The 57671-nt window shown below is 65.9% G+C and carries 49 protein-coding genes and 2 pseudogenes (1 of these 51 running past the window's edge); 32 read left to right on the top strand and 19 right to left on the bottom strand.

The window, feature by feature from the left end:
- From A5788_RS16405 to A5788_RS16390, 4 genes are all read left to right on the top strand, one after another.
- Window positions 1-182 carry the end of a MaoC family dehydratase gene (locus A5788_RS16405; protein WP_064868724.1) on the top strand. Its footprint begins 298 nt before the window's first position, so only the last 182 of its 480 coding nucleotides appear in the window; its start codon lies off the left edge, out of view; its stop codon occupies window positions 180-182.
- A 54-nt stretch (window positions 183-236) separates the two neighbouring features.
- On the top strand, window positions 237-1082 hold the full coding sequence (locus A5788_RS16400; RefSeq protein ID WP_064868727.1) for an MBL fold metallo-hydrolase: 846 nt from the start codon (window positions 237-239) through the stop codon (window positions 1080-1082).
- 148 nt (window positions 1083-1230) lie between these two features.
- Entirely contained in the window at window positions 1231-2052 is an 822-nt protein-coding gene (locus tag A5788_RS16395) for an alpha/beta fold hydrolase (protein ID WP_064868730.1), read from the top strand.
- Between the two features lie 193 nt (window positions 2053-2245).
- Window positions 2246-4978, top strand: a complete 2733-nt coding sequence (locus A5788_RS16390; protein ID WP_064870673.1) for a LuxR C-terminal-related transcriptional regulator — start codon at window positions 2246-2248, stop codon at window positions 4976-4978.
- A 26-nt stretch (window positions 4979-5004) separates the two neighbouring features.
- Here A5788_RS16390 and A5788_RS16385 read toward each other — a convergent pair whose 3' ends face one another.
- The 3 genes from A5788_RS16385 to A5788_RS16375 all read right to left on the bottom strand — a co-directional run bounded on the left by A5788_RS16385 (window position 5005) and on the right by A5788_RS16375 (window position 7321).
- Window positions 5005-5856, bottom strand: coding sequence for an LLM class flavin-dependent oxidoreductase (locus A5788_RS16385; RefSeq protein WP_064868736.1), 852 nt, complete (start codon window positions 5854-5856; stop codon window positions 5005-5007).
- 25 nt (window positions 5857-5881) lie between these two features.
- Window positions 5882-6625: an SDR family oxidoreductase gene (locus A5788_RS16380; protein ID WP_064868739.1), complete on the bottom strand. Its 744-nt coding sequence runs from the start codon at window positions 6623-6625 to the stop codon at window positions 5882-5884.
- Window positions 6626-6745: 120 nt separating this feature from the next.
- Window positions 6746-7321, bottom strand: a complete 576-nt coding sequence (locus A5788_RS16375; RefSeq protein ID WP_064868741.1) for a TetR/AcrR family transcriptional regulator — start codon at window positions 7319-7321, stop codon at window positions 6746-6748.
- A gap of 111 nt (window positions 7322-7432) precedes the next feature.
- Between A5788_RS16375 and A5788_RS23590 the strand changes: the two genes are divergently transcribed.
- The 9 genes and pseudogenes from A5788_RS23590 to A5788_RS24600 all read left to right on the top strand — a co-directional run bounded on the left by A5788_RS23590 (window position 7433) and on the right by A5788_RS24600 (window position 23018).
- On the top strand, window positions 7433-8713 hold the full coding sequence (locus tag A5788_RS23590; protein ID WP_156525540.1) for an LEM-3-like GIY-YIG domain-containing protein: 1281 nt from the start codon (window positions 7433-7435) through the stop codon (window positions 8711-8713).
- Between the two features lie 972 nt (window positions 8714-9685).
- On the top strand, window positions 9686-10879 hold the full coding sequence (locus tag A5788_RS16365; protein WP_082938131.1) for an alpha/beta fold hydrolase: 1194 nt from the start codon (window positions 9686-9688) through the stop codon (window positions 10877-10879).
- Window positions 10872-12437 (top strand): caspase family protein, encoded by a 1566-nt coding sequence (locus A5788_RS16360; RefSeq protein WP_156525539.1) that lies wholly within the window; start codon window positions 10872-10874, stop codon window positions 12435-12437. The genes A5788_RS16365 and A5788_RS16360 overlap by 8 nt, the downstream gene beginning before the upstream one ends.
- On the top strand, window positions 12437-12628 hold the full coding sequence (locus tag A5788_RS24095) for a hypothetical protein (RefSeq protein WP_064868747.1): 192 nt from the start codon (window positions 12437-12439) through the stop codon (window positions 12626-12628). The genes A5788_RS16360 and A5788_RS24095 overlap by 1 nt, the downstream gene beginning before the upstream one ends.
- Window positions 12629-12653: 25 nt before the next feature.
- On the top strand, window positions 12654-21497 hold the full coding sequence (locus A5788_RS16350) for a hypothetical protein (protein WP_064870674.1): 8844 nt from the start codon (window positions 12654-12656) through the stop codon (window positions 21495-21497).
- Between the two features lie 705 nt (window positions 21498-22202).
- Entirely contained in the window at window positions 22203-22379 is a 177-nt protein-coding gene (locus tag A5788_RS24345) for a hypothetical protein (protein ID WP_231894351.1), read from the top strand.
- The gene (locus A5788_RS24455; RefSeq protein WP_269449583.1) at window positions 22318-22557 is read left to right on the top strand and encodes a transposase; all 240 of its coding nucleotides are present in this window, start codon (window positions 22318-22320) and stop codon (window positions 22555-22557) included. The genes A5788_RS24345 and A5788_RS24455 overlap by 62 nt, the downstream gene beginning before the upstream one ends.
- Window positions 22514-22822 (top strand): annotated as a pseudogene (locus A5788_RS24605) (transposase); the annotation flags it as partial. The gene A5788_RS24455 and the pseudogene A5788_RS24605, both read left to right, overlap by 44 nt.
- Complete coding sequence (locus A5788_RS24600; protein ID WP_269449584.1) at window positions 22818-23018, top strand: transposase; 201 nt, start codon at window positions 22818-22820, stop codon at window positions 23016-23018. The pseudogene A5788_RS24605 and the gene A5788_RS24600, both read left to right, overlap by 5 nt.
- A gap of 369 nt (window positions 23019-23387) precedes the next feature.
- On the opposite strand, the gene A5788_RS16340 is transcribed toward A5788_RS24600, so the two are convergent.
- Window positions 23388-23621 (bottom strand): DUF2188 domain-containing protein, encoded by a 234-nt coding sequence (locus A5788_RS16340; protein WP_064870675.1) that lies wholly within the window; start codon window positions 23619-23621, stop codon window positions 23388-23390.
- A 72-nt stretch (window positions 23622-23693) separates the two neighbouring features.
- The gene (locus tag A5788_RS16335) at window positions 23694-24845 is read right to left on the bottom strand and encodes a hypothetical protein (protein ID WP_064868753.1); all 1152 of its coding nucleotides are present in this window, start codon (window positions 24843-24845) and stop codon (window positions 23694-23696) included.
- Between the two features lie 88 nt (window positions 24846-24933).
- Here A5788_RS16335 and A5788_RS16330 point away from each other — a divergent pair, with 88 nt between their 5' ends.
- Together A5788_RS16330 and A5788_RS16325 are read left to right on the top strand one after the other, a co-directional pair.
- Window positions 24934-25275 carry an antitoxin Xre/MbcA/ParS toxin-binding domain-containing protein gene (locus tag A5788_RS16330; protein ID WP_064868756.1) on the top strand — a complete coding sequence of 114 codons (342 nt, stop codon included), beginning with the start codon at window positions 24934-24936 and terminating at the stop codon, window positions 25273-25275.
- A complete protein-coding gene (locus tag A5788_RS16325) occupies window positions 25272-25832 on the top strand; it encodes an RES family NAD+ phosphorylase (RefSeq protein ID WP_064868759.1) in 561 nt (186 codons plus the stop codon). The genes A5788_RS16330 and A5788_RS16325 overlap by 4 nt, the downstream gene beginning before the upstream one ends.
- Window positions 25833-26370: 538 nt before the next feature.
- Here the strand turns inward: A5788_RS16325 and dnaB are convergent.
- A complete protein-coding gene (dnaB, locus tag A5788_RS16320; RefSeq protein ID WP_064868762.1) occupies window positions 26371-28605 on the bottom strand; it encodes a replicative DNA helicase in 2235 nt (744 codons plus the stop codon).
- 617 nt (window positions 28606-29222) lie between these two features.
- On the opposite strand from dnaB, the pseudogene A5788_RS24330 reads away from it, so the two are divergent.
- Window positions 29223-29837 (top strand): annotated as a pseudogene (locus A5788_RS24330) (hypothetical protein); the annotation flags it as partial.
- Between the two features lie 20 nt (window positions 29838-29857).
- On the opposite strand, the gene A5788_RS23585 reads toward A5788_RS24330, so the two are convergent.
- From A5788_RS23585 to rpsF, 5 genes are all read right to left on the bottom strand, one after another.
- Window positions 29858-30469 carry a universal stress protein gene (locus A5788_RS23585; RefSeq protein ID WP_082938133.1) on the bottom strand — a complete coding sequence of 204 codons (612 nt, stop codon included), beginning with the start codon at window positions 30467-30469 and terminating at the stop codon, window positions 29858-29860.
- Between the two features lie 318 nt (window positions 30470-30787).
- Window positions 30788-31240 carry a 50S ribosomal protein L9 gene (gene rplI / locus A5788_RS16310; RefSeq protein WP_049699270.1) on the bottom strand — a complete coding sequence of 151 codons (453 nt, stop codon included), beginning with the start codon at window positions 31238-31240 and terminating at the stop codon, window positions 30788-30790.
- 19 nt (window positions 31241-31259) lie between these two features.
- Complete coding sequence (rpsR, locus tag A5788_RS16305) at window positions 31260-31517, bottom strand: 30S ribosomal protein S18 (RefSeq protein ID WP_005177187.1); 258 nt, start codon at window positions 31515-31517, stop codon at window positions 31260-31262.
- 61 nt (window positions 31518-31578) lie between these two features.
- Complete coding sequence (locus tag A5788_RS16300) at window positions 31579-32100, bottom strand: single-stranded DNA-binding protein (RefSeq protein ID WP_049699269.1); 522 nt, start codon at window positions 32098-32100, stop codon at window positions 31579-31581.
- Window positions 32101-32226: 126 nt separating this feature from the next.
- Window positions 32227-32508, bottom strand: a complete 282-nt coding sequence (rpsF, locus tag A5788_RS16295; RefSeq protein WP_005202393.1) for a 30S ribosomal protein S6 — start codon at window positions 32506-32508, stop codon at window positions 32227-32229.
- A gap of 206 nt (window positions 32509-32714) precedes the next feature.
- Between rpsF and A5788_RS16290 the strand changes: the two genes are divergently transcribed.
- Window positions 32715-34166, top strand: coding sequence for a hypothetical protein (locus tag A5788_RS16290; protein ID WP_064868765.1), 1452 nt, complete (start codon window positions 32715-32717; stop codon window positions 34164-34166).
- Window positions 34167-34176: 10 nt separating this feature from the next.
- Window positions 34177-34758 carry a GNAT family N-acetyltransferase gene (locus A5788_RS16285; RefSeq protein ID WP_064868768.1) on the top strand — a complete coding sequence of 194 codons (582 nt, stop codon included), beginning with the start codon at window positions 34177-34179 and terminating at the stop codon, window positions 34756-34758.
- On the opposite strand, the gene A5788_RS16280 is transcribed toward A5788_RS16285, so the two are convergent.
- The 4 genes from A5788_RS16280 to A5788_RS16265 all read right to left on the bottom strand — a co-directional run bounded on the left by A5788_RS16280 (window position 34749) and on the right by A5788_RS16265 (window position 40362).
- Complete coding sequence (locus A5788_RS16280; protein WP_064868771.1) at window positions 34749-35699, bottom strand: 8-oxoguanine DNA glycosylase OGG fold protein; 951 nt, start codon at window positions 35697-35699, stop codon at window positions 34749-34751. The genes A5788_RS16285 and A5788_RS16280 overlap by 10 nt on opposite strands.
- Before the next feature lie 5 nt (window positions 35700-35704).
- The gene (locus A5788_RS16275; protein ID WP_082938134.1) at window positions 35705-37348 is read right to left on the bottom strand and encodes a glycosyltransferase family 87 protein; all 1644 of its coding nucleotides are present in this window, start codon (window positions 37346-37348) and stop codon (window positions 35705-35707) included.
- 64 nt (window positions 37349-37412) lie between these two features.
- On the bottom strand, window positions 37413-39725 hold the full coding sequence (locus A5788_RS16270) for a transglycosylase domain-containing protein (RefSeq protein WP_064868774.1): 2313 nt from the start codon (window positions 39723-39725) through the stop codon (window positions 37413-37415).
- A 238-nt stretch (window positions 39726-39963) separates the two neighbouring features.
- On the bottom strand, window positions 39964-40362 hold the full coding sequence (locus A5788_RS16265) for a DUF5318 family protein (RefSeq protein WP_039854392.1): 399 nt from the start codon (window positions 40360-40362) through the stop codon (window positions 39964-39966).
- Between the two features lie 231 nt (window positions 40363-40593).
- Between A5788_RS16265 and A5788_RS16260 the strand changes: the two genes are divergently transcribed.
- Together A5788_RS16260 and A5788_RS16255 are read left to right on the top strand one after the other, a co-directional pair.
- A complete protein-coding gene (locus A5788_RS16260; protein ID WP_064868777.1) occupies window positions 40594-41289 on the top strand; it encodes a PadR family transcriptional regulator in 696 nt (231 codons plus the stop codon).
- Window positions 41282-42370: an inositol-3-phosphate synthase gene (locus A5788_RS16255; protein WP_049699263.1), complete on the top strand. Its 1089-nt coding sequence runs from the start codon at window positions 41282-41284 to the stop codon at window positions 42368-42370. Before A5788_RS16260 ends, A5788_RS16255 begins: the two co-directional genes overlap by 8 nt.
- 122 nt (window positions 42371-42492) lie before the next feature.
- On the opposite strand, the gene A5788_RS16250 is transcribed toward A5788_RS16255, so the two are convergent.
- The gene (locus A5788_RS16250; protein WP_064868780.1) at window positions 42493-43224 is read right to left on the bottom strand and encodes a hypothetical protein; all 732 of its coding nucleotides are present in this window, start codon (window positions 43222-43224) and stop codon (window positions 42493-42495) included.
- A 235-nt stretch (window positions 43225-43459) separates the two neighbouring features.
- Between A5788_RS16250 and A5788_RS16245 the strand changes: the two genes are divergently transcribed.
- The 6 genes from A5788_RS16245 to A5788_RS16220 all read left to right on the top strand — a co-directional run bounded on the left by A5788_RS16245 (window position 43460) and on the right by A5788_RS16220 (window position 49147).
- Window positions 43460-44074, top strand: a complete 615-nt coding sequence (locus A5788_RS16245) for a helix-turn-helix transcriptional regulator (RefSeq protein ID WP_231894352.1) — start codon at window positions 43460-43462, stop codon at window positions 44072-44074.
- Window positions 44075-44123: 49 nt separating this feature from the next.
- A complete protein-coding gene (locus tag A5788_RS16240; RefSeq protein ID WP_064868782.1) occupies window positions 44124-45053 on the top strand; it encodes an NADP-dependent oxidoreductase in 930 nt (309 codons plus the stop codon).
- A 61-nt stretch (window positions 45054-45114) separates the two neighbouring features.
- Window positions 45115-46524 carry an acyl-CoA synthetase gene (locus A5788_RS16235; protein ID WP_064868785.1) on the top strand — a complete coding sequence of 470 codons (1410 nt, stop codon included), beginning with the start codon at window positions 45115-45117 and terminating at the stop codon, window positions 46522-46524.
- Window positions 46525-46747: 223 nt separating this feature from the next.
- Entirely contained in the window at window positions 46748-47323 is a 576-nt protein-coding gene (locus tag A5788_RS16230) for a TerD family protein (RefSeq protein WP_049699260.1), read from the top strand.
- A gap of 125 nt (window positions 47324-47448) precedes the next feature.
- Window positions 47449-48609 (top strand): DUF475 domain-containing protein, encoded by a 1161-nt coding sequence (locus tag A5788_RS16225; protein ID WP_049699259.1) that lies wholly within the window; start codon window positions 47449-47451, stop codon window positions 48607-48609.
- A complete protein-coding gene (locus tag A5788_RS16220) occupies window positions 48539-49147 on the top strand; it encodes a TerD family protein (RefSeq protein WP_064868788.1) in 609 nt (202 codons plus the stop codon). Before A5788_RS16225 ends, A5788_RS16220 begins: the two co-directional genes overlap by 71 nt.
- A gap of 95 nt (window positions 49148-49242) precedes the next feature.
- Here A5788_RS16220 and A5788_RS16215 read toward each other — a convergent pair whose 3' ends face one another.
- The 3 genes from A5788_RS16215 to A5788_RS16205 are packed head-to-tail and all read right to left on the bottom strand — an operon-like array spanning window position 49243 to window position 51342.
- Entirely contained in the window at window positions 49243-50007 is a 765-nt protein-coding gene (locus A5788_RS16215) for an AIM24 family protein (RefSeq protein ID WP_064868791.1), read from the bottom strand.
- A complete protein-coding gene (locus A5788_RS16210) occupies window positions 50004-50714 on the bottom strand; it encodes an AIM24 family protein (RefSeq protein WP_064868794.1) in 711 nt (236 codons plus the stop codon). Before A5788_RS16210 ends, A5788_RS16215 begins: the two co-directional genes overlap by 4 nt.
- Before the next feature lie 7 nt (window positions 50715-50721).
- Complete coding sequence (locus A5788_RS16205; RefSeq protein WP_049699468.1) at window positions 50722-51342, bottom strand: AIM24 family protein; 621 nt, start codon at window positions 51340-51342, stop codon at window positions 50722-50724.
- A gap of 127 nt (window positions 51343-51469) precedes the next feature.
- Between A5788_RS16205 and A5788_RS16200 the strand changes: the two genes are divergently transcribed.
- The 6 genes from A5788_RS16200 to A5788_RS16175 all read left to right on the top strand — a co-directional run.
- Window positions 51470-52573 carry a hypothetical protein gene (locus A5788_RS16200; RefSeq protein ID WP_064868824.1) on the top strand — a complete coding sequence of 368 codons (1104 nt, stop codon included), beginning with the start codon at window positions 51470-51472 and terminating at the stop codon, window positions 52571-52573.
- Window positions 52570-53772 carry an HpcH/HpaI aldolase/citrate lyase family protein gene (locus A5788_RS16195; protein WP_064868797.1) on the top strand — a complete coding sequence of 401 codons (1203 nt, stop codon included), beginning with the start codon at window positions 52570-52572 and terminating at the stop codon, window positions 53770-53772. Before A5788_RS16200 ends, A5788_RS16195 begins: the two co-directional genes overlap by 4 nt.
- Complete coding sequence (locus A5788_RS16190; RefSeq protein WP_064868801.1) at window positions 53769-55094, top strand: phosphoribosyltransferase family protein; 1326 nt, start codon at window positions 53769-53771, stop codon at window positions 55092-55094. Before A5788_RS16195 ends, A5788_RS16190 begins: the two co-directional genes overlap by 4 nt.
- Window positions 55091-56233, top strand: a complete 1143-nt coding sequence (locus A5788_RS16185; protein WP_064868827.1) for a cysteine protease StiP family protein — start codon at window positions 55091-55093, stop codon at window positions 56231-56233. The genes A5788_RS16190 and A5788_RS16185 overlap by 4 nt, the downstream gene beginning before the upstream one ends.
- Window positions 56230-57069: a hypothetical protein gene (locus A5788_RS16180; protein ID WP_064868804.1), complete on the top strand. Its 840-nt coding sequence runs from the start codon at window positions 56230-56232 to the stop codon at window positions 57067-57069. Before A5788_RS16185 ends, A5788_RS16180 begins: the two co-directional genes overlap by 4 nt.
- The coding region (locus tag A5788_RS16175; protein ID WP_197502773.1) for a TerD family protein at window positions 57066-57671 on the top strand (606 nt) is incomplete at its 3' end. The genes A5788_RS16180 and A5788_RS16175, both read left to right, overlap by 4 nt.

Raw genomic sequence — 57671 nt, 5'->3', positions numbered from 1 at the left:
AACTGCGAGTCACGAGTGAAGTCCTCGAGGTCCGCCGATCGAGATCGAATCCACTCATCGGCATCGCCAAGGTTCGTACCGTCACGCTGAATCAGAATGATCAGCCGGTACAGGTATCAGTGGGCAATCTCGTGATCCCGGCGCGCGATATTCCGAAAGAGCCTGGTACGCAGACTGACTGACCGACTACACAGTTCCTAATACCGACGAATTGCAGTACAGAAGGAGTGTTAGCGATGCCAGAGCTGACATACGACGTTTTGGTTCTCGACGGCACGCCACGTTCCGGGGACATGCGCCTCCCGAGCGGGGAGTCCATCGTCTCCTCGCCACTCTCAGTCACACTCGTGCAAGGCAGTTCGGATGCAGTTCTCGTCGACGCGCCGTACACCTATGGTCAAGTTGAGCGGGTTCGCGACTGGATCCGTGATTCGGGACGAAACCTCATCGCCGTCTATATCACCCACGCGCACGGCGACCACTGGCTCGGAGTGCACGAACTTCTCCGCGAATTCGGCGACGTGCCGGTGTACACCACTGCCGGCCCCTTATCGCGGATGCCCGGCGAAGCAACAGAGGGGCGAGATCAGTTGTGGGACCGCGTGTTCGGTGGTCTGATTCCGCCGTCTCCCGTCATCGCGCAGTTGTTCCCTACCGACGGACTGCAACTCGAAGGTCACGACCTGATTCCGGTCGACCTCGGCCACACCGACACTGCAGACACGACCGCGCTCTGGGTGCCCGATCTGCGACTGTTACTCGCCGGAGACTCCGTCTACAACGGCGTCCACCAGTATGTCCTGGAGACACCTGACGGCGGCTTCGATTCCTGGCTCGCCGCACTTGACACCATCGCCGCTCTCGAGCCGGCCTTCGTCGTCGCCGGCCACAAGGCCCCAGGGAGCGACGACAATCCGCGATGCATCGACGAGACCCGCGACTACCTGGTCTTTGCCCGCGAACTGCTCGCAACTGTCGACCGGCCTGACGAGTATTACAAGCGGATGCTTCGGCGATATCCGAAGCGCGTCAACGCAGGACCCGTCTGGTACTGCGCGCTCGGTCTGCTCACCGGTCGATAACACATTTTCGGTTAGGTAAATCAGCGCGATTACACCCCTGTGCAGTCAACAAACGTATACCGCAGGCAGGAAGGCCCGAACAGAATCGGTCTTGGGGCGTCACCAATCGTGTTCGCTCCCAAAGCCGCCATCCGTGAGGGAGACTCAGATGCCATTCATAACCGCTGCCGACGGCGCCCAGATCTTCTACAAGAAATGGGGGTCGGGCCGCCCGGTGATCTTCAGCCACGGATGGCCATTGAGCGCTGACGCGTGGGACGTCGAGATGAAACTCCTTGCCGACCATGGCTATTGCGCAATCGCTCATGACCGTCGCGGACACGGCAGATCCGAGCAGACGTGGACCGGCAACGACATGGATACCTACGCCGCAGACCTCGCCGGACTCGTCGATGCCCTGGACCTGACCGATATTTCACTCGTCGGGCATTCCACCGGAGGGGGCGAGGTCGTGCGTTATGCAGCCCGCCACGGTCAGGGTCGGGTCAGCAAGATTGTCACGGTCGGAGCGGTACCGCCGGTCATGGTGCGTTCCGAACGGAACCCCGAGGGCACTCCGATCGAGGCATTCGACGACATCCGCGCCAACGTTCTCGCCGACCGCTCAGCCTTCTGGCAAGACCTTGCTCTGCCGTTCTATGGCTTCAATCGCGAAGGGGCGGACGTCTCCAAGGGACTCATCGACGAATTCTGGCGTCTGGGCATGCAGGCGGGACTCTCTGCCGCCTACGACTGCGTTGCCCAGTTCTCCGAAACCGACTTCACCGAGGATCTCCAGAACCTTCAGGTACCAATCCTGATCGCTCATGGGGACGACGATCAGATCGTGCCCATACACGATTCCGCGGCCAAGGCAATCGACCTGGTCAAACACGGCACTCTTCGCATCTACCCCGGTGCATCGCACGGTATCCACGGCGCCTACCAAGCGGCGCTGGGGCGCGACATCGTGGAGTTCCTCGGCGAGTGACGACACCGGTTACACGTCGACGCCTTCGGTAGGTGTAGAGAGGCAATCCCTCTGGGTTGGAATAGCCTATTCAGGATGCTAGGGTCCAATTGTGACTCTCCTGCAGTCGGATATGCGGACAGGAAACAGCACCGACGCACGCCGGCGAACTGATCGCTCGAGCGGTCCGGCGGGGGTTACCCGAGCCGGATCAATGATCGGTCGCGTCGAAGAGTTCGAGGCCATTGTCACTGCCGCTTCCTGCGCCCGAGAGCAGGGATGTGCCCTCGTCGTCGAGGGACATCCCGGAATCGGTAAGACGACGCTGCTCACCTCGTCGGCACGATGGGGCAAGGACAACGGGTTCACGGTTCTGTGCTGCGCCGGAGTCCAGTGCCAGACCAAGGTGGGCTACGCCGCAGTACACGAGTTGGTACGCCCGATTCTCGGGTATGCCGAATCCCTTCCGCCACACCAGAAGCGCGCACTTCTCGGTGCGCTCGGACTGGGCGAACCTGTCGAGTCAGACCCGCTCCTGATCGGCGTCGCGGTGCTCGGGCTGATCGAGGAGGCATCGGCGCGGCGTCCGCTGATGCTCATCGTCGACGACGCGCACTGGCTCGACGGCTCGTCTCTGCATGTGTTGACGTTCGTCGGGCGCCGAATCTCATCGGCAGCAGCGGTCTTGCTGTGCGCGGCTCGCCCGGGGCTCGACGGTGAATCGGCCCGGCTCGTGTCTCTGCCTCGTCTGACGTTGGGTCCTGTCGACGAATCGGCCTCACGGGCCCTGCTCGCCGACGCACTCGCAGCCGGACCGACGTTGAGTGAACTGGCCCAGCGTCGGGTGCTCCACGAGGCGGCTGGCAACCCGTTGGCCATTGCCGAGCTCGCGAAAGCCGTCGCCGCGACGGACGACCACCATCTCTGGGGTGGAACGCCGCCACTGCCAACCACCCGACGTATCGAAAGGATCTTCCTCGAACAACTCGGCGTACTACCCGAACCCAGCAGGCAGATGCTCGCACTCGTCTCGGCGAGCGACGCGACGTCGTTGACAGAAGTGTTGGACGCCGCACGGCGCGTCGACCTACCCGAGACCTGCTTGGACCCGTTGGAACGCACGGGCTTGATCACTGTCGATGACGGCGTCATCAAGGTGCGACACCCTCTGATCCGATCGGTGGCGTACAGCGCAGCGACGTTATCGCAGCGTTCGACGTTCCATCGCGCGCTCGCTGAAGCCACCAGCGACCCAGCGCAGGCCACCTGGCAGCGGGCCGCCGCCTCTTACGGGCGAGACGAGGTCATCGCTACAGAACTCGAGTACGTCGCGCGCGCCGCAGGACAGCGGGGCGCCAACGCCGAAGCCGCCGCGGCGTGGCGGCGCGCGGCGATGCTGTCGACCACACCGGGTGGGCGCGTGCGCCGCCTGGTGCGCACGATCGAACCGGCTTGTCGAGCGGGGTTGACCACGGAGGCGATCAACATTGTCGACGAGGCCGAACCGTTGGCCACCGGCCTGGATGATCTCGTCGAACTCGCCACCGCCCGTTTCACTCTCGGCGTCACCGCCGGTGTGGCGGTGCCCGCGATCGCCGACTTGCTGGCGTTGGCAGATCGGCTCGCCGACGCCGACACACCGGAGCAGCATCTTGCACGCGTCAACTTGGTGGCCGCTGCCGCGGCACAGTGTCGGATGCACGGTCTCGACGAGGGCGATCGCCACCTCGTGGCAGACAGTCTGCACCGTCTGGAAGTCCTTGAAGAACCCGCGATTGAGGTCGCGTTGGCGACCGTAGAAGACACCAAATACGCGCACCAGTTCCGTTCGCACGCAACGTCTCTTCACGCCGCTGCCAACGACGACACCATGCTGCTGATGTCGATGGGCTTGGCCGCCGAATCGGTCTCTGATCTGTCGACGGCTCAGCAATGTTGGGACAGAGCTATTCGAGTTGCACGCACCAGCGGGGCGCCGAGCATCGAATGCGAGGCACTGCGCGGATCAGCGCGCGCACAGATCATCTCAGGCAGGCTCCCCGAGGCAGCGATGAGCGCGCAAACCGCGTTGCGCATCGCAACTGACTGCGACATGTCTCTCAGCATGGGGAGCGCCGCAGCACTACTTGCGCGCGCTCATGCGTGGCGCGGGCGCTCCGCCGACGCACAGAGCGCACTGGCAATCGCTCGTCAGCACATCCCTGTCGACACGTCACTGCTCTGGATCGACGATTTGGCTTGGGCCAGCGGCCTTCTCGCTCTCATCCGACACGATTACGACGAGGCGTTCACGGAATTGTCGAAGATGGCGCGGGACCGTAGCTCCCGCCGGTGGGCCATTGCAGATCTGACGGAGGCAGCAGTGGCGAGCCACAACGTCGACAGCATTGGCACGCTGGTGGACGAAATCGGCTCCGAGGCAGCAACATTGGGGTCCCCGTATCTGCTCGCCCTGGTGCATCGGAGCCGAGCATTGTTGGCCGGCAACGATATCGACGCCGAAGAACACTTCCGGACAGCACTGCACGACGGTGCCCGCGCCGAAGCATCGCTGGAATACGCTCGCACCCAACTGAATTACGGACAGTGGCTGCGTCGGCAACGTCGGATCGTCGATTCACGGGTTCAACTTTCGGCGGCCCTCAGGGAATTCCAATCGCGCGACGCCGAGCCGTGGGTGCAACGGACCCGCACCGAACTTCGGGCAGCCGGGGTGCAATCGCCCGGAGATTTGACCCCCACGAACGACGTAGAAGCGGAGTTGACCCCACAGGAAATGCAAATCGCACGCCTGGCCGCGTCGGGGCTCAGCAACCGTCAGATCGCTGATCAGATCTACGTGTCACACCGAACCGTTGCGGCACACCTCTACAAGGTCTTTCCCAAACTCGGGATCAGTAGCCGGAACCAGATCCGAGACGTCCTCGGCGAACGCGAGCGCCATTGAATTGACACTTGCGTCTGTCCTAGTGTTCAGCCAATGATGTTGTCCGCCACCCAGAGTGCTGTGTGCGCCGGAAAGGGCGGCGGCAGGATGAGAACTATGTGCGTGAAGCCCGCGTCGACGACCTCAGCGATAGCCGCCCGCGTCTGAGCGGGATGCTCGTAGGACGTCGGCAACGCGACCGATCGTACGATCGACGCCGGGTCGCGACCGACCTCGTCGCACAGTCGATTGAGCAGCGCATTGCGCTCGACCAACTCTGCGATGTCGCCGCCCGGCATGTTCCAGATGTCCGCATGCTGTGCGACCACCCGCAGGGTTGCCCGCGATCGCCCACCGATCAGCAGGGGTGGGTGCGGACGCTGCAGCGGCTTGGGATTGCCCACCGCCCCGGTCAACATGACGTGCTCGCCAGTGAAGTCGAACGGATTGTCCTCCGTCCAGAGCCGTTTGATCACTTCACACGCCTCGGCGAGCGCTTCCACTGATTGACCGAAACTGTTGTACGGCAACCCGTTTGCCTCGTACTCACGGCGGGCTATCGGAATGCGCGGGTTGGAGCCCGCGCCGATGCCGAAGTCCAGCCGACCGTCGGACACGACGTCGACGGTCGCCGCGATCTTCGCCAGCATCGCCGGCGGACGAAAGCGGTTGCTCGTCACCAGCATTCCGATTCGTACTCTCTCGGTGACCGCGGCCAGCGCCGAGAGTAGCGTCCATCCTTCGAAGATGGGTCCCTCGAGCGGTCCCCCAATCGGCAGGAGATGGTCGAAAAGCCACATGTGTTCGATCGCCGGTACGCCGTCGGCTTCTTGCCACACCTGGAGTAGGTCGGAGTAGTCAACCTGTTGCGGCGCAGTCAGAATCCCGAACGATGGCATCACACGTCTCCCTCGGCCCGGGTGCCTACCACGCCACCGGACCGTTGACATCGGTGAACGTACCGGTGGGTCCGTCCGCCGTTATCGACGCCATTCGCACGGCGGAGACGGCGCCTTCAGCGGGAGTCAGGACTCCCCTGTGTCCGTTGAGGTCGGTGGCGACGAAGCCGGGGCACACCGCGTTGACGAGGATGTTGTCGGCGGCGAGATCCCTGGCGTACTGGAGGGTGATCGCGGTCAGCGCCGTCTTGGACGGGACGTAACCCAGTGCGACCGGGGCCGACTCGAAGCTCTGCGGATCCGTCATCATCGCGAACGACCCCGCACTGCTGGACACATTGACGATGCGCGCGGCCCTCGACTTCCGCAGCAGCGGCAGGAAGGCGCTCGTCACGTTGATGACGCCGAATACGTTGGTCTCGAACACGAATCGGATGTCGTCGACGTTGGCGGAGCGAGGTAGCTGACCGGAGAAGTCCGAACCCGGCCGGTGGCTGATACCAGCGTTGTTGACCAGAGCGTCGACCCGCCCGAAGAGGCTCTCCACCGTCTCGGCGGCAGCCGCAGCCGACCCGGGATCGGTGACGTCGAGGGCGACGGCGACCGCCTCGCCGCCACTAGCGCAAATCTCCGCGACGACCTGCTCCCCGGCTTGCTCGTTGCGCGCCCCGACCACCACCGCGTTGCCCAGTTCGGCGAGCTGCTTGGCGATCTCGCGGCCGATCCCCTTGTTTGCGCCGGTTACCACTGCGATCTGCTTGTCACTCATCGGTTCTCCTGCGTTCGACGTTCACGGCGCCGCTTCCAGGCACTTGCTAACCGGAGCGGTACTCCACTTAAAGTAGCGGATAGCCTATCCGGTTGACAAGGTTTTGATTGCACCCCGGAGCTACGTCGGGATGCGAACGCCGTCCAGGAAGGTCTCGAGAATCGGCCGACGGTAGCGCGCGTCTCCGGGGATGGCCGCGATCGCGACGACGGAATCGAGAATCTGTTCCAGTGACAGGTCGCCGCGGACTTCCTGCGCGTGCTGCGCAGCGATGAGCAGTGGCCGGCCGGAAGCGACCACTCGCGCTCGGCTGGTGTCGAACATCGTCTCGTCGCCGTCGACATGGGCCAGCAGGTCCGCAGCGAATGGGCGCTTATTCAGCGCGAACGTCATGAAACTCCGCAGCCAGTACTCGAGCCTTGCGGCAGGCGTGTCGCCCTGCGCGTCCTCGCCTGCGTCGCAGATGACCTGGACCTCGCCCTGGTACAGCGCCTCGAGCAGGGCGCGGCGGTCGGCGAAGTTGCGGTAGACGGTCGCCATGCCCACGCCGGCGCGGCGGGAGATCTCAGCCATGGACACGTCGCTGCCGGATTCCTCGAACGCCGAGCGGGCAGCGGCGAGGATTTTGTCGCGGTTTCGCTCGGCGTCGGCGCGCCGAGAAGCTTGCGCAGCCGACGGAGGCCTCGCTGCGTTCATTCGTGGTTAGCCTATCCGGTTAGCGATGCGGATCGGGCGTCCGCTACGGGTAGAGCGTAACGCTTCGGCGCGGGATCGCAGAGTAGTCGCTACCGGGGCAAAATCGCATAGGTGGAAGCTCGAAACCGAGAACTAGATAATGACTCGTTCACACTTGTCGATGTCGCCATATTGATCCTGGACGCCGTCACCTTGCTGCACTCTAACGGGCACGAACTGGTGCGTGTCCTACCGGGGGATTCCCCTTCCGGCCTGCATTGGCGAGTCAACGTCACCACTGCAGACAACCTGATCGACGAGGACGGGTACCTGGAGTTACGCGATTGGGATAATAGTTTTCGCTACACGTCCGGCGATGAGTTCATGATCGCACGCACGCCTGTCACTAAGGCCACCACTGTGGAGCGAATCGCGGATCTCATCCTCGAAGACATTCCGAGTACTGGGTTAGGTTCAGACCCGACGTATGTTTCCTGGTATTCCCAGCTTATGCGGCTGGTACACCAGCACCACGCCGTTCCGTACGCGTACGGCGAAGAGGTGCGCGCAGGCGTGAGTTGGGACATTGGCTCGAACACCGATACTCACATCGAGCCACCTCCCCAGCCGCCCCAAACAGCGTCAGACCAAACAGTCGCCCACCCCCACGTCTTCAGCTCGCATGTGGCTGAACAGATCGGATGGTATGTCTACGCCCTCCGTAACCCGATCGACGGCAGAGTCTTCTATATAGGTAAAGGCAAGGGCAACAGAGTCTTTGCGCATGCAGTGCAAGCACAGATGGCCCCCGGCGAGGATGTAGTAGGCTCGAAGATCGAACTCATCAATGCGATCCATGCCGCCAACCGGCAGGTCGAGGCTTTTATCATCCGGCATGGTCTGGCTACCGAGGGCCTCGCTTACGAGATCGAAGCTAGCGTCATCGACGCGCTGCGGCTCATCGATCCCACCCTCGACAACAAACTGTTCGGGCTGACCAACAAGGTCCTTGGGCACGACGTCGCCTCAAGGGGACTCGCCAGTGTCAACGTAATCGCGAGTCGATACAACGCTCCTCGTGCCCCCGACATCACGGTCCCGGCAATTCTCATTAAGATCCCCGGTCTCTGGACACCAACCATCACACCACAAGCCCTCTACGACGCCACGCGCCAATCCTGGCGAATCGGCAAACGTCGAGAAGACGCCAAGTATGCGTTTGCAGTCTCGCACGGCGTAGTTCGCGCCGTTTACAGAATCGACGACTGGCAGCCAGCACCGGAAAGCGGCCCTCAACGCTGGCGTTTCAACGGGCAAATCGACCCCGAACTCTCTGGTCGATACGCAAACAGCAGCGTTAAACACCTATTCAAACCGGGGCAGGCAAATCCGATCCAGTACCTCAACTGCTGAAAACTGACTCAGATGATCTTCGTACTTCGCGCTCACGGCTAGCCCCGTAACCTGCAGTGGAGATATCTGGATGGTCGAAGTCTGTGCGCTACGGGCGGGGTCGCAGGCTGCTGTCGTGGCGTAGGGGCGCTATGAAGACAACCGCTTGTTCGAGCGCGGCGCAGATTGTGATTCCAACTGGCGCAGGCCCCGCAGTATCGAGCACATCGGGACGCGCACACCACTGATGAGTTAGCGGCGTTTAAGACCGATCTCCACAACACGCGCTACTCGATGAACGAGGTCACAATCGTGCTCGACGCGCTCTACGTGTTTATCGTCCGCAAGCTTCAATTGATTTATTCTTTTCGCGGCCTAAATTGCGCATGAATGTTTCGCTAGAACAGGGTGTGTCAACCGCTTCGTCGTTGGTTTATTTCGACGATAAGAGAGTCAACATCAGCCGCATCGACAGGTTGATATTCACCTGAGATCATTGCCCTACTGAAGCTATCTTCAGAAATGTTGTTCCATTTGCCAGAGCCTACGTACGCTTCCGCGCTGACAAACGGCAATTCTTCCCCCGGAGCGCTGGTTCTAAACAATAAAAACGGTTCACTATAGAAGTATGCGTATCCTTCTACGTCTCTATGGAAATAGATGTATCCATCAGTCAATGGGTTCTCTTTTCTAGGTACTCTACGAGAGGGTAATAGCCGTTTGCTTGCGTATGGCCACTACTGTTATCTGCTGCGCTACTGGTCGACGACGTGTGTAGGAACCGTCATCGAAACACCCCAGGACCCCCTTACATCTTGTGCCACGCCGTCACAACCGGCGAACCGGACCTACGCACTCTAAATACGGAAGAGCCGGTTTTGCGTAGACTTGAACGGAAGAGAGACTCCGCGTTGCGGGCTTCCGCTCATGTGTCGAAACGGGCAGAATGGAGGCTTCCGCCGCTCGGCGCGGCCGAAGCTTAGGGGGTCCGACGTGCGCTCGACCATCTTGTTCGTGCACGGCACGGGGGTTCGCGAGTCGCGGTACGCCGCCACCATGGAGACGATCTGTCGGGAGATTGCCCGACACGGGCTCGACCTCGCGGTGCGAGGCTGCTATTGGGGCGACGCCGAGGGTGCGGCTCTAGCTGCCCACGGCGCGTCCATCCCTGGGTACGACGAGCACGGGGGTTCGGTGCCCAGCGAGGCGGATCAGGAGCTCACGATGTGGAGCGTGCTCGAGCTCGACCCGTGGTACGAGTTGCGACTCCTGCGCCACAGGCCGATGGCTGGTCCGCTGCCGTTCGGGCAAGAGCCGCCCGCAGTCGCGCTCCGCCACGCGGTCGACCAATTCGAGCCGTCAATAGACGCCCTTGAGCACTTCGCACAAGCCGGACTCGAAGACTTCCTCGCACGCGCGGTCGCTTCGCTGCGCCAGGCTCCGGAGCTGGACCAGGCCCTAGCAACCGCACCACCCGAGTCGGTGGACCACCGTCGGGCCATCGCCCGGGCCCTCGTCGCCTGGACCCTGCTCGCGGCCCACGACGAGGGCCGACCCGCTGTGAACGGCATGACACGTGACCGGCTGGTTCTCGACCTCACCACACAACTGCAGGGCGATGGTCTGGGGATCGGCGACTTCTTGTTGAGCCCGGTCAAGGGCCTGGCGGCGCGAATGGTCACGCGCAAGCTCACCGGCGACAGGGGCAGCATTACCGACGCGGCGGCCCCGATGGCCGGGGACGTGCTGCGGTTCCTGGCCCACGGCAGCGGACTCCGTCGATTTCTCCGGGCTGCGATCCACGACATCGGCCGGGGCCCGGTCCACCTCTTGGGCCACTCTCTCGGAGGAATCATGTGTGCTGACCTTCTCGCGCGCGAGAAGATGCCGAGCGTCGCGGGTCTGATCACGGTCGGTTCGCAAACGCCATTCCTTTACGAAATAGGAGCATTCCCGGCACTCAGCTACCCAAGCCCGCTGCCCGATCACATGCCGCCGTGGCTGAACGTCTACGACCCGCGCGACATCCTCAGCTACCGCGCAGAGGGCGTGTTCGGCAACCGGACGCGTGACGTTGAGGTCGATAATGGCCAGCCCTTCCACTACTCGCACAGCGCCTACTGGACCAACCCCGCCCTGTGGAAGGCAGTGGAGCAGTTCGTTGTCCCCTGGGGCAGCGGTGGTTGACCCGAGCCGGACAAGCGTGCTCGCGGTCGGCCTCGAGAAGTACAAGTTCGGGCAGAACCGCAGCCTTCCTGGTGTAGCCGACCACGCAATCCGCTTCGCGAGGTGGGCGATCTCGCAAGGAGTGCCGGTTGAGCGGGTGCGGCTGAGTTGCTCGTGGGACAGCGAACCCAACGCTCTGCCCGGCGTGACTGATGTCGCCCCGAACGGACCTGCACTCGTGCAGGCGATGCGCGACCTGCTCACCGAGGGCGGTGACTTGCTCCTGGTCTACTGGTGCGGGCACGGTGTGTCCGCCCACGGTGCGCGCGCCCTCTTCACCGCCGACGCCGACGACGAACTCCCTACCAACTTGGCGGTCGACAAGATCCGCCAACTGTTGGGCTCGTCGCTTGGCGTGGGATTCCCACAGCAACTGCTCTTCTTCGACGCATGCGCCAACCACTTCGAGCATCTCGGCTACAAGGGTGGGCTCCCGTCGACGCCGTTTCCCGAGGGCTTGACTCCGCGCGGGGCCAAGCAGTTCTTTTACTTCGCTACCGAAATCGGCCGGGTCGCGCTGTACGACCGCTCCGCCAGACAGGCAGCCTTTTCCACCCAGGTCATCGGCTGGATGGAGAGCCAGCCTGGGCAGCCGTTTCCGCCGAACGTGCATGCCCTGAGCGCGCAAGTTAATGCCGCGTTCGAGGCTGCGAGCGGCGACTCACCCATTCCCGTCACCCTCGTCGTCGAGGGCCTCGACGGTAATGCGATCGACCGGACGTTTGTAGGTAAAGCTGCCCCGCGGTCAGACGAGGATTACGACCCCGCCGGCTCCAGGGTCGCGGTCGCAGAGGCCAAGGCCGAGAAGCGGTCCGAGTGGGCCGTCGACGTGCGGGGCGTCCGTGAGCGGGTCGTCAACGCGACCCAGCGGCTGACGCTCGACCGGACCTTCGAGGTGGCGGTCGTTGAGGCCGCGGGCGTGACCCGGAGCCGGCTGGACGAGGCGGAGAAGGTGCTAGACGTGACCGCGATCCGCTGGACGCCGCGCTACTGGTTCCCGGTCGACGCCGGCGCGGTCGCGCGCCTCGACCAGCGGCTCGCAGCAGTCCGCGAGCAGATCGGCGGCGCACACCTCGCCCTGGTCGTCCACGGCGGGGGGGGGCGACGCGAAGGTTGTGCGAGAGCTCCACCGCCGGGCGGGGGCAACGCTGGGTGTGGCTGTCGGTCCGACCGTCGTCGTCGGGGCGAGGTGGCGGGCCGCGACGGACCCGTCGGTGGTGTGGCTGCGCGTCCGGTCCTTCCGGCACGATGTCGGCGGCGCTCGAGCGGCGGCTCGACATTGCGGCCACAAAGCGCCGGTGGGCGGAGCTGGTGGACGATCCCGAGGTACCTCCGCTCTCGGCGCTGGCCGCGATCGCGCGGTCGGGTGAGCGCGGCACGGGTCGGCTGGACCTCGTGGTCGCAGCGCTGCTGGAGCGCTCGTCGGCGTCGGTGCGCACCGCCTGGGAGGTGCTCGAGTCCGGCCGGACGGCGGACCCCTCCGCCTGGACGTCGCCGACGCGGGAGTTCGTCGCGCTAGTGGTGCGCGGCGGTGGCGAGATCCCGCTGGCCAGCCTGCCGATGAACCTGCTCCGGGAGACGTACCTCCACGACGAGCTGTTCCGGTTGGGGCCGGGGCACACGCTCTACAGACTGCTTCTCGAACTGCCCGAGTCTGTGCGAAAGTCGCTGGGTCTCGTCGACAACCAAGGCTTGACGAACGGAACCTGAGCGCGCGTACCACGAAGGGGACACGATGAACGATCTGCTGACCGACTGGTACTTCACCCGGTGCGTCAACCTGCTGAAGGAGCAGGCCTCGGACCTGCTCATAGATCTGCAGCGGCTGCGGCTCGACACCCTCCAGCCGGCACGGCACGTCTCCGCGGTGCAGCGCATCCTCGCGGCCGACCACCAGGTCGGCGTGTATGCGCTCCCGGCCCTGCTCGATGTGATGGTGCGCGACGTCTCGATCGAGGCCGCCGGTGCCGCGGCGCAGGCGGTGGCGACCATCGCCTCGGACGGCACCGAGCGGGCCGTGGGTGCGGCGGTCGCCGACCTCGTCGACCTGGTCCGCTCGATCGGGTCCGGCCTCGCCATGGGCGGCCGCGAGGTGCAGGACGCCGTTGCCGGCCTCGACGTCCTCGCCGCGGCGGCGGCACATCAGGTCCTCGTCGAGGAGCACACGCCGTACTTCGGCTTGACCAGCCAGCAGCTGCACGTCGCGCTGCTCGCGCTCGCCTCCTGCCTCGCGGGCGACCCAGGGGTCGCCGCAGCACTCGCCCCGCGGCTGGCCTCGGTCGTCGACGAGCAGCCGGAGGGAGTACTCGCCGAGGTGGTCCTCGCCGCCGCGACCGGTGCGGCGGGCCGGCTGCCCCTGCGGCTGGGGGTCGAGCTCGTGGTACTTGCCGTCGACCCCGAGGCCGGACGTCGGCTCCTCGCGTCGGCCCACAACGCCGACGACGGGGTGAACAGCTTCGAGCCCGACCTCCTCCAGACCGCGGCCGTGCTCCAGCCGGACCCGGACTCGCTCCTCGACGAGGTGCTTTACTTGCGCGGCCTAACGACCTTCCTGCGCGGCGAGCCCGCCGGGACCCGCCCCACGGCGGCCGTCGTGCGCCGGCTCGGCATCCACGTGAACGACACGATCGTGCTGCGCGCCCAGATCTGGCAGACGGCGACTCTCGGTCGGGCGATCGCCCAGCCGGAGCGGTACGCCGGCGACCTCGCGGCGCTCCTCGAGATTCGGCGCAGCCCCGACCACATGGTGGTCGCCCCGCCGGGGCAGGGCGACCGGGACTGGGCCCCGCTCGCGAGCGCGCTGGCCGAGGTGAGCGGTGGCCGATGGCTGTTGACCACGGCCGGGCCGAGGGACAAGAAGGTGTCGACGAGAGCGGCGGCCACCGTGGTCGCCTCGCCGTGGCTCAGGGCCCACAAGGAGAAGGGGTCATTGCACTACACGGCGATCCGTCGGCTGAGCGGGGTGCTGCGGCTCGCCCTCCCGTCCCTGGCTGCCGCCCGCGAGCTGAGCTCGCCCGAGGTCGCGGACGACGAGCAGGCCGACGTCACCCGGACGGCCCTCGCCGGCCTCGTCCTCGTCGCCGACGCGATGCTCGAGCCCGAGCTGTACCGCGTGTGGGCGCCGCTGGTCGTCGCGGCTCGGCTCACGCTGGAGGAGCTGACGACCGGTCACGTGGGTTCGGTGTCGCCGGAGCGGCTCTACGACTGGATCGACGCCGTCAACGACGAGCTCCAAGCTGGTCGGCCGGGCCAGATCGGTGAGCTGATGGGCGCGCAGGTCGTGGCGCGGCCGCTGGCCTGGGCGCACGCGATCCTGCCGCACCTCGACGAGGCGGGGCCGAGCCGGTGGGCTCCCGAAATGGTCGATCTGGTGGAGTTCGAGCTCGACGACAAGGGCCCGGGCCCTGTCGACGTCCGGGCCCTGGTCCTCAACGACGTCCTACGGAGGTTCGGTCGGCCGTACAGCCACCGGCCGATGCCGGTCCAGCCCGTCTGGCAGAAGATGTACCGCCAGCCGACACTCGACCACCACAAAGTCCTCCTCTCACCCACGACGTCGCTCGAAGAGTGGCTGCTGGAGCGGCGCAAGAAGCCGACGGCCGCGGCCGCCGCCGCGCTCGCGATCCGCCGGCTCGAGGCTCTCGGCACCGATGACCAGCCCCGGATCGCGGCCACTTTCGCCGAGCTGACCGACGAGATGGCCGTGGTGCTGCGCCAGCGCGACCGCGCCCGCGACCACTTCCACGTGCTGGTGCGTGCCGTCGCTCTGCTGGACCATCCTGCGGTCCGAGAGTCGACGGCGCGGGTCGAGCAGGTCGCCGGGGTCGGAATCGTGTCCGACGAGCCGACGATCTGGCGCTACGTGTTCGACCGGGCGCTCGAGCAGGAGGCCCCGCTCGGTGACGAGGAGGGCACGATCCGACGGCTCCTGGCCGGGGCGCTGCGGCGCCTCCTGTCGATGAAGCCGAGCGACGCGACCACCGAGCGGCTGCGCACGATTTGGCGCGATGCCCTCGACCGGGCGGTCCAGCGCACGCCCGAGGCGGAGCGCACCGAGCTGCGCGACCTCCTCATCGAGGCCGCCGATCTCCACGGCGCCGGGGCCGCCGGGTTCCGGGCCGTCGCCCAGCCGGTGGCGCAGACCGGACTCGACCGCCGCCGGCTGCGCGCCGTCGAGACCGGCGTCGCGGGTGCGGCGTGGCTGACCCGGGGGCTGGTCCTCGACCCGGTGGACGACGCGCACGTGGCGTTCGTTGACGGTCGCGACACCCGGGGGGTGAGCTCCCAGTTCCCGCCGCGCCGGCGCCCGCGCAACTCGCTGGGCACCGTGGTCTCGCTCACCGAGCAGGACGGCGTGTCCACCGCGATCCTCAACGTGGGCGAGTCCGACCTGTGGTCGGTGCTGCTGCGCGGGCGGGTCCCCGCCTCCGAGACCCTGAGTATCGGCGACCCGGTAGCAGCGGTGCTCAAAAACGACAGGCGCTCGTTCCGGATGCTCCTCGACCAGCCGGGAACGGGACGGCCTACCGCCGTGCGCCTCGAGGCCTACCGGGAGAGTGCGGAGCTGTCCGGTCGAATCCTCCAGCTCCGGGTCAGAGGTCAGGGTGCGCAGGCCGTCGACCACCGCCTCTGGGACGCCGACACCGCACGGGCATTCTCGGGCCGCGACGACGAGACCGCGGATGTCGTGGCGGTGTACGACGCCGAGCTCGACTGGCTCCCGTTCGTGCGGGACGGGCTGGCGCTAGTCGTCCAGATGGTCACCACCGGGGCGCCGACGACGTTGGTCCTCAACTCCGAGTCGGCCGACGGCTGGGTCTTCTCGACCGCGCCGGGCGAGGTCTACGGGTTGCGCCGCTCCGACATCGGTCTCGAGACCGTGGCCGCGTTCGAGCGGCTGCTCGGCGCACACGACGACCCGAACGGCCTGCTGGTCACCTTCGTTCTCGGGGCCGGCCTGACGCTCGAGCTCTGGGACGGCGACCACAGCACGGACGTGCACGGCGCCCTCACCTGTCCTGTGGACGACCGCAACCTGCGGTGGCGAAGAGCGGTCGACGAGCACCTGGACGGAGTGCTGCTCGCTCCGGAGGAGGGCGTGTGGCAGCTGCGCGTGACGGCCCCGGCCGCGCCGTTCCCGAGCGCGATCTCGTTGACCGTCGAGCGGCCGGCGACCGGGCGGCGCGCGGCCCGCGACGAGGCCCAGTTCATCGCGCCGAACGAGTTCGACCCACACGCGCAGCGGACCGGGCATCTGCGCGCACGGGTCGAGCCCGCGAACAGCCTGGGAGAGGACCCCGCGGCCGTGTTCGCCGAGTTCTTCGCCCACGAGGACGTCACGGTCGAGCTCCGCAATGTCATCAGGTACACCCCCGACGGCTGGGTGATGTGCGCGACCACCAACGGGATCGTGGTGATGCTGAGGCCGGAGTCGATGTCCCTGGTCCCGCTGGACCCAGACGTCATCAGGACCCTCGACGTGCGCGGCCGCCAAGCCCGGCTGGGCGGTCTGCGTCCCGCCCGGCACGAGACGTGGACAGCCGTCACCGGCGCCGCGGCCGGACTGCTGCGTGACGTTCTCGAGCGGGCGACGGGTCCGCTCGTCGGCCTGGTGTGGTCGGTTCGCCGAGGAGCTCGAACGGCCGGGCCGGTCGCGGTCAAGTTCGACGTGCCTGGGTACCCCAACGTCGCCATCGACCTCGGCGTCCGGAGCGTGCGCGCCGGCTCCATCGTCGCGGTTCGGGCCGCGTCGGAGTTCGGGGGCGTCGAGGTGTCGGTGGCCAGCACATTCCGGATCGGTGACCTGCTCTTCCCCGACCTAGCCCCCGGCGAGCCCGTCGACGGCTGCGTGTACGTCGGCCACACGGCCGCCGCCGGCACGACCACAGGCGTGGTCCAGACTTCCGGCGGCGCCGTCCTGACCGCGGACGTACCGAGCGACGTTCCGCTGTTCTCGGTCCGCCAAGGGGGGCAGTGGCGCCCGCCGCGCCGGCAGTGGGAGTCTTCGTGCCGAGTGGAGCGGGGAGCGGACGGCGGGCGCACGCAGTGGGTGCTGATCTCCGGCGACGCAGGCGCCATCGGCGGAGTCGTCACCCGCGAGCTGGCCGTGGGACCCGCCGCCGTGCGCCGGGCCCGGATCGTCGTGCGCCGCCGGCTGGGTCAGGTGGTCCTCGGGCGGGAGCTCGACGTGGTCAACGTGCGCATGCAGCGGACCACGAGCTCGCCGTTGCGCCGGCCCAGGACGCCGGTCGATGTCGCGTCGGTCCCGGACATCGCCGCCGAGCTCGACCGGCTCGCCTCCCGCGGCGAGCCCGTCGAGGTCGAGGTCGAGCCCCAGGACCTCGATCGCGCGCACGTCACCGAGCTCGTCCAACTGGGTTGCCGGCGCAGCGAGGCGGCGCTGGCGGTCGTCGACGCCGAGCCCGTGCTGATCTCGGCTGTGGACTACGAGACGGCGGGGCTGGGGCGGCTCGTCGCGACCGGCGCCGACAGCTACGGGATCTCATTCCGGGAGGTTCCCGACCTCGACCTCGAGGCGCTGGCGGCCCACCTCGGCGCGCCGTACGGAGAGGAGGTGCGCCCGCGTCGGCTGCTGTACGCGATGGAGCACAACGGCCGGCACGTGTTCGAGTTCGGCTTCGGCCTTCGGGCCAGCGCGGAGGGCGCACAGCTACGCTTCGACGACCAGCCCTTCGACGAGGTCAAGCGGGTGCTCTTCCACGGCGACCAGGTCGGCGGCGTCGTGTTCACCCGCGTCGAGGGGGAGACGGTGATGGTGATCCGCGAGGCCTGGATCACCGCGTCCGCTGGTACGACGCTCTACCGCCAGGCCGCCGAGCTCAAGTTCCTGCACCTGCTCCGCGTGGAACGCGAGGGCGGCGCCCTGCGGGTCCGGCAGATCGAGGGGTTCAGCCGCGCGAGGACTGACGAGAGCAGATCGTTCCTCGGCCCGCAGGTCGCGCTCGCCGTCCTGGACACGGGCGCGGAGGACCTCGATGTCACCGACGGCGCAAGCCGGCTGATCTATGGCGAGCTCGACACCAAGCGGTTTCTCGACTCGGCCGGGCTGCAGGTGGTCTTCCACCACCGCACGCTCACGGCGGAGGGGCTCGCGGCGATCGGCCACGGTGTCGTCACTTTCGTCAAGGGCGGCCGGATCAAGCGGTTCGGCAACGAGGTGCTGCTCGCGGTCCGCTCGGCCAGCGACCGGGCGAGCGACCTCGACGGCTCGGCACGGGTCATTCGCCGCAACTTCTCGGTCGACGTCAACCAGCTGCCTCGGCTCCAGGACTTTGAGGGGGAGCGGGCCTTGGCGGGCTCCCTCCTCGTCGGGTGGGTGCGCGAGGAGGCGGCGCAGCGGGCCGGCGTCGAGGTGCGGCTCTGTGGCCCGACCATCCCGTCTCGGTCGACCCGGTCGCTGCGCGACCTAGCGCTCGCGCAGGACGGCGCATTCCTCCTCGTCGACGAGCTGGGCCGCGACCGAGACGAGAGGACGATTCGGCTGGAGTACCGCCACGGCATCTACTTCAGCGTACGGTTCGGCGAGATCGAGTCCGAGCCCGGCAACCTGGTCCGGCAGGACGTCGTCCGGCTGACCGTGTCGCGGGAGTCGGGGCTGTTCACGCTAACGCGCTGCAGCCCCAGTGACCGGCGGTTCTTCGAGACCACCCCCCGCCCGATGGTGGCGCTCCCGGCCAACCGGCTGCTCGCGAAGACCGCGCCCGCCGACTCGCGCGCCGACGGCTACTGGGGCCACGGACGGGCCGGGATCGCCTTCATCGCCGGTGGTCTGCCCGGTGAGATGGCCGCACCCGCGTCGTACGCCGAGCCGACGGGCTGGGGTGGCGGCAAGCCCCGGGAGCTCACCGCCCTGATGGGGGCACCGCACCCGAAGGTCGCGCTGTTCGGCCTCCGGGGCGGCCGGCTCAGTGCGGCACCGGCCGGTCGCACCACCGGTGCCGGCGCGCTCTCCTTCGGCCGCGACGGTCGAGTCACCGCCGTCGTCGACGGCACGCACGTCGCGGTCGACCCGGCCGTGCTCACCTTTGCCGACATCGCGGCCACCGACCTCCGGGAGCGGGCGCGAGCGATCTCGTGGCGGTTCCACGACGACAGCACCGGGTCCTGGGAGCCGGACGGCACCGTCCTGCGGCAGCCCCTCGAGGCGCACTCGGTCGTCGACGGTGGCCCGGTGTTCTTCGAGCGCGGGGAGCGGCTGCGCTACACGACCGACCTCGACCGGTGGGCCTATTCGAGTGCCTTCCTGAGCCAGGGCGTGCGCAGCGAGGATGCAGCCGTTCGGGCGGCGGTGGCGGGAATCAGCCGGGCCGTCGACGGCCGTCCGGACGGGCTCTACCTCGAGGTCGCGCCGGGAGTGGTCTGCCTCGTCCTCGGTGCGCTGCTGGGCATCCGACTCGCCGGGGGGCGGGTCGCCGCGCTCGACGAGGTCTCGATGGGCTCGTTCGGGGTGGGTGACCAGCTCGACGTAGTCGTGCGCCGCGACGCCGGCCGGTCCGTCGACAGCGTGCACGTCGTGCGTTGGGTGACGAGCGGTCGCGGGCTGGCGGGCACCGAGTGCCCGCGGCTGCTGCTTCCGGTCGAGCACTTTGACGACGAGACCGGGTTGCTACGGCTCGGAGCCGGCCAAGTGCACGTGCACCTCCCGACATGGCGGCAGCCGACCGCCGCGTCTGTCGGCCTCACCGCGGACAACGCGATCGACGAGGTGACTGGCCCTCCGGTGACTGGTGACTCGATGCTGCTGGTCGTCGAGGACGGCAAGCTCGCGGTAGCGGGGCTGCCGGGCGTCCAGCCGTACACCAGGGAGGACATCTGGACCGAGGACCGGTGGCACCGGCACCTATTCCGGGACGGGCGCTTCATCGCACCCCGCCTCAAGAACGAGGTGCTCGGCGCCGGCGGAGCCATGGCGGTCACGGTCGAGCACTTCAAAGAGAAGCGGTCCGCACTGCTGTTCTCCTTCCGCCGCCAGTTCGCGCCACTCGCGGACGGCCGCCCGATGGTGGGTCAGGTCGTCGGCAGCGAGAGCCGATTCCTCCTCGTCCGTTTGGCCTCGGCCATCGTCCGGCTCCGGGCGGACCGGCTTGTCTCCGGCGTGCCAATCGACGCGGTGGTCGCCGTGGCCACCGCGCTCCGCGACGCGGGCACCCCGGTCTGGCTGTCCTGCGACGGCCGGGACCTCTCATGCCCGGCGCCGGCGGGAGCGCCGGCCGGTGACCGGTTCCTCGCCGAGACGGACGTCGACGTCGACGGAGTGACCGGCATCGTCGCCCGGGACGTGGTGACGAACGGCCTGGCGTGGGTCCCGGGATCGGCGCTGGCCCTCACGGCGCTCGATCGGGAGGACCGACGCGCCCTGTGGCTCACCGAGGACGCGATCCCGTTCACCGCGGCCATGGTGGCGAGCGACCCGTCCGTGACGCAGACCCCGGTCGCGTCGCTCCTCGACGTGCCGGCGGTGGTCACGGAGCGGTCGGGGCTCCGCCGGGGGCTCGGCCTCGGGGTGACGGTGCGCAGCGTGACCGACCGTGAGAGTGGTCGGCGGATCGTCGCCGCGACCCGAGAAGGCACCCTGATCGAGTTGCGCTGCCTCGAGCCCGACACTATCGAGGTGGGCCAGCAGCTCAACGTAGAGGTGCTCTCGATCGAGCAGGGCGGTCGGTCCGTCGTCGCCGTGCCGGTCGGCGAGCGCCGGTTGACGCTGGTCCTGCCGCGACGGCTGGTCGCCCACGTCCCACCCGTGGGGGAGCGCCGCGCGGCCTTCGCGCGGCTGCTCGACCTCCTCGACGAGCCGGCGCCGACCGACCTCACCACCCTCGGGTCTGTCGCGGTGGAGGAGCGGGTCGCGCGGTCGTATACCGCGGTCGACGGTGGTCGCGTCTCGGCGGTCGCGGCATCCTATGCCGCCGACTGGTGGCGCGGTCTGACGCCGGACGACGAGGTCGACCTGCTGCCGGCGCTCCTCGCCGTGCACCTGCTCCTGTCCGCTGCCACGGCACCCACCGCCGCCCTCCTGGACGACAGCGGCACCGAGGACGAGGAGGTGCTGCGCTCGTCGCAACAGCGGTGGGAGAACCTCGCGTCCGAGGTGCTTGCGTCGCTGGGCCGCCGGGCGCTGCGGAGCCTGCACGTCGAGGCGCTAATGCGCTACTGGCTGGAGCAGCGCCATGCCCACGAGGGTTTCGCGTGGCGGCAGTGGGAGCTGATCGTCCGCGTTGCCGGTGAGCCCCTCATGCCTAACACCGAGGCGACCATCGAGCCGATGCTGCGCCAGCTCGAGTTCGGCGCCGGCAGCGAGGGACGTCGGGTGGCCGCGGCGGTGCGGATGGCCTGTGGCTCGGGAGAGGGAGCGGCCCTGCTCCTCGGCGACGAGGACCTCCTGCTGCCTGAGCTCGTACGACACGTGCGGGTCGCGGACCCGACCCTGATGGTGTTCCGCGGACCGCGGGCGCGCCGCGTGCTCGACGTCCAGCTCACCTACGTGAGCCGCACGATCACGAGGATCCGGGCCAACGGCAGTGACGTCATCCTGCTGCCCGAGCCACCCTGGTTCGACTGACGCCGACACTCCGGCCCGGTCCCAAGTACGCTTCCCCGCCCACAACGTCAAGACCTGATGGCGAACACGCCTGCGCCTTCCGCGGCACGCACTAGCGAAGGCGTCCATGCGATGTCTCCGGAGTAGGCAGAGCTGGACCCATCCAGCCCAATCCGAAGGGGCCGAGTCGGGGGCACCGCTAGCGTGGCCGGCCCCCCATGCCTGCACGGCCATCAGCCCACGGCCAACAGGACCCTCGGGGGATCGAGTTCAACCACATCCGCCTCGAACCGACGGCCACGCTGCTCCGGGGTAGAGCATCTCCATGGCGGCCGTGACCCGATCGGCCGTCCCGATACACGCGAACATGGTCAGTGGTCTGCTCCGACGGCAAACTGACGGTCGAGTACCAAGAACGGCAGCCTGCCGAAGTGGTCGCCGTGCAGATGAGAAACCACGGGCATCGAACTCGCTCGGATCGACACCCTGAGACTTCATCGCAGTCAGGCGGGTGGCTCAGCGGTGCACGAGAATGGAGTGGGCTTCAGCCCGCAGGCGGATGCAGGTCTGGAACCGCCGCCGCTGGGTAAGTCCCTTGGGCTGGTGTGGTTTCGGGCAGCGGCCGGGGTAGCCGGAGGCTCCGGCGTGTCGCTTCCAGGGCGGGCCATCGTGTAGTGGTCAATGAGTTACCTACCACCGTGACTCACAGTAAGGACACTCCACACGATGGCCCAGGATCATTCTGCCGTGCGCGCCCGTCTCGATGAGCTCAAGGCCGCCGATCCGCAAGCGATGTTCACCGAGCTGCTGCGTGCCGGGTTGCAGGAGCTGATCGAAGCAGCTGACCGCCACCGTCAGGGCGGGGCGCCGCCAGCGCACCGACGAGCGGACCACGCACCGTAACGGGCACCGCGGCAAGACGGTGTCGACCCCGGCCGGGGATGTGCAGGTGCAGATCCCGAAGCTGCGGGCGAGTTCGTTCTTCCCGTGCCTGATCGAACGCCCCGGCGGATCGACCAGGACTGCACGCGGTGATCATGGAGGCTTACGTGCACGGCGTGTCCACCCGCAGTGTCGATGAACTGGTCAAAGCCCTCGGCGTGGACACCGGCATCTCCAAATCGGAGGTCTCCCGCATCTGCCAGGGGCTCGACGGCGAGATCGCCCGGTTCCGGAAGCGGACGCACACGCACATCAGCTTCCCGTACGTGTTTGGGACGCCACCTTTTGCAAGGTGCGGATCGGCGCACGTCGTCTCGCAGGCCCTGGTGGTCGCGATCGGGGTGTCGATGGAAGGCACCCGCGAGGTGCTCGGCACCGCGGTCGGCGACGGCGAATCGTATGAGTTCTGGTCCGAGTTCCTCCGCTCGCTCAAGGCCCGCGGCCTGGGCGGGGTGCACCTGGTTTACCTCCGACGCGCATGCTGGCCTCAAACGGGCTGTCGCAGAGCAGTTCACCGGCACAGCGTGGCAGCGGTGCCGAGTGCACTTCTCATTCGCAACGTCGGGGCGAAGGTCACTGCCAAGCAGATGCCGCCGGTGATGGCCGACAACGCTAACGCGGCGTGCACGGAGAGGTCTGTGCCGTAGTCGAGGCTGTTGAGCCTGTCCTCCTCGCCGGCTAGCTCCTCGGCCAGCTCGGCGATCGGCCTGTCGGTTTCATCGGCCAGGAGTGCGGCAACGATCTGCAACGCGAGCGGTAAGTGGTCCTAGACGCAGCGTGACCTGCGGAGCCTGAGTGAGTCGCCCATCGGCCGGATTGCGCGCGCGAACCGCGCTGATCAGCAGTTCGAGCGCTTCGTTGGGACTAGTCAGGAAAATACCAGCAAAAGTCAGAGCCACGGCCGTGACAACACCCAGCGTCGCCGACGCTGACACCCACATCATTCGATCCTTCACTAGCCGTGGATTCTTATCCATTAGGTGGGTTAGGGTCCGCTTTGCCCACCGTGCCGGTGTTGCGGATCTGGTTGTTGTGTTTGCGGTGATCGCGGACTTCACCGCCACCGCTGCGTTGTGCGAATCCGCGTGCGGCACCGTGGGCTTCGGCTTGGGTTTCGTAACGGCCGGCAGCGCGGTCGGCGCCTGCGCGTTTGGCGCTCCAATCTCTTGAGGTCTTGTCGTATTGCACGTCGGAGTCAGCCATGTTGCTGTACCTATCCGCTCGTATAATTCTTGCTGATCAAGCTACTATCGCGGTACGACATCGACCGTTGCCTCATGAGGCTTGTTGTTGTTCGTGTTCAATCTCGTCGATGAGACTGCGCAGGGTGCGTGTCCCGAGCTTGCGGACGTCCTCACTGAGGTAGTGCTCGTTGACACGATCGCGCAGAGCGATGGCTTCGGTGAGGCGGTCGACCTCCATCGCGCCACGCCAGGGCGCGGGACGGCGAAGCGTCTCGGCTACCTCGCCCGATCGGGCGTGCAGGTAGTGCGCGCGACGGTCATCAAGGGGCCCGGTCACACTGTTGCGGCACGATCCGATACGGCATCCGACACGGGTGCGTATATCGGTGTGGCTCAACAACTGTCGAGCAGCTTTGGACGACACGGTAGCCCCGAGGGCGGGCAGGTAAATTCCGGCAGCAGCACCGCCGCCCTGGCCTTTCTCCGGGTCGGGGGCCTTGCGGTAGCGCGACATCGTTTGGGCGTGGTTGACCTTTTCGAGCATCCCCAGGCCGACCGAGTACGCATCGGCATGCCCCATGGCCAGCGCGGCGCGGCCGATGTTCCCCGACAGGCCCAAGGTGACGGTCATGCCGTGTTCCCGGAACTGATCGAGCACTCCGAAGGCGGTGCGGATCTTGCGGATGCCTTCTTCGTCGCCACCGAGCGGAGAAAACCGGATCTCGATGTCACCGATCCCGGCGCCTGCGTATTCAGCGGCCAGATCAATGCCCAGGCGGGTGATGGCCGTGGTCGCCAGGGTGACGACAGCCCGGGTGGGCTTGTCCTGGCCGACGGCGATCCGGGTGCGTTCGGCGAGGTCGACATTCAGGCGCGCGGTGCGCTCGTCGGTGACATAGAAGTGGGGCGCGGTGATGTGGGTGCTCAGTTCGGGGTGCTTGTCGATGGTCAACCCGACCAGGGCGGCGCGTTCTGCAAGGTTGCCAGACAGAGAGTCGATGTCGTAGGGCCGACCTGTCCAGAGGGGCAGCTTTTCCAGGTCATATCCACGTGCAGCAAGGCGCTCGGCCGCCGGTTCCCAGTACACGGACAACCCTGCTTCGACGGCGGCAGCGGCAGCATCTTTTTGATGACGCACAGCCTTGGTGTCGAGGGTGATCGCGGCGGTGCCGGTGTGATCGCGGGACAGGAAGTCTTCGACCGGTTTGTGGTCGTTGGGTCCAAGCCGAAACTGAATCCCCATGGTGTGGAACGTCCTCTCGCCTGCGGGCCTCGTCTCGTGACAGAATACATGACATAGTGAATGACAAAAGGAAGACAGGCGGACAAATATGGGAGTTAACGCACTCGCCTCGACCGTGTCGAGTGCGATCGAGCGCTTGGGATTGACCTACGAGGAGGTCGGCGGCATCGTCGATGCCTCCGCGCGTTCGGTGGCGCGCTGGACCTCCGGTCAGGTCGTCCCGCAACGTCTCAACAAACAGCGACTCATAGAGCTGTCCTACGTCGCCGACGCATTGGCCGAAGTACTTCCGCGCGATCAAGCCAACGTATGGATGTTCTCCCCGAACAGGCTTCTGGCCCATGCCAAACCGGCCGATCTGGTCCGCGACGGTGAGTACCAACGCGTCTTGGCGCTCATCGACGCGATGGCTGAAGGGGTCTTCGTGTGAACAACGGGCTCGACGAGGGCCTGGTGCAGCGCATTGATTCGCGCGGCACCGTCGCGTGGTCAGGAACGTGCTACCGCTACACCACCGCCCACCGCGACCCTTTATCCGGCGAGGGGGCGCGGCGATTCGGCGGCAGGTGGAACCCCGCCTCGCTGTTCTCGGCGATCTATCTGGCCGATTCCACCCAGGCATGCATGGTTGAAGTTGACCGGGCTGCACAGGCGGCATCCACGACCGCAAAAAAGATGCTCGAAGCCGACTACCTGCTGCACACAGTGACGGCCGAGGAGCTGGCGGTGCTGGATTTGACAACCACAGAAGCCCGCGAAGCGGTCGGCCTCGACGAGGACGATATCCACGGCGATGACTGGTCGGCCTGCCAAGCCGTGGGCCATGCCGCCTGGTTCCTCCATGTGCAGGGTGTGCTGGTACCCGCTGCCGGCGGCGTCGGGTTGGTGATCGCCGCCTACGAACACCGCACCCGCCCAGGCCAGCTGCAAGTCGCCTCCAGCGAGGAGCTGACACCCACCCGTTACCGCGAACTGCGACACCCCTGACCCAAAGGACTGCGGGAACAACTGCTCGGGCAAGACCGCCTCCAACGAAGCGGTTGCGAAACGACCCACGAAACCGACTTTTCGAAGTCGGCGAGCAGCAACCGACCCAATTCCAGACGAGACTCGTTAGTCACGTGGCCGGCACAGGTCGCAGCCCAATACGTGCACGAGTAATGCTTCTGGCCCTTGAACCAGCGAACTGTCCTCCACGGCGCCGCCGCACGCAGACGCTGCGTCGTCACATCCTTCCACGGTCCTGACCACTCCAAGCCATCAAGCCGCGACCGGACTTTCACCATCACCGATGCGAGATCCACCACCGACGCCGGGCCGTCGTCTGTCGCATTCGATGAAAGTTCGGCGGTAGCCATCGGCCGCCCCTGCGCTCGCTGGGTTATCTCAGCCCACACTGCGCCTGCGACAGCCTCCACCAGCTACGACACGCCGGGTGCACCTTCGAAAAATCTCAACTGATTGGCCAATCAGTTGCCACTACCGTTGAGATTTGGCCATTTGAAATGAGATCTACAAACACCAACTACCCCCGCGCCATATCCACGAAGCGGCTCAAATGTAGTTGGTGCGCAACGGTTATCGTGGCAGTAGGACCATTGCGGTGCTTGCCGACGATGATGTCGGCCTCGCCTGCGCGCGGGTCGTCGCGTTCAAACGCGTCGGGGCGGTGGAGCAGGATGACCATGTCGGCGTCCTGCTCGAGCGATCCCGACTCACGAAGGTCCGACACCTGCGGCTTCTTGTCGGTGCGCTGTTCTGGACCACGGTTCAGCTGGCTGATCGCGACCACGGGAACCTCGAGTTCCTTTGCGAGCAGCTTCAATTGGCGGCTGAACTCCGAGACTTCCTGCTGACGAGACTCGACCTTCTTGCCCGACGTCATCAGCTGCATGTAGTCCACCACAACGAGTTTCAGGTCGTGGCGCTGCTTGAGGCGTCGAGCTTTGGCGCGGATCTCCATCATGGTGAGGTTCGGCGAGTCGTCGATGAAGAGCGGCGCCTCGGAGATCTCACCCATTCGGCGTGCGAGGCGCGTCCAGTCGTCGTCGGACATCGAACCGCCACGCATGTCGCCGAGCTTGATCTTGGCTTCGGCCGAGAGGAGTCGCATCACGATCTCGACCTTGCTCATTTCCAGAGAGAACATCGCGGCCGTCATCTGATGGCCGATCGAGCACGACCGGATGAAGTCCATGGCGAGCGTCGAATTGTGCGTCGGCACCATCGCCTCACCGGCGAGATACATGTGTTCGTCGTTGTCGACCTGCACGCACCGCACCGGGACACTGCGGACCGGGCGCACGGCGACGACGCGTCGAACTCCCGACTGCATGCGAAGTTCCTTGTGGCGCAACGCTTTATGGTAAACAGTGAAGACGTCGTCGTCGCCGGTGTCGACGCGGAGCCAGCCGGTGGCCGACCTCTTGTATGTGTAGCCGAGCCCGGCGACGAGGTCGGCGATGACGGCGGTCATGTGTCGGGTGGCGGCGGGAACGATGATCCACCCGTCCTCGTCGACGCTCGCACGGGCATCGAGGAGGCCGGCGAGCAGTGCTCGACGCTGGGCGATCGACCCGCGCAGGTACTCATACGGAATACGCCCACCGAGGTCTGACATCAGCGCCATGACGTCGACGTCGCCCTCGGCGTCGATGCGGATGCCGATCTCGGGATCGTCGAATGCCATTCCGGCAAGTGCGGCAACGGTATACGGGCCGTAGGCAAAGTTCTTGCGCGGCAACTCGAGTGGCTCGGTGTTGCGCACCATCGCGCACCCGACGTGCACCCGCAGATCGGCGGTGGTGAGGGTGCGTCGCTCATCGTCGACCTCAGCGACCCACTGGTGCTGCTCGTCGGCGACGAGCACGCTGCCATCGCTGAACTCCACCTCGAAGCACGGCCGCTCCGTCATGACCTCGGTCGCGGCAACGACGCGCGTCGGCCTACCGTGCGGATCGATGAGCTCGTCGCCGACACTCACCGTGCCCATCGTGGTCCAGCCAGTCGGAGTCGGTAGCGGAGTGTCGAGCGAGAGCGCTTTGCCGACACCCGGGCGGGCCGCCACGATGATCATCTGTCCGGGGTGGAGTCCGTTGGTGAGCTTGTCCAAGTCGGCGAAACCCGTTGGCACACCGAGTGAAATACCACCGCGAGAGGCGATGGAGTCGATCTCGTCCATCGTCGGCTGCAGCAACTCTTCGAGCGGCACGTAGTCTTCGGCGGTACGCCGCTCGGTGACCTCGTAGACCTCGGCCTGCGCGCGGTCGACTACTTCGGCGACATCCTGGCCGTCGGCACCGGAGTAGCCGAACTGCACGATGCGCGTGCCGGCCTCGACGAGGCGTCGAAGAATGGCCTTCTCGGCGACGATCTCGGCGTAGTAGCCGGCGTTGGCCGCGGTGGGCACGGTGGAGATGAGGGTGTGCAGATAGGGTGCGCCCCCGATGCGACGCAGCTCGCCCGCGCGCTCGAGCTCTGCGGCGACCGTCACGGCGTCGGCGGGTTCGCCCTTGCCGTACAGCTCGAGGATCGCCTCGTAGACGGCCTGGTGCGCCGGGCGGTAGAAGTCGTTGGTGCGGATCTTTTCGATGACGTCGGCGATCGCGTCTTTCGAGAGCATCATGCCGCCGAGAACGGACTGCTCGGCCGCCATGTCTTGCGGCGGTTGACGGCCATACTCCTCGACCGGCATCTCTGGCTCGTCTGGTCGTCCGGAATCCCGAGCCGCACCGTGGCCGCGATCATCGACAACTGCCACGTGTGCCAACCTTTCGAAATCGAACCCTGACGATGGACGGCCCCCCAACCGTCAACTCGTCGACACGGCGGTGTGCTGACGACTCTGCCGTCCCCCGGAAGCCTGACTGGCTGAGTCGTCTTTGTTCATACCCGAGGGGTCTGACAGGTCGGACCGCACATCGCGACGCGCAACACCATCGGGCACTGATGGAAGACAGTAGGAGTTCGTCTCGTCGCACTCAAACGCGCTTGTGGACGAACTTGTGGATGGCCTGTGGACGGCTCGCGCGCAACCGCGTGTCAGTTGTGCAGCCGCTGTGGAGAACGTTGGGGAGTAGATGTGTGTGTAACTCGATCTCTGCAGGTCAGATGCTGTGTGCGATTTCCACAACGAAGAACTTTTCTCGGCTCGGCGTGTCTTGGGAAACTCACAGCCGGGCGTGTTGTGGGCGGGTGACAACCACCATCGAGCAACAACGCAGTGAACAGTGGGTGTGACCTGCGCAACAACACAGTTGATGCGCGGCGATTCGCCTTCGCCGCGCCGCGCAACCCGCCACTGTCTGAGTTTTGCCCTCGCCCGACGCTGCGATGTGGTGCACTGGCCCCGTGCCGACGACCCGCAGACGCCACCGGATGTCTCGCTCCCGTCTGGCGTCGTGTGTCTTGGCGGCCGCAGCACTTCTCGTGCCGCTACTGAACGCATCTCCGGTGTCCGCGGCACCCCTACCGCTGCCCGCCGCGTTCGACCTGTCGCGCTACGCACCAGTCGATCCGACGCCGTTCCGCTCACTGGCCTACGACGACAACGGACGGTCGTTCTTCACCACCGGCCGGTGGAACTGCCAGATCGGTCCGACGTTCCGCTCGGTGGGCTGCCAGGGCCGCCCCGCGACCGCACCTCCCGGCGTCCAGGGCGCAGCCATCACCGCCGACGCCCAGGGGCCGTGGTGGGTACCTGAACCCGATCTGCTGACCGGCACCTCATACCGCTTCGGCTCGACGTCGGGCTTCCGTCCGCCGCGCCTGAGTGTCGGCACACGGGTGACGATCGCGGGTGTCACCTGCACGGTGCCCTCAGCCACCCAGGTCGCCTGCCGCACCGGCAACCGGGCGCTGATCTTCTCGCCCGGATTCCACAAGTTCTACTACCCCGCGGGAGACACCGCGCACAACGGCAATCCCGCGCCGCGCTACCTGCCGGCGTCACTTCAGGCGTCGAGTCAGCTACCGCTCGTGCCGGCGCCGCCCGAGCTGATAGGCCCCTATCGTCACTCCGCAGTCGCGGGGGCGCCTGCTCGACGCCGCTCACGCAGGTTGCGCACGCCACGTGGCGTAGCGGTGAGTAGGTACCCCGCATCGACGCCCTTGTTGACCATGAGGATCGGAATATCTGTTGTGGCGCACAGCCTTCGAGCCAGTCGACCCGGGCCGGACGCATACCCGAGAACCATAGCGGCCGCATCGAGGTCGCGGGATTCACGCGCCAACACGACGTGTGGACTACCGCTGCGCACCAGCGCTCGAACATCGGAAGCGCCTGCGGCACAAGCGACTTCTCGTGCGCGTCGCTGAACTTCATGGATCACCGAGAGTTCCTCGAGTTGATAGGCGTCGACGCCCAGCTCATCCCGCCAGCGTCGTTCCTCGTGACTGCGGTGGGGATTCGCCCGCTGCCGTGCGACGGCACTGACGAGGTAGAGCGGCGCCTCGGCGCGGACCGCACGAGCGCAATACTCGACCGCCCAATATGATTCGTCCGTTCCGCACACTCCGACGACGACGGGCGGTACTGACGTTTGGGTCTGGTTCTGGGATGACCTGCGCAGGGGAATTGTCGCGACGGGATTGTGCTGGATCTGGTGACCGAAGAGAGTGTGCATGGCGGTGACTTCCGAGATGGGACTGCATAGCTGTGAACGCGAATCCCTTACACCGGCACACCACGTCGGGCACCATTACCGAGCTGGACCCGGGGAACTCGCTGCACATGACGCTACGAGCGCGGGCCTTTGCGGTATCGGGTAGCCGTCTACCCCACTTTCGCGGCTGCGCGTGCGCGTCGCGGCGTACGAGTACGCAGTTCACGAGATATGCCAAGCCGCCACTGCAGGGCCCCACAGACGACGAGAGCCGGGCGGAACGGTGTCCGCCCGGCTCTCGACCGGTGTAAAGCTACTGCGTATCAGGCAGCGGGTAAATCAAGCAGCGACGACGTCGACCTGAACGGTCGCGGTGACGTCGGGGTGCAGGTTCACGACGACCGGGAAGGTGCCGGTCGACTTGATGTGTCCCTTGGGTAGTTCGACGGTGCGCTTGTCGACTGCGGGGCCACCTGCGGACTTGATCGCGCCGGCGACATCGCCAGCGGTGACCGAGCCGAACAGCTTGCCCGAATCGTGCGTCTTGACCGACAGGCTGATGCCCGACAGGTTCTCGAGCGCCTGCTTGAGCTCGTTGGCGTGCTCGACGCCACGGACCTCGCGGGCCTCCTGCGAGCGTCGGATGGTCTCGACCTGCTTCTCGGCACCACGGGTGGCCTTGATGGCCAGGCCGCGGGGCAGCAGGAAGTTGCGGCCGTAGCCGTCCTTGACCTCGACGGTGTCGCCTGCTTCGCCGAGGTTCTCCACGGCAGCGGTGAGGATGAGTTTCATGTCGTTATCCCCTTCCGGCTTATCGGGCGGTCGACGTGAAGGGCAGCAGTGCCACCTCACGCGAGTTCTTGACGGCCACAGCGACGTCGCGCTGATGCTGGACGCAGTTGCCGGTCACGCGACGCGACCGGATCTTGCCGCGATCGGACAGGAAACGACGCAGCAGCGCGGTGTCCTTGTAGTCGATGTCGGCCTTCTTGTCCTTGCAGAAGGAGCACGCCTTGGTCTTGGTGACCTTCTCGACGCGCACCTTCCGGGTGCTCTTAGCTTTTGCCATGTGTACTTACTCCAAAGTTGTTGCGAGGACGCCTCTTTCACATAAGGGGCGTCGTCGCGGTTCAGAAGGGGGGTTCGTCGTCCCCGCCGCCGAAGTTTCCGCCGCTGCTCGCGGGTGCACTGCCCCACGGGTCGTCGGCGACCTGCTGGCCCGAGCCCGACCCGCCGCTGCGGCTTCCGCCGCCGGACGAGCCGAAGCCTCCGCCACCGCCCCCACCGCGCGAGGCCTTGTTGACCTTCGCGGTGGCGTACCGCAGCGATGGGCCGATCTCGTCGACCTCCAGCTCAACAACAGTGCGCTTCTCACCCTCGCGGGTTTCGTACGACCGCTGCTTGAGACGGCCCTGCACGATGACCCGGGATCCCTTGGTCAGACTCTCGGTCACGTTCTCCGCGGCCTCGCGCCAGATGTTGCAGCGCAGGAACAGCGCTTCGCCGTCCTTCCACTCGTTCGTCTGACGATCGAATGTGCGCGGCGTCGACGCCACCGTGAAGTTGGCCACCGCCGCACCCGACGGAGTGAACCGGAGTTCCGGATCAGCCGTGAGGTTGCCGATGACCGTGATGACCGTGTCGCCTGCCATGTGTTTCCCCTTAGGTCTACGTGTGGGCACTCGTCGAAATCGATGTGCACCGCGAGTTGAGTTCAACCCTAGGTGTCGACACCGACGAGATCGATGGATTCGTTCGGTCGATCAGGGATCTGTGGGTTACTTGCGCAGAACCTTCGTGCGCAGAACCGACTCGTTGAGCTTCAGCTGACGATCGAGCTCGCTGACCGTCTTGGGCTCGGCGTTGAGATCGATGACGGCGTAAATGCCTTCGCTGTGCTTCAAGATCTCGTACGCGAGTCGGCGCTTGCCCCAGATGTCGACGTTATCCACCTTGCCGCCGTCGTTACGGACAACGTTGAGGAAAGTATCGAGTGAAGGGGCGACGGTGCGCTCGTCCAGATTAGGATCGAGAATGACCATCAATTCGTAGTGACGCATAAGACCACATCACCTCCTATGGGCTCATCGGCCACGGACTGTCCGTGGCAGGAGGGTCGCCTGCGTCGGCAACCGCTCCACCATACACGGGGCACCCCTGACCAGCGAAATCGCGCTGCAACGCACAACCCCGCTCCGCCGAGACGAAGCCGGCCGACGGGTAGGTGACGCAGACCACCGGCCCGCCATCTCTTACCCTGTAGGCCATGCCCGCGCTCCGCTTCTCTCCGACCATGGGCTTCGGGCAGTACACACTGTCTCGCCGAGGCGAGACGGCGTTGATCCTTCTGGTCTCGCTCCTTCTCACGTCGGTGGCTCTGTACTGGTCTTATGTCATCAAGGTGAAGTGCGGCGGCGAGCCGTTCTTTCCCGACGGTCGGTCGCATCACTTCCCCGTCGGCGACGTCGACGCCGTGGTCCCCTGCTACTCCGACCTGATGTACCTGTGGGTCGGGCGCGACATCAACAACCACATCTTCCCGTACATCCACGGCGGGATCGGCCCGAACGGCCACCTGTTCGGCGGCGTTGTCGAGTACCCGGTGCTGTCCGGAATGCTGATGTACCTCGGCGCGATCGGCGCCAACACCGACACCGAGTTCTTCCAGCATTCCGCGCTGCTGCTCGCCCCGTTCGCCTTCGCGATCACCATCATGCTGGCGTTGATGACCCGCTGGTGGGTTCTTCTGTGGGCCGCGACGCCGCCGCTCGTGCTCTACGCCTTCCACAACTGGGAGCTGCCCGTCGTCGCGACGGCGGTCGGTGCCGTCGCGGTGATGGCGTGGGGTGCGTCGACCAACCCGCGAACCGGCGACCGGCGACTCTCGCTACGAACGTCGGCGATGCTCGCGGCCGTGCTGTTGGGAATCGGCTTCTGCCTCAAGCTTTATCCGGGCTTCTTCGCGCTGCCGCTAGCGCTGTACGTGCTGACGCGCGGCGCGGGCGGCATGATCAACGCGCGTCGTCGAACCGAGGATCTCGACTGGACCGGCGCGATCATGACTGCCGCGGCGGCTGCCGTGACGGTGATCGCGATTCAGTTGCCGTTCATGATCGTCGGCTTCGAGGGCTGGAAGGCCGCACTCTCGTTCCAGGGCAAGCGGAAGTCCGACGTCGACACCAACTCCATCTGGTACTGGGGACTTCGACATTTCACCGGCGGACAGACCGACACGTACAACTCGCTCGTCGGCATGCTGTCACCCCTGCTGATCCTGTGCGCCTTCGCGCTCGCGGTCTATCTAGGGTGGCGGGTGTACCTGCAGTCGGGCACCTATCCGTGGATCGGCGTCTCGGGTGCGATGCTCGCCGGATTCATGTTGTTCCACAAGGTCCACTCACCGCAGTACACCCTGTGGATCCTCCCGTTCTTCGTGCTGCTGAAGACCCGCTGGCCGATCATCGTCGCCTACCTCATCGCCGACTTCCTCTTGGACACCACCATCTTCCGGTTGTTCGGCATCTACACGGCGCACGCGCCGATGCAGTGGTGGGTGATGGCGGGCGTGAACATCGGCGTCTGGGTGACCGCCGCGATCCACCTCTACCTGATCTTCGCGTTCGTCCGTGCCCCGCTGCGAGAACCGTTGGCCACCATGGTCGCTCCACGGCCACGGCCGTCCGACGACCCCGAACCCGTGCTCGCGACGTCGTCGTAGAGGAGTCGACATGAACGAATGGCTTGGCGACGCCCCACTCGTCGGCGAGCGGGTCACCCTGCGGCCCTTGACCTTCGACGACGCTCCCGCACTCGCGCAGGTCGTCGACGATCCGCAGCGCTTCGCCTGGACATCGGTGCCACGCGACGAGGAGTCGGCGCGCGAATACATTGCCGCCGCACACGCCGACGATGCGCGCATCGCCTACGCGGTCGTCGACAACAGCAACGGAGAGCTGGTCGGCTCGACGAGCTACTACGACATCGACCACGCGAACCTCTCTGTCGCGATCGGGTACACCTTCTACGCCGAGAAGGCGCAGGGCACCGCGGTCAATCCGACCGCGAAATACGTTCTGCTACATCACGCCTTCGACGACTGCGGCGCCGTACGCGTCGTGTGGCACACGCACGAGAACAACGCGCAGTCGAGGGCGGCGATCGCGAAACTCGGCGCCGAGTTCGAGGGACTCCTCCGCAAACATCGACGCTGGGCCGACGGGTGGCGCACCACCGCGCAGTACGCCATGACCGACGACGACTGGCCCGCTGCGAGAGATGCTCTGCTGCAGCGCATCTCACATCACGGGTAAGACATCCCGATTCGGCCGTCGCGGTATCGTCCGAACTCGTCGTGACGCAGGTAGCCCGGCTCGCCCACGTCTCCGATCGCCCGCATGATCTTCGCTCCGATCTTGGAAAAGTGTTCTGCCGCAGGTGAGCTGGGGTTCATCTCCGACAGCATGCCCATCCAGTGGTAGACGAGCTTCAGGTCGTTGGCATTCAGCGGCCCCGGAACCCACCTGTCGTGTGGCTCCTCCTGCCACGTGTCGCGGTGCCACGACTGCCATCCGTAATCCCACCCGCTCGGCGGTGCTAGCGCGACGAGACCGTTGACGACGACGTCGAGTCGTTCGACCCCGATCTCGGTGCGCCAGCGTCGTAGCAGGCCCAGATAGGCGACGTACTCGTCGGCCGACCAGTTGGTGGTGCTCAGGCTGTCCCAACCGGCCCACCGCAGCGCACGTGCCACCGCGGGCTCGATCACCTGGCAGGGATGGTCGGCGGCGCCTGCTCCGGCGAAGTAGAGGTACCAGGTGAAGCCGCTCGGCCCGAGTCGGTCGATGCGGTTGGTGCGTCCGGGACGCAGCATGTCGTAGGCCTTGTCCGGATCGGTTGACGCGATAGCTGCTGCCTCCTGCAGCACGCGGGCGACGCGGCTGCGATTGGCGCTCACCGCGATGATGCGTTTGCGGTTGTCGGAGACGGCGCGCCCGGTGCAGAACGCGACGGAGTTCCAGAGGAGGGTGAGCGCCGCGTCGGGGCTCGTGGACGCGAGTGTGCCGAGGTCGAACAGCTCGGCGCGCGAACGGGATGTCCCGATCCCGGCGTCGGGGAGGCCTGCGGCGACGAGCTCGTCGCGCCACCAGTTGCCGTCGATCTGCACGGTGTCGGTCATGAGGGCTGCGGTGCGGTCAGCATGCGCGGCCCATTCGATGAGTTCGGTAGGAGCTGGGAGGTCGGGTGTTGTCATGCACCCTAGGACGTCGAGAACCGCCGCTCGGTTCCACCTGATTTTCCTGCCGTGACGTCTCCGGCCATGACACTTCCAGTCGCGACATTTCCGGCGACGCCGTCGAGGCGCGCGGCATCACGCGGCGGATACGCGCCGATGGCGCCGTCGAGTGGTCCGCCCGCCGGATCGTCGAGCGGTCTGCCGCGTCGATCTCGACGCACCAGGTCGTCCTCGGGGTGGTAGATCTGCCAGATCACGACGATGCACAGCACGATCACCATGAGCGCGCGAACGACAACGGCCAGGGTGAACCAACCCTCGGGGAGCCAGCGGCGCGACGGGTCAAGGAACAGTGACATCCGCGGAATCCACACCAGGGCGTCGATCACCATCCACGTCATCAGCAGTCGCGTGTGCGGAATGGCCAGCACAGCGAGCGGCACGAGCCACAGCGAGTACTGCGGACTCCAGACCTTGTTCACCAGCAGGAAGCCCGCGACCATGAGGAAGGCCAACTGCGCGAGGCGCGGTCGGGTCGGCGCGCGCAGAGCCAGGTAGCCGATCCCGCACGCGATCAGGACCAGCAGACCGAGTGTGATCGCGTTCAGCAGCGTGATGTTCCATGTGAAACCAAACGCTTTGGCGAGGATCCGGAAGAGGGTGTCGGAGTCGGCGCCGCGCTCGCTGTTGTAGCGGAAGAACTCGTACCAACCGCGCGGATACAGCACCAGAATCGGCAGATTCACCACGACCCACGTCAGCACCGCCACCGACGCGGCGGTCAAGAAATCGGTGACCCGCCTGGCCCTCAGGCATAGCACGAGGAGAACGAACAGCAGCAGGATCGGATACCACTTCGACGCGACACCGAGTCCGATGAACAACCCCGCGAGCCAGGGTTTGTTGCGCGCCCACGCCAGGATCGCGAGGGCGACCATCGCCACCGCGATTGCGTCGAAGTTGGTGAATGCGTGGACGATCACCAGTGGTGAGAGCGCCGCCAACCACGCCGCCCAGATGCGCGTACGAGCGGTCAGCGCCGTCGCCCAGACGACGACGAGCCAGAACAGCGCGAGGCCGAGCGCCACGAGGTTGAAGAACAAGACGACGCTCAGCGCCCCGGGGACGCCGAACTCGTCATGCAACCACTGCCAACCGTGCGCAGCCTGCGCGGCGGCGTACATGTAGAGGCCGGTCAGCACCGGGTACTCCATGTACCGCTTGATGGTGTTGCCGTTCTGGTCTTGCTGGAACCAGTACGTCTTGTAGGGGAACGCACCCTTGTCCAGTTGTTCGGCGCCGTAGAGCGCGATCACGTCGGAGTAGCAGAGATTGGTGAACTGACGCTGGTTGTCCCAGTCGAGTCGCATCGAGTGCCCGGCGTCGTTGGCCTCCGACGTCGCCGGAGCCTGCTGCAGACAGCCGGCCTTGCCGTACCAACTGAGCGCCAACGCACAGAGCGACAGCAGGAACAGCACACGGATCGGTGTCCAACGCCGACTGCGTCCGACGGCCCCGTGCGTACCCAGCGGGCCGCCGATCACACGACTCGCGTCTCGCGCGACGACGTCGGTCCTGCTCGGGATCACGCGCGCGTCGTCGACCCGAAGGTCATCAGACAGCGCAACCGGGCTCGCTACCCCGTCGGAGACAACGCCGCCAGGAATCGATCGCTGCTGTGACTGCGCCGACGCGGCGTCGTCGAAGTGCTTTCCCGACGACGAGCGACGGTCAGCCGACCGGCGGCTCAGGGGTGACTCCGCCCTCGTTGCCGGTGCCGGTATTGCCCTCGCCGTTACCGCCGTTACCCGCACCACCGTTACCGGTGGTGCCGTTGCCGTTTCCCGGCTCCGGATTACCTGGGAGCGGGATCGTCACGCCGGGAGCGAGGGTGATGCCGCCACCTCCGCCACCGCCGTTTCCGTTGCCCGGAATCTGCGGAATCTGCGGGGTGTTCTCCCGCGGCGCGCGCGTCCGCGGCGTGTTGTAGTCGGGGTTGTAGGTCTGCGTCGGCGCCTCGGTCGGCGCACCGGCCTGACCACCGACGGCCGCGGGCTCCGGGAACTGCTCGATCTGGTCACCCTCGAGCGCATTGTTCATCGACTTGCGCCAGATCTGCGAGGGCAGTCCGCTGCCGTAGACGGGCGAACCCCCGTAGTTGGTCAGCGCGGTGCCCTTGTCGGTACCGACCCAGACGGCAGTGGACAGCTGCGGCGTGTAGCCGACCATCCACGCGTCCTTGTTCTGCCCGGTGTCGCCGAGCTGCGCGGTGCCGGTCTTGGCCGCCGACGGACGTGTGCCGTAGGTGCCGTCGGAGAGTCCGTTGCCGTTCGAGTACGCGGCAATCGGCTCGAGCGCCGAGGTCACGTTGTCGGCGACCTTGGCCGGGAAGACGCGCTTGCCGTCGTTCTTCTGATGCTCGTAGAGCACCTCACCGGTCGAGGTCTCGACCTTCTGCACCATGTACGGCTCGCGGTACACACCCGACGCCGCGAGGGTTGCGTACGCCGACGCCATGTCGATGACCCGCGACGGGTACTGACCGAGCACGACGCCGCCCTCGACCTGACCGTCGGGGTTCTGCAGCGTCTGCTTGATGTCGCCGAAGGACTCGGCGACACCCGCGGTGTGCGCGGCGTCGGCGACGGCGCGCGCCTGACCGTTGAGGTCCATCATCAGGCGGTAGTAGACGGTGTTGAGCGACATCTTCATCGCCGTGGCCAGGTTGCACGAGCCGCAGCTCTCACCGTCGGAGTTCTCGACGGTCAGACCCGACGACGTCTGATACGGCGCGGAGCTGTACACCTTCGACAGCGGGATTCCCTGCTGCAGTGCCGCGACGAGCGCGAACACCTTGAACGACGATCCGGTCTGCAGACCTGCCTGCGCATAGTCCCAACCCTGGCCGTCATCGCCGCCGTAGTAGCCGCGAACTCCACCGGTCTTGGGATCGATCGACACGACGGCGTCGCGGATCTTGTCGGGTTCCCCGTTGAGCACGCCGTTGTCGCACGAGTAGATCTTGTTCTCGCGGCACGCGGCCTGCACGGCGGCGTTCTGCGCCTTGGGATCGATGGTGGTGGTGATCTTGAGACCCTCGGTCCGCACCTGCTGCTCGGAGATGTTCAGCTTGTTCAGCTCGGCCATCACCTGGCGCTTGATCAGACCGTTGGGCCCTGGCGTCTCGACGGCCGCCGCGGGCTGCGGGTAGACCTTCGGGTACTGCATCGACGCACGCTCGGACTGCGTAAGCGAACCGGTCTGCACCATGCCGTCGAGCACGTAGTTCCAGCGACCCTCGGAGGCGACCTTGTCGACGGCCGGGTCGTAGTAGGAAGGCGAACGGATCGCCGCTGCCAGAACCGCGGACTCCTCGGGGGTCAGCTTGCTGACGTCCTTACGGAAGTAGGCCTGCGAGGCTGCGGACACACCATAGGCGCCGCGGCCGAAGTAGATGGTGTTGAGGTAGGCTTCCATGATGTCGTCCTTGGACCACTGTCCCGACATCTTGGTCGCGATCGCGAGCTCTTTGAACTTGCGCTCGTAGCTGTGCTCGTCGCCGACGAGCGCGTTCTTGACGTACTGCTGCGTGATGGTCGAACCACCACCGGCGTCGGCGTTGTTGGTGAAACGACCGAGCACCGCACGGCCGATACCCGTCACCGAGAAGCCTTCATTGCTGCGGAACTGACGGTCTTCGGCCGCGATCACCGCGTCCTGCATCGACTTGGGGATGTCGGTGATCTTGACGTCGGTGCGGTTGCCCTCCGGCGGCACGACCTTGGCGAGCGTCTTGCCCGTCGAGTCGGTGATCAGCGCAACCTGGTTCTGCTTGATATCGCCAGGGCTCGGCACCGTGGCGGTCGCGTAGGCGATGGCGAAAGCAAGGATGCCGATCAGGATGACCGCGGGGACCAGCCCGCCGAGAATGCCAAGCGTCCAGGCGATCACGCGATGCCGTGACTGCGTTGTCTGCTCGGCATCTTTCTTGGCCGATCGAGTCGGCCGTTTTCCCGTGCCGCGCGACGACTCCGTCCCGCTCATCGATCACCTTTCCGCACCGCGATCCAGGTCCCGCTCACGCGCGCCTGTGCCGTGTTGTTCGAGGTCAGAACCGCCACCGTGGTCGGTTTACCGTTCCTCACAGTACTTCTCCATCGCATCGAGCCCACTCCACTGTGACGTATGCGGCGGTCGCGCGGCAAAAACCTGCGGCACACACCACACACGTCAGAACGTCGACGAGCGCCCAATCTCTCGTCGACGAACGTGGAAACAACAGTTATTCGGCCACCCGACGACGACGTCGTGTCGATCGTGGCGGCAGACCCGCAACGTACGACTGGACGAGATGGTTCCAGCTACAAGTACGGCAGACTTCGACGACGTGCACGGTGAATTCTTCGGCGGTCGCGTCGAGTGAGGCGATCTCTTCTGCGGTACGCGCCGACCCCGACACCTGGCCGAGCCGGTCGCCGAACACCCACGACACCAGCGTGACCTGCTCTTTGCGGCAGATCGGGCACAGCGTCGACGACGGGCGCCCGTGAAACTTCGCGGCGCGCAGCAGGTAGGGATTCGCGTCGCACACGTCGGCGACGGCTGTCCGGCCGGAGTGGACATCGGACAGTCGGGACCGACGCTGCAAGGCGTAGTCGACGATCTGGCGCACGTGTTTCAGGGTACGTCGTCGCGCTCGGGGACGTCCGCGCGGACGCGCGCCGCGTCGACCCTCGCAAACCCGCGGGTCGCCCGCCGGACACCGGCGCGACACGTTGTGGACACTCCCCCGTCGACACAGTTATATCGGTGCGATACATTGGAAACCACATCGACGCGACATGCCGTGCCGTCCCATCGGACTCTCCCGGCGTGCGCGATCAGCCATGAGACTCCGAGGAGGTGCGCACCCATGCTGGAGCTCGCCATTCTCGGATTGCTGCTCGAATCGCCCATGCACGGCTACGAGCTGCGCAAACGCCTCACGGGGTTGCTGGGCGCATTCCGCGCGTTCTCGTACGGATCGCTGTATCCGACGCTGCGCAGGATGCAGGCCGACGGACTGATCGACGAAGCGAGCACACCCGCGGGCATGAAGGTGCGTCGCGGCCGCCGCGTGTACCAACTGACCGAGAAGGGTCGCATCCGCTTCAACGAGCTGGTCGCCGACACCGGACCGCAGAACTACACCGACGACGGATTCGGCGTCCACCTGGCCTTTTTCTCCCGCACCCCCGCTGTGGCCCGGATGCGGATTCTCGAAGGGCGTCGGCGTCAGGTCGAGGAACGGCGTGAGGGATTGCGCGAACTCGTCACACGAGCGACACGCGCGTCGGATCGCTACACCCGCCAACTGCACGAGCTGAGTCTGGAATCGAGCGAGCGCGAGGTGCGCTGGCTCAACGAACTCATCGCCGCAGAACACACACTTCCGGACGCGAACCCACAGCCGGGTCGCGACGGGACACAGGAAACACCCGAGCCGCCGGAATCGGCTGCGCTCGACACCACCCCGGTGACGCAGAATTCGCCGGCGGTAACCCACGTTCCAGGGTCCAGCGACGTTCGCGGTCCCAGAGAAAAAGAAGGAGAACCCGACCATGGGTGAGCCCAATAAGGTGCGCGTGGCCATAGTGGGCGTAGGAAACTGCGCTTCATCCTTGGTCCAGGGCGTTCAGTACTACAAGGATGCCGACGAGAACTCGACCGTCCCCGGTCTGATGCACGTCAAGTTCGGTCAGTATCACGTGCGCGACGTCGAGTTCGTCGCCGCGTTCGACGTCGACGCCAAGAAGGTCGGCTTCGACCTCTCCGACGCGATCTTCGCGAGCGAGAACAACACCATCAAGATCGCCGACGTCCCGCCGACCGGTGTCACCGTGCAGCGCGGCCACACCCTCGACGGTCTCGGCAAGTACTACCTGCAGACCATCACCGAGGCCGACGGCGACGGCGTCGACGTCGTGAAGACCCTCAAGGACAACGACGTTGACGTCCTGGTCTCCTACCTCCCCGTCGGCTCCGAGCAGGCTGACAAGTTCTACGCACAGTGCGCGATCGACGCGGGCGTCGCCTTCGTCAACGCACTGCCGGTGTTCATCGCCTCCGACCCCGAGTGGGCCGAGAAGTTCCGCGCCGCAGGCGTGCCGATCGTCGGCGACGACATCAAGAGCCAGGTCGGCGCGACCATCACCCACCGCGTGATGGCCAAGCTGTTCGAGGATCGCGGCGTGGCACTCGACCGCACCTACCAGCTCAACGTCGGCGGCAACATGGACTTCAAGAACATGCTCGAGCGTGAGCGCCTCGAGTCGAAGAAGGTCTCCAAGACCCAGGCCGTCACGTCGAACCTCACCGGCTCGCTCGCCGGCAAGGTCGAGGACAAGAACGTTCACATCGGACCGTCGGACCACGTCGCATGGCTCGACGACCGCAAGTGGGCCTACGTCCGCCTCGAGGGTCGCGCCTTCGGCGACGTGCCGCTGAACCTGGAGTACAAGCTCGAGGTCTGGGACTCCCCCAACTCGGCAGGCATCATCATCGACGCCGTGCGCGCCGCGAAGATCGCCAAGGACCGCGGCATCGGCGGACCGATCCTGCCCGCCTCGGCCTACCTGATGAAGAGCCCGCCCGAGCAGCTCGCCGACGACGTCGCGCGCCAGCAGCTCGAGACGTTCATCGAGGGCTGATCCGACGGTCTGACACCGTCACGCCACACGATGCCCCTTGGTCCGGACTTCCGGACCGAGGGGCATCGTCGTATGTGGGTGTCGAGTGTGTGGGTGTTGTGTCGCCCGAGGGGCAGCGATACTCACGCCTGCGGCGCCAACACGTCCTCGTGTCCGTGTCGTCGGCACCAGCTCACGATGTATCGCGCGTGCAGGCCGCACCAGCGGTACACCGACGCCTGGGTGAGCGGGAGGCGGTCGTCGTGTTCGCGGCGCTCGAGCATGAGAGGACCGAGGTAGTGGCTGGTCACCTTGTTCGCGGTGTTGTGCGACACCTTCGCAACCGTCGCCAGTGTCGCGTTGTCCGACGCATTTCCCGCGGCAATGGCGCCTGCCATGCGTGCCGCCGTGATCCCGCGCCTGCCGGAGAACAACTCGTACAGCGGCGGGTGAGTCGGCGAGGGCACCCGGTCGTCGAGCTTCGAGCCGTGAGCGACGGTGCGCAGCGCCGCGATCAGCGAGCCGAATCCGTCGGCCTTGGCGACGACGCCCCAGACGTCCGGCCGCAGCCGTGCTTCTTCGAGATGATCGATCTCCATGGAGTGTCCCTGGGTCGCCAAGAGCACCGGCGCGAGGCGGTCGGCATGATGGAGGCCGTCGAGGACGTCCAGACCGTCGAACGTCCACTCGATGTCGGGTCGATTCCAGATGAGGTCGGCGCAGACGACGTCGAACCGTACGCGCCCGGACACGCTGCGGACGAATTCTTCCTGGTCGCGGGCCACGACAACAGTGGCACCCTCGATAGCCGAACCCACCGGTTCGGCCACCACGTGCCCAAGCGGTGATGCGATCAGGATGCGCATCCCTTCCATGGCAACTCCCCTCGAGCGTGGGTTCGCATGCGTGATTACGCCTCTCATGCCACTTTTCATGCGCGATCTTGCATGCACATGTCTGCGTTAGGCGTTTTCGTGCGTGAACCCCGCACATATATGTCATCACAAGTGCTGACTTGCGCAGCCGCCGGGGGCAGGATTCTTTATGCTCGATTTGCTCGAGTACATCAAATGCACACTCGCGCGCTGCACATTTTCCGGGGGGACCTCAATGACTGCCGACGTCGTCAGCGAACTCGACACCGCACCTTTGGAGGCCGTCAGGACCGCACCCACCGCGGTAATCATCGCAGAACACGACGTCATCGACTCGGCGCTGGCCGTGTTCGTCGAGGACGCCGGACATCGCGCAGTCATCATCGACCTCGACAACGCGACCGATTCACTCGGCGGACTCGACGCCCCGGGCATCACGATCGTGCGGTCCGCGCGCCGCGTCGCTCAGGTCCGGTCCATTCGCGCGCTGAACGGCACCGTGATCGGCGCGATCGGCGTGCCGGTATCGGACGCACGCAGCATCGACATCACCGACCCCGGACATGCGCTCGACGTCTTGGCCGCGCTGGCCGGAAGGTCGGAGTCGGCCCAACCCCGCGTCCCCCGCATCCACCTCACCGAACGCGAGCGCGAGATCCTCACCGCATACGTCCTCGGCGCGACGCTGCGCGAGACGGCTCGCCGGTTCTTCATCGCCGAGAGCACGGCACGCGAGCACTATCGTCGGGTTCGGCAGCGGTATCTCAACGCCGGCAGGCCCGTCTCCAACAAGGCCGAGCTGCTGCTCGCACTCATCGCAGACGGTTGGGTACGGCCCGAGCAACTGTGAACCCGCCACTGAAAGCCGACGCCTCCGCGCTGATCAGTAGTGTTGAACCATGCGCGTGCAACGGTGGGTGGCGACCGGTCCCGGCGGTCTCGACGACTTCGCATTCATCGATGATCAGCTCCATCCACCCGGGCCGGGCGAGGTCAGTATCGAAGTGCTCGCCGCAGGCGTCAATCCCGCGGACCTCAAGCACACGCTGACCGCATCGGACTTTCCGGTCCCTGTCGGCTACGAGGTGTCCGGAGTGATCGCGGCACTCGGACCGGGCACCGAGATTGCCTCTGGCGCAGCATCTCCCGGCGAAGACGTCCTCGCATTCCGCGTATACGGCGGCTACGCGACCGCGTTGACGGTGCCCGCTGACAAGGTGTTCGCAAAGCCTTCGACGCTCAATGAGGCCTCGGCTGCAAACCTGCTGCTCGCGGGCACGACCGCCGCCGACATGCTTCGGGCGTCACGCGCGGCGACCGGCGACACGATCCTCTTGCACGGCGCGTCGGGCGCGGTCGGCATGGCGGTGTTGCAACTCGCGCTGCTGCGCGGCATCACCGTGATCGGGACGGCGAGTCCGCGTAGTTTTGAGCGGGTCGTCGAATTCGGTGGTCTCCCAGTCGAATACGGCCCAGGTCTGACCGATCGTGTTCGCGCGCTGGCCCCGAACGGCGTCGACGCCGCACTCGACGCGGCCGGTACCGACGAGGCCATCGATACATCCGAGGAGTTGGTCGCCGACCGCTCACGCATCGTCACCATCGTGGCGCGCGACCGCGCTCAGCGAGACGGACTTGTAGCTCTTGGCGGTACACAGCCAGAGAGTGCCGCCTACCGCGATTCGGTTCGGGCGGAGTTGATCGCGCACGCCGCGGCAGGCGACCTGGTGGTTCCGGTCGCCCACACCTTCCACCTGTCACAAGCGCGTGCGGCTCTCGAACTCGTCTCGGGCGGACACGCGGGCGGCAAGGTCGCGCTGCTGGTATGAGTCTGATGATCGTGGCCGAGGAGGATAGTGCCACAAGCAAGGCCGTGGCACAGTGAGAGACGTGTTGTTGCCTTACCTCGTCCCCGCCGCGCCCGATGACCCCGACGCGGTGACCGTCGGCGACGACGCGCTCTCGCGCGAAGACCTCGTCGGTGCGGCAACCGCTGTCGCAGAACGGATTCGCGGAGCACGCACGTTGGCCGTGCTCGCCCATCCGACGATCGAGACAGTTCTCGCCGTCGTCGGCGGCCTCATTGCGGGAGTTGCGATCGTTCCCGTACCGCCGGATTCCGGCCCGCGCGAACTCGAGCACATTCTGACCGACTCGGGTGCACAGGCGTGGCTCGGCACCGCACCCGATTCGACGACACTGCCGGTGATCCCGATCCGACGCTTCGCCCGCTCGTGGCATTCGCATCCCGAACCTCCCGGCGAGTCGACCGCGCTGATCCTGTACACCTCGGGCACCACCGGGCTTCCCAAGGGCGTGCCGATCACCCGCCGCGCGATCGCCGCCGGACTCGACGCACTGGCCGATGCGTGGGCGTGGACCTCCGACGACACTCTCGCCCACGGCTTGCCGCTATTTCATGTCCACGGACTGATCCTCGGCGTTCTCGGCCCACTTCGCCGCGGCGGCAAGCTGATTCACACCGTCAAGCCGACCCCCGCGGGTTACGCCGACGCGGCCGCTCGCGGTGCGTCGATGTTCTTCGGAGTGCCGACGGTCTGGACCCGCATCGGCGCCGATCCTGCTGCAGCGCAGTCACTTTCCTCAGCACGACTACTGGTGTCGGGAAGTGCCCCGCTGCCCGTCCCGGTGTTCGACAGGATTCGTGAGCTGACCGGACACGAGATCGTCGAACGATACGGCATGACCGAGACCATGATCACCGTGTCGACCCGATTCGACGGCGAGCGCCGACCAGGCTGGGTGGGAGTACCGCTGCGCGGCGTCGAAACACGGCTGCGCAGCAGCGAGATCGACTCCGGTGCAACGGATCTACCGCACGACGGCGAGTCGGTCGGCGACCTCCACGTGCGCGGACCGATGGTCGGGTCGGGATACCTGAACCGGCCGGAGGCCACGGCCGAGAGTTGGCTCGCCGACGGCTGGTTCGCGACGGGCGACGTCGCGGTGATCGGCGACGACGGCATGCACCGCATCGTCGGCCGTGCGTCGACCGATCTGATCAAGTCGGGCGGATTTCGTGTCGGCGCGGGCGAGATCGAGACCGTCCTACTCGGGCACCCCGCCGTCGACGAGGTCGCGGTGATCGGCGTTCCCGACGACGACCTCGGGCAGCGGATCGTCGCCTATGTCGTCGGATCAGCAGTTCCCGACGACGAGCTCATCGGGCTCGTGGCCACCGAGTTGTCCCAGCACAAGCGGCCCCGGGAAATCAGGCGCGTCGACTCACTTCCACGCAACGCGATGGGCAAGGTGCAGAAGAAGCTGTTGGCGCAGTGACCAGTCCGTTCGGCCGTCGCGGTTCGACCACCGTCGGCGTTCGACGCCCCGCCACCCGGATCGACATCATTCCCTCGGCCTACGGCCAACCAGCTTCTATGTTCCCGTCAGCCGTCCGTGGGTAGGGTGGCGGGCGCGTCGGCAATATGTCCGACTTGTCACTTACGATGTGACCGTCATTCGACAGTGGCTCCCGCCACACCGCGGCAGAAAGGCACGAAACATGGGCGTCAGCCTGAGCAAGGGTGGAAACGTATCGCTGACCAAGGAGGCTCCCGGCCTCACGGCTGTCGCAGTCGGCCTCGGCTGGGACGCGCGGACCACCACCGGTGTCGAGTTCGACCTCGACGCCAGCGCAATCGCGTGCGGTACCGACAAGCGGGTGCTCTCCGACCAGCACTTCGTGTTCTTCAACAACCTCCGCTCGCCGGAGGGCTCCATCGAGCACGCCGGTGACAACACGACCGGTGAGGGTGACGGCGACGACGAGGTCATCAACGTCGATCTCGCGGGCACCCCTCCCAACATCGACTCCATCGTCTTCCCGGTCTCGATCTACGACGCCGACTCGCGCGGTCAGTCGTTCGGTCAGGTTCGCAACGCCTACATCCGCGTCGTCAATCGCGCCAACGGCTCCGAGATCGCCCGCTACGACCTGTCCGAGGACGCGTCGACCGAGACCGCGATGGTCTTCGGAGAGCTGTACCGCAGCGGTGCCGACTGGAAGTTCCGCGCCGTCGGCCAGGGCTACGCGTCGGGTCTCGCGGGTATCGCCCGCGACTTCGGCGTCAACGTCTGATCCACGTCGCTACGATGCCGCGCCTGACATTCGCAGGCGCGGCATCTGGCTTGTTTGACCGCGTGAGCCCGGCATCGGGATACGTGGTCTCCCTACTTCGGTGATGCAAGAAAGGCCGCTCCACCGTGATCTTCCGAATATTCGGGCTGTCCATCGCCATCACGATCGCCTCGCTGGTGGTCGCATTCATCTATGGCGGCCCAACCGCCCTGTTCCTCACACTCATCCTCGGCATCCTCGAGGTGTCGCTCTCCTTCGACAACGCGGTCATCAACGCGACCGTGCTGCGACGCATGAGCGCGTTCTGGCAGAAGATCTTCTTGACCATCGGTGTGCTGATCGCGGTCTTCGGCATGCGGCTGGTCTTTCCGCTCGTGATCGTCTGGTTGAGCGCCAAGCTGAATCCCGTCGAGGCGCTGCGTCTCGCGCTCAATCCGCCGACCGACGGCTCTCCGACCTACGAGCAGATCATCACCGACGCGCACCCGCAGATCGCGGCGTTCGGTGGCATGTTCCTGCTGATGCTGTTCCTCGGCTTCGTCTTCGAGGAGAAGGAGATCCACTGGCTGCGGTGGATCGAGCGACCGCTCGAGCGCATCGGCAGGCTCGACCAACTCTCCGTTGTCGTCGCTGTGGCCGTCCTCGTCATCACCGCTGAATGGATCGCACCCGACGACGAGCGCTCGACGGTGCTCTTCGCCGGCGTACTGGGCATGACCACCTACATCCTGGTCAACGGGCTCGGCGAACTGTTCAACACCCCGGAGGAACTCGAAGAAGGCGCCGAATCTGAATCGCTGCCTCGCTCGGGCCCCAGTGAACTCGCCAAGGCGACAGGTAAAGCAGGCTTCTTCCTGTTCCTCTACCTCGAGGTGCTCGACGCGTCGTTCTCGTTCGACGGCGTCATCGGAGCATTCGCCATCACCGCCGACCCGATCATCATCGCGTTGGGCCTCGGCTTCATCGGCGCGATGTTCGTGCGTTCGCTGACCGTCTTCCTTGTTCGCAAGGGCACGCTCAGCGAGTACGTCTACCTCGAGCACGGCGCTCACTGGGCGATCGGCGCACTGGCGCTGATCCTCATGTACTCGATCGGCACCCACGTCCCCGAAGTGGTCACAGGCCTTGTCGGCGTCGTACTCATCATCGCGGCTTTGGTCTCCAGCATCATTCGACGCCGCAACCACCCCGAAGACACCCCGGAAGGAAAATCCGATGGCGATCAACATGAACAAGGTGACACTGAGCAAATCGACCCCGACGATCTCGCTCGCCAAAAGGGGTGACGGCCAGGGAAACATGCGAGTCAACCTCAACTGGGACCAGGGTTCCGGTGGAGGTAGATTCTTCAAGCGCTCCTCGGGCATCGACCTCGACCTCGGGGCCATGTATGAGCTCGCCGATGGCAGTAGGGGCGTCGTGCAGGCGCTGGGCAATTCGTTCGGCTCGCTCGATCGCGCGCCCTACATCTTGCTCGACGGCGATGATCGCAGTGGAAGCAGCACCGGCGGCGAGAATCTGCACATCAACCTCTCCGACATCGGACGCTTCCGTCGGGTCCTGATCTTCGCCTACATCTACGAGGGCACCCCGAACTGGTCGTCGGCCAATGGCGTCGTGACACTGTTCCCGAGTTCGGGGCCGCAGGTCGAGGTTCGCCTGGATTCAGCAGACGACCGCGCGGTCTCCTGTGCCATCGCAATGCTCACCAGCAATGCCAACGAGCTCAGCGTCAGCCGCGAGGTGCGCTACATCCAAGGCGCGCAGAGGCACATCGACGAGGCCTACGGCTTCGGGATGAACTGGACAGCGGGCCGCAAGTAGCACGTACGACGAAACCGCAGAACCCGGTTACGACGACATTCGTTGTCGTAACCGGGTTCTCGTGGTTTATGTGGCAGCTCTGACAGAGCCACGTCTCAGCCCTGCTGCTGCCCCAACTGCCGGGAGACCTCCTGGTTGATCTGCTGCAGACCCGGCACCGAGAGTCCGGACAACTGTCCTTGAATGGTGCGGACGATGGAGAAGTCGCTGCGAACCTTCTCGCTCGACTGCACGAGAACCGTTCCGCTGCCGGTGAAGTCGAACTGCTTTTCCTCGCCCGACTGCACACCCATCCGGTGAGCGGTTGCCGCGATGAGGTCGGTGACCCACGACTGGTCGTAGTGGTGACTCGGTGACGGGCAATCCGCCCAGCCCACAAGCGCTTCCGGGTCGACCCGCACCGGGGGTTCGACGAACATGACCGGGCCGTTCGACGATGCGAGGAACTTTCCCGTGCCGAGCAGGGTGAGGAAGCCGGGCACGATCGACTGTTTCAACGAGAGTTGCGGTTGGAAAGCAAGGAGATTCGCGGCTCTGATCGTCAGGTTGCCGTCTTCGAGGTCGTAGGAGTTGATGTTGTATCCACGGTCTCCGATGATCAGCTTCCCGTGTCCCTCGGCCACCACGTAATCGCCGAGATACAGAGGCGCAGAGAACTGTTGGGCCACCATCTGGAGGAGCTGACCGTTCAACCCGTGCTGCAACGAGCTGAACTTCATCTGCCCGTAGAACGCGATCATCGCGCCCTTCGACATGAACCACGGGGAGTTGAGCTCGATGCAGAACGAGTAGTCGTTGCCCTCGATGTTGTCGTCGACCGGCAGCGACATCGGATTCCACACGGTGTTGAGTGCGCTCACAGCTTCTCCTCGGACGCCTGTACGTACACGGTTCCATGACCCGCACACTGCAACTGCATTGCTTCGCCACCGGTTCGGCCGACGTTGCGCCAACTCACGTTCGACGTCAGCGTGGTGGTCACCTGTCCCGCTGCCGCGACATACGCCTGGGGATCGACGGTGACGGGTGGACGGTCGGGGGCGACCCCGAGTTCGAAGACTCCGCCGTGGCCGAGAATCACCACCTGCCCCTGACCGGACAGCTGAGTGGTGAACATGCCCTGCCCCGTGACCGCGCCCGCAGCGGCGGACCGCAGCGAACCGAACAGACCGCCACCACCACCGCCACCGCCGCCGCCCTGGGCGGTCACCGACACCACAGACGCCTGCAGGCCGGACGTGTAGGCCAGCGTGCGCGACGCTTCAACCCGGATCAGGCCGCCGACCCTGCCGACGTCGACGATCTGTACCTCGATGCCCCGGAACCCGAAGTGCACGACCCCGTGTCCGGTGGCGAGCAGCGTCGACTCGTGTTCGCCTGCGAGTCGCTGCCCGATGGCACCTCCGATTCCCGACATCCCACCAGATCCCGCTCCCATACCGGCGATCTGATGCGGCTGGAACCGGACGTCGCCCGTGTAGAACAACATCGCGCCCCTGCGAGCGACCACAGGTCCGGACTGCGCGACGTCGACCGACACGACCTTGCTGTTGACCTTGGTGAACACGTTTCGCCTACCGTTCCGCCGGCTGGATCGACACCACGCCGGTTCCGTCCCAACGCAGCGAGAATGCCTCGCCACTGCCCTGTCCGACGGCCGAACGCCACGACACATCGGTCACGAACGACTGCGAGAGTGCACCGCGCGCACAGACGAACGCGTCGGGGTCGACGATCAGCGGGTACTGCGGCGAGACCTCGAGGTGGATCAGCGGCCCACCGTGCGACACGATGCCCACCTGGCCGTGCCCGCTGACCGTCGTGGTGAACAGTCCTTGACCGGCTGTCGCGCCCTGCATGCCTGCGAACGTGACGTTGGTCTGAAGGTTGCCGTTGAGCACCATCAGTTGCTGCGACTCCACCTGAAGCGTTTCACCGTTGAGTTCGATGATCGTCGTCTCGGCGGCGTTGTGCGCGAAGTAGACGACGCCGGTACCGCCGGCCTCCATGAGCGACAGCGATTCGCCGGTTGCGCGACGCTTGATCCCGGCGACGAGTCCGTCGCCGCCACCGAACCCCGCGGACTTGAAACTGACCTGGCCCTCGAAGGCGACCATCGAACCGGAAAGCGCGCGAACCGAGGTGTTGTTCAGACGCGCCTCGATCACCCGCTTGGATCGCTGTACCAGTTGCACGTTCATCCTCTCGTCGTACCCTGACGAAACTAGTCGATAGCATCAGACGGTGGGCAGTAGGTTCTGGCGACGGGGAGAGCGTGGCAGCTCAGGTGTGCCCGCCGACACCGCTGCGTCCGTCCAACAGATGACCACGGCCTTCCTGGACTCCGAACAAACCTTGAGCAGCATAGACGGTGCGGTCGCAACGGCTCAGGAGCTCGACCCTCGTTCGCGGCTGCGGGGTGAGTGGAATGCGTTGCGAGAGCGCTACTCCCAAGCAACTGACGGCTATCTCAACCTCTCGAATGCACCACGACCAACACCGAGCGAACTCGCGCGGTGCACAGAAGCGTTGCGGTCACTCCAGGGCGAGATGCAGCGTTTCGCCGACGCTAACGCCACCGAGCTCGGCCGTGCGGCGCGCACCGTCGACGAAGTCGCATCGCTCGAACATCGGGCTCAGGTCGCGGCGACGCAGGTGCGCGGCACACTCGCGCAGGCACCAGCCAACCTGACGACGCTGCGGAGCGTCCGCGTCGCCGCCGAGAGGTTCGACGCCGCGCTGGCCGAACAGCGGGCGGCAACGGGTCTGCTCGCCAGACGAGCAACCGCTCAACGCGTGCTCGCCGCGCGCCAGTCGCTCGACGACGCGCTCGCCGATGCACCGTCACTCACTGAGCGCGGCCAGCGGGTCATCCGCTCGGTCGACACACGCCGCAGCGGGATCATGACTCGTGCCGAGCGCATGCCGGGCGAACTCTCGACCCTCCGCAGAGAGTTCAGCCTCGAGTGTTCGCTCGATCTGCAAGACAATCAGGAGGTGTTCTCGCGGTTTCTCGACGCCGCCGATAGCCGATTGGCGCAGGCCCGTTCCCACCTTTCCGACGCGCCTGACCTCGCCATCAGCGAGGCCGAAGCCGCCCGGGACGAACTCGATGGCGCAGAACAGGCCGTGGATGCGGTCGCCGAGAGGCTGCGCGGTCTGCGCGAGGTGCGCGCCGACCCCGGCGCTCTCGAACAGCGCGTGCGATTCCGCCTGCGAGACGCTCAACACTTCGCCGTCGACAACGCTCTGGTTGACGAATGGGGCTCAGTGCTCGATGCTCAGGCCGACCGAATTGTCCGTTCACGGAGTGCCCTCGATCGGGTACATCCGGACTACTGGACGTATTCAACAGAGCTGACAGCAATTGAGCGCCGCATCGTCGAGATCGTCGAGCGGATGAGGGGGCAGGTGGCCAGGCGATGACACTCACAACCGATGCGCCCAGTGCGAGTCGGGCAGGCAACGGCGCCAGGCACTTTCGTCACCTACCCGAGTCGACGCGGGAACGGTTGTTCGTCGCGCAGCCATCGCCGGTCTCCACGTCATGGTCGACCGACCGCCTCGCGATCGCGCTCGGGGCCACCCTCTACGTACCTGCGACGCGTCCCGACCTCGCCGAGGTGATCACCCGCCGGCACGCCGACGGTGTCGTGTCGATGGTCATCGACCTCGAAGACGCTGTCGCCGACGGTGACCAGGCCACCGCCATCGAGAGCGCCGTCGACGCACTACGCCGACTCGATTCGACCGCCGCGGCAGAGATGATGCTGTTCGTTCGCGTCCGTTCGGCCGATCAGATCGCGACCATCAGCGAGGCGATCGGCTCGTCCGACTCGCTCATGGGATTCGTGCTGCCGAAGTTCGACGCCGAGAACGCGCACGAGTTCTTGATTGCGGTGCGGGACGCCAGTATTCGTGCCGGTAGGCACTTCTGGGCCATGCCGGTACTCGAATCCGCGGGGATCGTTCACCGCGAGAGTCGCGAACACCACCTGTCGGTTATCGGCGACGCTGTCGACGAGCACCGGTCCCGAGTGCTCGCCATTCGCATCGGCGCGACGGACATGTGCGGACTGTTCGGCATCCGCCGCGATCGCGACCTGACCATCTACGACGTCCGCGTGGCCGCAGACGCAATCGCGTCCATCATCAACCGGTTGGGGCGATGCGACTCCTCGGGGCACGTCATCACCGGACCGGTGTGGGAGTACTTCGCCGATCACGAGCGCCTGTTCAAACCGGCACTCCGGCAAACGCCGTTCCAGGAACAGGGCGCCGTGTGGTTTCGCAGCCAGCTGGTTCGCAGAGACCTCGACGGATTGCTGCGGGAGATCGCACTCGACCGCGCAAACGGTATGCAGGGCAAGACAGTTATCCACCCGAGCCATGCCGCCGCGGTGCACGCACTCAGCGCGGTGACCCACGAGGAGTACCACGACGCGCTCGACGTACTCGCCTCCGACACCGGCGGCGTGCAGGCATCGACGTATCGGAACAAGATGAACGAACGTAAGCCGCACCGGAATTGGGCGTCGCGGGTGATCGACAGGGCAGCCGTGTTCGGGGTCACCCACCCCGGTGTCGGCTTCGTCGACCTCCTCACCGCGATGGATCTCTCGTGACAGCTACCGGTTCCCGCGCAGCACAAGTCGTCGACTCCGCGGACACGTCGAGCTGGGTCGCCGACACCTTCGGGGTGAGGATCGCAGACACCACTGTCGACGCTCAATCCGACTGGAGCATGGACGAACTCGTCGTCCTCGGGCTGCGCCGCAATCGCAGGCGCGCACACCTGCTCGTGTCGACTGTTCTCGGCAAGCACATCCCCACCCCTCCCGAACGCGTCCGACGGGCCGCAGATGACCTCGCTTCGCTCATCCGTGATCGCATCGGCGCCGACGCGGCCGAGAAGTCGACGGTCCTCGGGTTCGCCGAGACGGCAACGGGCCTGGGCCACTCCGTCTTCCATGGGCTAGCCGCTCACGCGTATCTGCACTCCACTCGTCGACGCCCGCCGGGCGCGCTCACCGTCGGGTCGTTCGAAGAGGGCCACTCGCACGCGACAACTCATCTGTTGCAGCCGAGTTCGATCGAGTTGCTGTCCGCCAACCCCGACAGTCCGTTGATCCTCGTCGACGACGAGATCTCCACCGGTACAACCGCGTTGCGCGCCATCACCGCGATACACGAGACGACCGGCAGACGTGACTATGTGGTCGCTTCGCTCGTCGACCTGCGCTCACCCGAACATCTTTCAGCTACAGCCGATTTCGCGTCCAGCAACGACATCCGGATCAAGTACGTGTCGCTTGCGCAGGGCAGCATCGACCTTCCGGAAGGGCTCACCGACGCGGTGTGGGAGTCACCCTCGACGCAACTCAACCCGATCGGAGTCCGGGGTGAGGTCACCACGGTGGCGCTACCGTGGCCCGCCGATGTGCCCGAGGGCGGACGCCATGGCTTTCTACGTTCGGACACAACGGGATTCACCAATGCCGTCGACGAAGCGGTGGCGACACTGCTGCCTGAACTCGAGCCTTCGACAAGCACTGTGGTGGTTGGCCACGAGGAGCTGATGTATCTGCCGCTCTGCATCGCCGAGGGGCTTGCACATGCCGGCATCCCCGCGACGTTCCAGACAACCACGCGCTCACCCGCATTCGTCCGCGACGTCGACGGCTACCCGCTGCGCCGCGGCCTGACCTTTACCGCGCCCGAACACGACCCCGGTACACCGCGATTCGTCTACAACCTGTTCGACCCCGACGGCTCGCCAGACCTTCCGCGGATCGTGTTGATCATCGACGACCCCGCCGACACTCCCGAACTGACGGCACCGGGTGGGGTCCTCGATGTGATGACCGCGGCGGGCCACGACGTCGTCGTCGCGAAAGTTACTGCCACCGGCCAGTGCGCGCTGCGCGACGCACGGAGCGACTCGTGACAGCTCAGCGACTCACCACACCGCAAGCGCGGAACTCCGAGCTACGCGGACCGGACTTCGGTTCGTACGCGCCCGATGAGGTGACGTGGCTCCTGAAAGACCTCTCGCATATCGAACTCGAGGCCGATCTGGCCGTTCGTGAGCGCCGAATCCAGTCGGGCACAGCACATTACGCGGAGTCGTTGCCCATCGAGTATCAGCCGGGAGCCGCGTACCAGCAGTTGTTTGCCGACACCCTCGACGACTCGGCGCAGCGCCTCGCGCACGCTGTCGGCGTCGTCGGAGAGCTCATCGTTGCCGAGCGACATCGCGAGCCAACGCTGGTGTCGCTCGCGCGGGCGGGCACGCCCATCGGAATCCTACTGAGACGCTGGCTGAACCATGTTCATGGCTGGGCCGCACCGCATTACACGATCTCGATAGTTCGCGATCGCGGCATCGACACGGTCGCCCTCGACCACATCACCGACCGCCACGACCCCACATCCGTGGTGTTCATCGATGGGTGGACAGGCAAGGGCGCGATCCAGCGCGAGCTGTCAGCGGCGCTCGACGCCTACGCCCAAGACGGTGGGCCACGCCTCGCCGACGAACTCGCCGTTCTCGCCGACCCCGGATTCGCCACCACCACCTTCGGTACGCGCGACGACTTCCTCATCGCCTCGGCGTGCTTGAATTCGACCGTCTCCGGGCTGATTTCACGAACGGTCCTCAACGCCGACCACATCGGCCACGGCGAGTTCCACGGCGCCAAGTTCTATCGCCACCTCGCCGAACACGACATGTCGAACCACTTCCTCGACGTCGTGTCCGCGCAGTTCGACGTGGTGCGCGACGCCGTCGCCTCGCACGTCGCCGCTTTCGATGCCGCCGATCGCACACCGACCTGGGCGGGCCTGGAGTCCGTGGAGGCAATCCGCGCGGAGTACGGACTGTCGTCGGTGAACTTCGTCAAGCCCGGTGTGGGGGAGACCACACGGGTACTGCTGCGGCGCGTACCGTGGCGGGTTCTTGTGCGAGACAACGACCTACCCGAGCACCGACACATTCGAATCCTCGCCGCCGAACGCGGAGTACCCGTCGAAGTGCGCGCCGACCTCGCGTACTCCTGCATGGGCCTGATCAAGGAGGACTCGTGACCGGATTGGTGGCGAGCGATCTGGACCGTACGCTTATCTATTCGCGTGACGCCATGGGAGAGAATCAGTTCCGCGATACGTCGCCGGTGTGCGTCGAGATCTACCGCGACGCTCCGCTCTCGTACATGACGAGTTCGGCGATCGCGCTTCTCACCGATCTTCTTGCGCACGCACCCTTCGTTCCGGTGACTACACGGACTCCCGAGCAGTTCGGCCGTGTCCAGCTCCCGGGAGGAACACCTCACTACAGTGTGGTCAGCAGCGGCGGCCGCATCCTCGTCGACGGTGTCGACGACCACAGGTGGCGAAGCGGCGTCGAACGTGCCGTTGCTGCTGGTTCTGCGCCGCTCGATGACGTTGTTGGGCGATTGGCCGTTGCGGCAGAAGAGGATTGGGTGAGCACGCTGCGTACCGCCGACGACCTGTTCTGCTACCTGGTCGTCGACACCAAGCGCCAGCCCGAGCACTTTCTGCCCGAGTGGGAGCAGTGGTGTGCCCAGCACGGGTGGGTCGCCTCCCAGCAGGGTCGCAAGATCTACGCCGTGCCCGAGGCGGTCACCAAATCCGCTGCGGTCGCGGAGGTATACCGACGCTGCGTCGACGATGGTCTGTTGTCAGCTGGCGACCCGGTCTTCGCCGCGGGCGACGGCAGGCTCGACGTCGACCTACTGGAGTTTGCCCATGCCGGTATCCGGCCCGCTCACGGCGAGTTGGCCGAGTTGGATTGGCAGCATCCGACGGTGACCGTCACGGCACAGTCGGGTGCGCTGGCAGGTGAAGAGATACTCGAATGGTTGCTCGACGCAGTGACCCGACAAGCAAGGACGGCGATATGACGACAGTGTTGTCGAAAGGCCAGAACGCACCGCTACCTGCGGGCGAAATCGCGATCTCCGTGGATGTTGCTGCGCCGGTTGATCTCTCGGCGCTGTTGGTCACTCCCGATATGCGCGTGCGCTCCGACGCCGACTTCGTCTTCTACAACCAGCCAACCGGAGCGGGCGTCACGCTTGCGCCCGCCACCGGCCGGCAGACGCTACGGATCACACCCGCCGCGGTGCCCGCCGAGATCCACGCGGTGCGCGCGGTGATCACACTCGACGACGCGTCGTCGTCCTTCGGTAGGACGCCACCGCCCATCGCGCGTGTCTTCGACGCCGCGGGCACCGAGCTGTTCTCGTTCACCATCCCCGATCTGAGCAGCGAGACCGTCGTCGTGGCAGTCGAGGTCTATCGCCGGGACACGGGGTGGAAGGTGCGCTCCATCGGCCAGGGCTACGCGGGCGGTTTCGCCGATCTCGTTCGCGATCACGGGGTTTCGGTCGATGCTTATACACATCTCCGAGCCCACGAGACCGATCAGTATCTCGTATGCCGTGTTGTGGTTGAAAAAAAAAAGGGGGGGGGGGGGGGGGGGGGGGGGGGGGGGGGGGGGGGG

This window comes from Gordonia sp. 852002-50816_SCH5313054-c, assembly GCF_001665925.1.
Classification (GTDB): domain Bacteria; phylum Actinomycetota; class Actinomycetes; order Mycobacteriales; family Mycobacteriaceae; genus Gordonia; species Gordonia jacobaea.
This window is presented reverse-complemented; position numbering and strand designations above follow the sequence as displayed.

Excerpts from the sequence above, each read along its gene's own strand:
- A5788_RS16270 (WP_064868774.1), bottom strand. The coding sequence starts at position 39,725 with ATGAGCGGGACGGAGTCGTCGCGCGGCACGGGAAAACGGCCGACTCGA.
- A5788_RS16400 (WP_064868727.1), top strand. The coding sequence starts at position 237 with ATGCCAGAGCTGACATACGACGTTTTGGTTCTCGACGGCACGCCACGT.
- rpsF (WP_005202393.1), bottom strand. The coding sequence starts at position 32,508 with ATGCGTCACTACGAATTGATGGTCATTCTCGATCCTAATCTGGACGAG.
- A5788_RS16300 (WP_049699269.1), bottom strand. The coding sequence starts at position 32,100 with ATGGCAGGCGACACGGTCATCACGGTCATCGGCAACCTCACGGCTGAT.
- A5788_RS16195 (WP_064868797.1), top strand. The coding sequence starts at position 52,570 with ATGACACTCACAACCGATGCGCCCAGTGCGAGTCGGGCAGGCAACGGC.
- A5788_RS16390 (WP_064870673.1), top strand. The coding sequence starts at position 2,246 with ATGATCGGTCGCGTCGAAGAGTTCGAGGCCATTGTCACTGCCGCTTCC.
- A5788_RS16395 (WP_064868730.1), top strand. The coding sequence starts at position 1,231 with ATGCCATTCATAACCGCTGCCGACGGCGCCCAGATCTTCTACAAGAAA.
- A5788_RS24600 (WP_269449584.1), top strand. The coding sequence starts at position 22,818 with ATGAGTTCTGGTCCGAGTTCCTCCGCTCGCTCAAGGCCCGCGGCCTGG.
- A5788_RS16220 (WP_064868788.1), top strand. The coding sequence starts at position 48,539 with ATGGCGATCAACATGAACAAGGTGACACTGAGCAAATCGACCCCGACG.
- A5788_RS16240 (WP_064868782.1), top strand. The coding sequence starts at position 44,124 with ATGCGCGTGCAACGGTGGGTGGCGACCGGTCCCGGCGGTCTCGACGAC.
- A5788_RS16260 (WP_064868777.1), top strand. The coding sequence starts at position 40,594 with ATGCTGGAGCTCGCCATTCTCGGATTGCTGCTCGAATCGCCCATGCAC.
- A5788_RS16200 (WP_064868824.1), top strand. The coding sequence starts at position 51,470 with ATGACCACGGCCTTCCTGGACTCCGAACAAACCTTGAGCAGCATAGAC.
- A5788_RS16335 (WP_064868753.1), bottom strand. The coding sequence starts at position 24,845 with ATGGGGATTCAGTTTCGGCTTGGACCCAACGACCACAAACCGGTCGAA.
- A5788_RS16380 (WP_064868739.1), bottom strand. The coding sequence starts at position 6,625 with ATGAGTGACAAGCAGATCGCAGTGGTAACCGGCGCAAACAAGGGGATC.
- A5788_RS16280 (WP_064868771.1), bottom strand. The coding sequence starts at position 35,699 with ATGACAACACCCGACCTCCCAGCTCCTACCGAACTCATCGAATGGGCC.
- A5788_RS16350 (WP_064870674.1), top strand. The coding sequence starts at position 12,654 with ATGAACGATCTGCTGACCGACTGGTACTTCACCCGGTGCGTCAACCTG.
- A5788_RS16230 (WP_049699260.1), top strand. The coding sequence starts at position 46,748 with ATGGGCGTCAGCCTGAGCAAGGGTGGAAACGTATCGCTGACCAAGGAG.
- A5788_RS24345 (WP_231894351.1), top strand. The coding sequence starts at position 22,203 with ATGGCCCAGGATCATTCTGCCGTGCGCGCCCGTCTCGATGAGCTCAAG.
- A5788_RS23585 (WP_082938133.1), bottom strand. The coding sequence starts at position 30,469 with ATGCACACTCTCTTCGGTCACCAGATCCAGCACAATCCCGTCGCGACA.
- A5788_RS16245 (WP_231894352.1), top strand. The coding sequence starts at position 43,460 with ATGACTGCCGACGTCGTCAGCGAACTCGACACCGCACCTTTGGAGGCC.
- rpsR (WP_005177187.1), bottom strand. The coding sequence starts at position 31,517 with ATGGCAAAAGCTAAGAGCACCCGGAAGGTGCGCGTCGAGAAGGTCACC.
- A5788_RS16290 (WP_064868765.1), top strand. The coding sequence starts at position 32,715 with ATGCCCGCGCTCCGCTTCTCTCCGACCATGGGCTTCGGGCAGTACACA.
- A5788_RS16285 (WP_064868768.1), top strand. The coding sequence starts at position 34,177 with ATGAACGAATGGCTTGGCGACGCCCCACTCGTCGGCGAGCGGGTCACC.
- A5788_RS16250 (WP_064868780.1), bottom strand. The coding sequence starts at position 43,224 with ATGGAAGGGATGCGCATCCTGATCGCATCACCGCTTGGGCACGTGGTG.
- A5788_RS16375 (WP_064868741.1), bottom strand. The coding sequence starts at position 7,321 with ATGAACGCAGCGAGGCCTCCGTCGGCTGCGCAAGCTTCTCGGCGCGCC.
- A5788_RS16255 (WP_049699263.1), top strand. The coding sequence starts at position 41,282 with ATGGGTGAGCCCAATAAGGTGCGCGTGGCCATAGTGGGCGTAGGAAAC.
- A5788_RS16340 (WP_064870675.1), bottom strand. The coding sequence starts at position 23,621 with ATGGCTGACTCCGACGTGCAATACGACAAGACCTCAAGAGATTGGAGC.
- rplI (WP_049699270.1), bottom strand. The coding sequence starts at position 31,240 with ATGAAACTCATCCTCACCGCTGCCGTGGAGAACCTCGGCGAAGCAGGC.
- A5788_RS16385 (WP_064868736.1), bottom strand. The coding sequence starts at position 5,856 with ATGCCATCGTTCGGGATTCTGACTGCGCCGCAACAGGTTGACTACTCC.
- A5788_RS16330 (WP_064868756.1), top strand. The coding sequence starts at position 24,934 with ATGGGAGTTAACGCACTCGCCTCGACCGTGTCGAGTGCGATCGAGCGC.